The sequence below is a fragment of the Legionella stuttgartensis genome (assembly GCF_977063405.2).
In genome coordinates, this window is record NZ_CDRUHA020000071.1 from 288,358 (window position 1) to 346,028 (window position 57,671).

Below are 57,671 nucleotides of genomic sequence, written 5' to 3' on the forward strand. Positions count from 1 at the left end.
CCAAGTATTGCCTAAATTGACTTAAAATATATAACTGAGACCAAAAGCCATAAGTAATTTCTGCTCGCTTTTTGAAATCGTTTTTTTCAGGAGGTAAATTCGCGAGTAAATCAAATGGAGTATGCCCATCCTTATTTGTTATATGCCAACTTGGATTAAAACTGTCAAAATAATCATTTCTAGCAACTTTTATAAATACTGGAGATGCACCAAGTATAAAATGATGCATCAGTGTATTTCCATTATCATCAACTAAAGTAGACAGCTCTATTCTTTGAGCACTCGCATATTTTATAAGGTTAGTGAATTCCTCTACATCATTCTTTTTAAAGGCATCTAATACTTTTTGGAATAATTGTTTATCTTCATCTATTAAAGTTTTTTCATGCATAATATTTCCTGTCAATATAGACCCAATAAGTACTATTATAGTACAGGCATGTTATGCATTGATGCTTTGCGCCAACAGTGGTCATGCGCCAGTATCAAAAAACTATTATAAAACAAAAAAATAAACACAAATTAGGACTTAATTTATTCTTAATTTTAAACGATTATAATCGCATGTGTTCCCCATTAATTTAAGTCTCTAATCATGTCAGATGGAAAAAATATATTTGACTTTTTGCGTAATACAAATGGTATTAATCAAGAAATTGCTATTGATTTTATCGCTCAGATTATGTACACAGAATTACCTGAATTCGCTCAGCAACTAATATCTTTTCTACAAGATGCTGATGAAAAGGCAATAATGCAGTTAAACATTTTAGAAACGGTGTTACGGGCATTTTTTAGTCAATTACTACATAAATTTAAAGTTACGGATAAGTGTGACCTTTTACGGGACTTGAAAAATATTGGATTTAATCTCATTCAAAAAGATCTACAAGATCAACAAACCAGCATTGAATTTAGAAGAAGATTGGAGGGTATCCTAGTATATCAAACAAAAAAAATAGAGGTGGAAATACAACAAGTTAAAAAAGAATTCACACAAATTGAAGATGAGATAAAAAACATAGCTCCTATAACTTATCATGTGGTCTTTGCCACACCCAACAAAAATGAAATATATCTTCAAGCATTTCCTTCTTTAGCAAAAGCTAAGGATTTTATTTTTAAGCAACAAGATATGCATAATAGAAGCTCGACAAATTACACCGCTCAAAAATGCGATTATTTCGTTGTAGAAATACAGGCTGGGGAAGGAAGTAATGAATTTAATAAGGCTAAGAAAGCAATAACCGATTTAAATACTATTCCTTATTCACGAAACCCTCGTGCTCCTATCTGGTCAAATCGTAATATTAATAGCATTTCCTGGGTTGCCAAAAGAAAAGAGATTAAAGAACCAGATGGATTAATACCCTCACATGGAAACCACGAAATTCCAGCAGCACTGCGCTACCCTTTAGAACCGGTCAATAAAGAAAGACTGTATAATCCTAATGGCACAGATAGTGTAGCACGTGCAATTAAGCAATTAGATAGCATGATAGAACGCCTGCAAAAAACAAATTGGGTATGGAAAATAATAGATGCATTGGTAGAAGCAGTAACTAAGCGACCAAGTCTCACAAATAAGAAAATTCAAGCATTAACAATAGTTAGAAATGACGTGCTAAAACAAAAGAATGCAATTGAAAGCGAGGTCATTTCGCTCAGAGAAGTATTAAATAAAGAATTGGAAAAGAAGGTAAACCCAACAACAACTATAAAAAACATATTGCATGCACATCGCTTTTGGACCACGAGCGAAAATACTAATACCGATGATGCCTTTGATGAGTTGCTAAATGCAACACGTCCAAAACCAACATAATTATCGAAAAATTGCGCTGGTAAGTTGCACTCAGCATTAAGTACTTTGTTGTGGCTGAAAATACTAACAAATATCGCCTGTATTTAACTCCACTAAATACAGGCATTGCATATATTATGCTCGTTGAGCTTGATCCACGTTTACTGCAATATCAGCAGCGTCGTCACTTACGAGTTGAGTATCTTTACATAACTTAACGTATTCTTTATGAGTAATTAATGCATAGAAAAGAGCTGACATTAATGTGATGTAATAAATATTTTGATAAAAATAAATTAACCACAGATATGTCAGAAAAGGCGTTGATAATACTAATAATGTTGTTACTTTCATTCGTCGTGCAATTTGTATTGATCCATAAATTATCATTAAAATTGAAATGGACAAATTCATCTTTAAAAAGTCACTAGCGGGTAAAGTACTCATCATTACCCCAAGGATACAAAAGATTACTAACCCAAATAGCCTGGTATTCGGTTTAATCGCCCCCATACTAATCGGAGCGGCCATATATCCAATTAAATGATATCCAGTCACAATCACCATTAATGAGGCCCAACTATCGGAATTCCAGAGAAATATTGCAGTTAGAGTAAAATTAATGAGCAAAGAGCGACGACACAAATTATATTCAGGATGTAATTTACCAATTGTCTTCTTTGGCATTTGACCTTCTTTAGCCATAGCGTAGAACATCCGGGAAGCGCCACCTAGATAAGAGTATCCTGTACCTGATGGACTCACGATACTGTCAGCAATCAAGATCATCGCTAAAAAATTCACGCCAAGTAACATTGCCAAATTAATCAGAGGCGAATGGAAATTAAGGCTACTCCACCCACTTGCTAACATGTCGTGGGGTACAGCGCCCATAAAGGATAATTGCAATAACATATAAACAAACATCACAATTACAATTGAAAGAACAATTGATAGAGGGATATTTCGTTTGGGATTCTCTATTTCACTGGCAAAAGCCACTGCCAATTGAAACCCATTGTAGGAATAGATTAAACCAGCTGAAATGATTGCAGTAATTGCTGATCCAACCCCATATTGAGTGTTTGTAGCTAAGCTAAAATTGCTGGTGTCAAAACGCATAATTAAGAAAATGACAATCGTAAAAATCGGACTAAGGATTTTTATTACGGTGACTGTATTATTAATTTTGGCTAATAACTTAATACCAAAATAATTAATAAATAAATAAATGACTAAGATACTTAATGCAAATAATTTACCATAAAACGTAAGGACGTTATCTGTGATTAGAACATCACTTTTAATTGCAGCAGCTAAATATTGTGTCGTTGCTTGAGCTTCGGTACCAATCGTTACCATTAATCCAAACCAGTTAGCAAAGGCAAATGGCATACCAAAAATACCATTATGTGATAATGCACTAGAGCGAGCAGTTGCCCCACGAACAGGGTAGATAGATGCAACTTGTGCGAGGCATAATCCCACAGCCATAACCAACAAGGCTGCCAGAACCCATGCAAGGAAGGCGTAATTTCCGGCAATTTTAGCATTTAATTGCGCACTAAAGAGCCATCCTGAACCAACCATAGCGGTAGCAGACAATGCTGTTGCGCTAAATAATGAAATTTTGGCATGCTTACAACTTGAACCCATAATAAATTTACCTTAGAAAGATACACATTTTAGAATAAGTGAAAACAAAATATCAATTTTGCATATTTTTCAGTCAGCGTCAAGAGGTCCACTATAAAATGTGCTTAAAAAGATATGGAGAAAACCCTGTTTCAAAAAATAGAAATAAGCTACCCCCCCTATTAAGCAAATAACCTATTGTTTTTATTAAATTTATTTAAACAACATAAGAAATGGTTATTTATTGTTCTCTTAACTGCAAATTCGAAAAAAAAGAGACAAATCAGTACATCCCATTTAAACTCAAATGTCTTTAATCGCTATGAAATAAGAACAGTCATCCAAAGTTATTAAATTATAAATAAACCCATGTTGAGTTCTTTTCTTGGTTGGAATTGGTTCTGCATTCCAAGAATGACTTGGGTACATTAAAACATATACTACAGAGCATTGTTTTAAAGAGGTTGTTGCTATGAATTGGTTCTAATAATGGTCCATACCTAACAAAAAAGTTTGAGGGGCTAGATAGGGTGTAAAAAACTTTAGGGGGTTGCCTAATTATGAACCAATATGCCAGTACCAGTATATGAAAAAATTCCATCACGTACACTTATTTACAAAAAAGAAGATAAAAATGGAGCAACCTTATTTGTAGATATGCATATCACTGAATTAGGTGAACCCATGGTTATAGTTTTAACTCTATTTACTTTCGAACTGAAACAATTATGGACCCATATTTTGCGTAGAACTCGGGCTTGCTTCAGAATTTTCTTTACGATTTTTCTTCAAAATAACTGTAGGTCTACTACCATTGTGCAACCATGATAAAATAGGCCTATGAACGCTTTGATTATTTTGATTATTTTGATTATTTTGATTATTTGATTGTGCATTCCTTTGTCTGATTCTCGATAAAGCGCTGGGTTTTACAGTAGCTAATTTAGAATAATCCACACACTCTGAGAGAATTAACTTGCGCTGTTGTTCGAGTGGCAAAGCGGTTAAAACACTCACTTGCTCTAACTCAGATATTAAAAAGTTACCTTTATATCGATGGCTAACCTGTAATAGTGCGGGAAACTCGCTAAAGCCTATTTTCTCAACATTCTGTTTTGCATCAAAAGGATTGAAGCCCTCGGTAATTTGGGGATCTATAATCGAATTTTCATGTAAGTAAGGTTTTTTGTGATAATTGACCCAACGGCAGTGAGCATGGCTTGACTGAAAATAACCATTTGTTTTTGTAAAAATGGTGTTTCCAAGTTTTTGGGCCGCTGCAAGAACACATCCATTCCCATAAGTTCCTCCTAATAATAAAGTCTTAGATCCAACTCTTTGACATTCCTGATTAAAAGAACGCATTTTAGTGCCAGAAGCTATTTGCTCTTCGATTTTTTTCTGAATTAAATTATCGTTTCCCAAATAGTGACTAATCTTTAAAAATAAGGATTTTACATTGTCAGCATTATAGTGAATAAAGGCCGGGAAAGAGTGTTCTTTACACATTTTAAGACGCTCTTCAATATTATGCAGAATATAATTTATGTAGTTTCTATCTGCTATATCCTCAAAAACATCCTGAAAGGATTCAATATATAAACTATCCCATTTTGGTAAATGAGTGGCTGAGCGATAAAAATAACGATCGTTTAGCCAACATTCTTTATAAATTCTAAGAGTACTGAACAAACTATCTAACTTGGCAACATCATTATGAGATTCACTGCGGAATTGTAAATCTACGCCATAAGGAGGTAACATTGAAGTAAGAATTTTTAACCCTTTTTTGGAATTTCTTAAAAAACAAAAAGGAAGAATTTGATGCTCAATATTTTTGTCCTCATGACTCCCTGCAACCAAGAGTTTATTTTGATTCTTAATCACATCATTCATTAACGATACAAAGTAAGCAACTTGAGGAGTATTTATAACGGAAAACTCAGTTTCTTTTTTTAAAAATTCAAGAAAAGCTCCCTCGTCATGGAAGTACTGTATGTGAGAAGCCAATTGATTCAGTGCTAGCAACGCATTTTGAAACTCGTTTATAGACGCAAAGTAAGCCAGTTCCTCTAAAATAATATTTACCCCTTCATCTAAAGGTATTTCAGGCCTATTGGTTTCTTCTAGTACCTTGACTAGTTCAATCATATAATCTCTTGTGGGATTTTTTTCAGGGCTTATCTCATATCCTCTGCTTCTACTCGCCTCTTTTTTATCTTGCATAAATAACAACCTATAAACTCATTGAACAAATAGGCTACATTATATACCCTAAAGGAAAAATTATGTACGAAAAGCGGATAATTTGTTTTGGTAAAAACAAATACGGTACCGCTGAATGGGTCATCAAGAATCTTTTTTCGGCATAAGGGCTTCTAAAATTAACGGAGCAACAGCAAGTAACAACCGATGTTGTGTGGGGTAATCTGCAGCATCGTTACCCCAGAAAGTCCAACATGAGCTTTGATCCCCCACTCATCGGTACTGCATTGATTTTCAGTATACCGCCACACATCGGAGCGCATCATTATTCGATAGAAACTCTGAATCAAGCCTTTCCTTTTACGCCAACAAACTGCAGACTATATTCTGGACAGGTAATAATTTCTTCCTGATTTGGAATAGTACCTTGACCTGCTCCCATAACTCATCAGGGATTTGCCCCCGCTTTGTTCGTGTGGTTCGCCAGTGTCTAAAGGCTTGTTTGCCAGCCTCTAGTTTATTGGTGCCATTTATCATTAAGTAGCCTTCTAAATTCTTCGAAGCTATAGGCGAAACAACCATTCTGTCCTTAGTCACGCATGCTTACCGAAAGTTAACATTAAAACCTGTTCTACAATTAGAAGACAACAAAATATTTGAAAATTGACAAGATTAATTAATTTATCTCTATAAAAAAGTAGGGAATTAATTGAATATTTAATTAGGACGAAAGATGAAAACAACACGGTTAGAGGCATTTAGCGATGGAGTGCTCGCAATCATTATTACCATTATGGTGTTAGAAATTAAAATTCCCCATGGTGATAACTTCGTTAGTCTGATCCCTCTGGGTCCAATTGTTTTAAGCTACTCAGTTTTATTTATATTGGTATTTATTGGAATAACCATCATCATCTATTCACTGCCGCCAAGAGTATCTCAGGTAAAGTGCTTTGGGCCAATCTGAATCTTTTATTCTGGATTTCACTGTTTCCGTTTGCAACCGGATGGATGGGCGAAAATCACTTTACTGCGACGCCTACTTCAGTTTATGGAATAGTACTTTTAATGGCAGCTATTTCCTATTCCATACTCGTACATGTCCTTATCTCACATGAAGGCACAGAATCTCTAGTAGCAAGAGCTATTGGAAATGACTTTAAAGGAAATATCTCCATAGCCTTATATGCCTTTGCAATTCCTCTTGCTTATGTCTCTACATGGATTTCCCAAATACTGTATGTGATTGTTGCAATAATTTGGTTCATTCCCGACAAGCGCATTGAAAATAAAATAGAGTGACCATTTGTACCTAGGTTAGAAACATTTTACTGAAAATCATAAGTATTAGAATGACTCTGGAATCTCGACATTTAATGCAGAGAGCTCCTCCTCATTAAAAACCATCTCATCATTAGTTCCAAGATTGTAAAAAAGATTAGATAAGTATTCTAAAATAAAAAAACACTTCAACAATGATATATAGATGAATAAACATTAAAAAATAAATATTTATTTATCATAATGTTAAGATAAAATCAGCACATTTAGAAAGTTGAGCGATTCGGGCCAAATAGAGATATCATCATTAAACTCTTACTGAATTTTATTATCAAGCCAAGATTGGTACGAAAGAAGCATAAAGTGACGTATGTAACACTAAGACTAGGAAATGATCCATATTTTTCTCATCTTGATCATCATGCAAACAAATTGAATTTTTGCTTTTTCTTGATGTATTGCAGCCTAAGTACAGTCCAATTAAGAATTTGTTAAGATTGTTTCGGTATAATTTAAACCCTTTTAGAGTGAATAATAATCAGGTGAAGAATGTTCCAGAAACATGACCCAATGAAAGGCTTTACACTTAAATATACCGGCACACGATTTAAATATGATGATACATCTGTTCATGGAATGGAAGCATTAAGAAAGAATTTTTCCGAAATGGGGGCTTTAGCAATTCGATTGCAGTTAAGTTTAGCTCAGTTTGCTGCTTTAGTTGAGCCCGTTTGTGAAGAACACTATAAAGAAAACTCGACTGAGCATACTGCCGAAGGGAAAAATCAACTTGATTTATTTGGTCTTGGAAAAGAAATATCAACAGTGTCCCAAGAAACGAAATTCTTAGAGCAATCGAGTCATTACATTGTTGGGAAAGGAAAAATACTAAATGAGCGTAGTCAACCACTTAAGTATCCTAATACTGAAGGTTTTCGTGGTGGCGAATCAATTTGGGATACCATTCATTTTTCAGTCTGGCAAACAGGAATCAATTTAAGTAGCCATCTATCAAAACAAGGATTTCTTTATCTTTGTCATCCCCAAGGTGTGGATGCCCAACAATATCAACTCATTACACAAGAAATAGATAAAGGCGAGTTTGAACTTATCACAGAACAGGGTAAAAAAATTGTTAAAACTCGATCTGGTAGAGTAATCGAAACATCTCCAATTCCATCGAATACTAAAATCAATCTAGATTCTGAACATGCTCACACCTATCAAGACAATGGTTTTGTAATTACTGTAAATGGTCAGGAAGCGCCAATGGGATGGATCATTAAAGAGGATAATAAAAAGCTTGTTCAGCCTGAATATGCTGAAGATATAATTCGTGTTATACGAATCTCAAAAAGTGGTTTTCGACGTTTACCAGAAGACCAAGGAAAATTATTAATGCTTGGTCTAATGAAAGGAAATGAGCATATCCTACATACCCAAAATCGTTCATTTAATGCAATGGATATTCTTCTTGAAATTCTGGAGACAGAATATGGTTTTGATCCTGAAAAGCTAATGGACGCCGCTGTCACAAAACGTGTGTTTGAACAAATGCAAAAAGATGCAAAAGAAAAAGATATTGTAGAGGATCTGTTAACTATAAATCTTGCATTTGAAATGATTCAACCGTTAAAAACAACCTTAGCACAAAGTGTAAGACATCCTTTATTAAAACAATTAACGAATTCCTATCCAGCAAATCAAAATACACTCAAAGCGGTTATCTATGCTTTTGATTTAGAGAAAAGAAATGGTAGCCCTGCGCTTCATTTAAATCAGGAACAGCCGCTTTCAATAGATGAAGGATTAATCGATGTGCGAATTAATGGAGAGCTGGCGAATCCTGAATTAACGAATCCAAAAAATGCAGCTGCATTATTATCTATTGCGATTCTTGTTACAGAGCAAATGATCATCGAACAACTTTTGCGTGATGCAGTCCGTTATGGAGAGGAACATCCTAATGTGCATGCACTCAAAGTGATGTTGAATGATGATAAGTTATTTTTAAAGCTTAGGGAACAAGCTTCTCACCTACCCTGTAATGAATCTGGACCAATCTTAGGGTTACAATTTTCTTACTGCGAGGAAATTATTGCTCAACTTAGAGAGAAACTTGGTACGAAGCATCTGATTAAGATCATTCACCAATTAGAAAACGGTGAGTCTATGGATTCAAATCCTGATGCCATAATTGCTCTTAAGGAATTATTCAATGTTGGTGAACTATTACAGCAACTTGAACAAACTTCTGGGAGCAAAGCACACTCTAGAGGAATTAATGGAGGATTAAGTGTAGTGATCCAAACTCTAGCTCCTTCACTATATAACGAACTTTCCAGCAGAATTCATTTTGATTTACCGGATTATTCTTTAATGCCTACAGAATCTAAGAAAGACGAAACATCGTTCGATGTATGTCCTTTCCTTAGCGGGAAGTTAAAAGACCAATCATCTAAAAATCATCATCAACCAAAAGAAGTGGAACAACAGGATTTCAAAAAAGAGCAAACTGTTGAGTCATGGTGTGGATTCTTTACCAAAGTGGTAGTTACAACAGGTGTCGCCGCTGCTGCAGGTATTTATCTTGGCAGTCAGATACTCTAACGAATCACCTCGATAGAATATATATTTTTGTTATTCAAAGCCCAAAAAGTTACAGGGCTTTGAATAAATCCAATATAAAGCAGCCCATTAAATTCAGAATGGTACATTTCCCACTTTCTTAAATTCAAATCTATAATAAAAGAAATTATCTAACATGGAAGGCTCTTATGAAATTTATTTATGGACTGCTTATAATCTCTTCCTTAATTTATCAAAATGCCTATGCGGAAAAAGCCCTCTCTCCTCCTGCCGGCCAATCATCTCAATGCGAAGATGCTTATGAACATTCTGGACAAATTAAAACCATTGGTAATGTTTTTAGCAGCTTATCGAACAATTGTTATTCCGCTGGTGGAATGAAGTTAATGCATAAAATATTATTAGCGGAAAATTCAAATGAGCCAACGGGCGTTTTATTTACATGTTCAGGAAGTGATTTAAATTTTGTTGTTTTTACTTGCCTCTTTTCAACAAATTAATTTATATCTGAAATAGAGGCTTGAAAACTCATAATCGACAGTAAACAATGTAACCTTCTTTAAGATACATTATCTCTGGGGGGTTACGCTTCTTATTTGATTAACAATTATTTTTAAAGAGCAAAATGGAACATATGCAGCATCATTGAATTCCTTAAAGTTTACAAGACTTTGACAGACTATGAACAGATTTATCCACAGAAAATGTGAATAACTCTAAAGGACACAATGCATTTAAAAAAGAAAAAAGATAGCAAGAGCAAAGGCTATATTAAGTTGCTCGAATTTAATTTAATAAGAGATTGAATAAATATCCACAAGAATGGAGGTATGAAAAAACAAATTAGCCATGGTTATCTTAGCAAATAAAAAGTTAAAAAACAGTCTTGACTCGAATTATTTTTTTTATTTAACCTCCAATTGATAAGTTTTTCTTCAAAAAATAAAGTATCCTCGACTTCAAGTTATTATTAAGATAAAATAATACGCAAGTTTTTATTATTTTGGCCGCTTCGACTCGAATTTAAACCATGCCTTCCTTAACGACAATCAGTATTTATATTTATTTTATATTTTTTTTGGTAAGTGCCCTTATTGAATCGATTTCATTTAATGCACTGGATCCATCGGCACAATACATTGTAGCTACTCGAAAAAAACTTCCTTTTATGACTGATTTAAACAGTATTATTAAGGTGTTTTTCTTTTCATTCACCATTATCTATATCACTCCTTGGCAAATGCAATATAAAACCTATTTATACAGTAATGCCCAGGAACTCATTTTTATCTATCATGTTTTCATGATTTTTTTTATTGTCGCATTTGTCCCCATCATCAAATACCTACAAAGCGATATAAGAAATGAACGTTTACCCAAATGGTATCTTAAAAATATATTAATTGGTGATTACATTCATCTCTGGGGTATTTTATTGGCATGTTATGCCTCAATTCCTAATTTTTAATTAGCGATTTAGACATATCTAAGAGGCATTCACCCCACCACGTAATCTTGAGGAGTTTAGGGCTAAGAAACTCCAGATTTTTACTCATAACCATCCTCTGGAGCCCCCTCACTGCGTTCGGAATGAGGGGACGTCGTTCACGGGATGATGTATCCCCTCCGCTACACGACACCCAGACTACAACTAGACTCCGCTATTCGATATAGAAGAAGATGGAGTGTTCATTTTCTCGTTGACAATCCGAGTATCCGGAAAAAAATTAAGACCATGAACGCTGCTTTCCACATAAAGTGATGGAGACTCACGTAATTCCAATTGCTTCCGAGGTCTAATTTTTAGCAACCCCATTCCACCATTCCTTTGTAGAGGTGTCTCATAAGTAAAGTGTAACTCCAGATGCTCTTCTGCCGTAAGTTCAAATTTATAGGTTGCAAGCATGCGGAATAACGCCATTATTTCCGTCATTACTATTCGAAGACCAGGGCAACAACGAGCCCCAGTTTTAAATGGTAATAATTGTCATAAAACGCGTTTGTAGTTGTTTTTTTGGAGCAGGATTTGTTCTTAAAAGGGTGATATCTTTTATTAATGAAAGATAGCTGATTGCTGAAGGATAGGTGATTTTTGCAGCATTAGCATTTTGATATAGCTGATACATTTTCAGAACAAAACCAACGCCAATAATAAATAAAACATAAAAAAGCCTATCGCTCCTCATTTAGAGTTAAATTTGTATTTTATTTGATAAATTTATGAGCTTTTCTGTTACATAAGATCTCCTGGATAACACCAAACCATGCATCCAGGAGGTATTGGACAAAAAATGAATTTTTAATTCATATATTAAATTACAAGGGGAACTATTTTATAAGGAACCAATTCACAATATTTTTTCCAATCATGGCCATATTTAGAAGAACATCGCTTATCATCACGAAATGCTCTATCAAATAAAAGAACAGTTAAAAAGCAAAGATAAAAGTACGGTGCAAAATTGTCAAATAAAGCAGGTACAGACCAAAAAAATGTACCAGCAAGCTCTGGAATATAATGGAAATGTCGCGCTATACCCCACCACCCTGAAGCAAGTAATATGGTTTGTTTTTTATCCCCTTCTGTAGTCTCATAACTGGCCAACACCGTTACAGGCTTTTTACCCCAAATTTTACATTCACCTTGTGTAGCCCGCGCAATAAGTCTTTGTTTGTCAGCAAGATAATTAATAATAATACTCGCTAAACCCAAACCCAAAATGAGGGTTGCCCATACAAAAGATAAGTTAATTGGATGAAGCACAAGATACATACTTGGAGAAGTATAAACGCAAGGTACCCATACCATACAACCCCAGCAAATATAAAAACCTGCACGATCATGCATGATATCTAAAGAGCGTAAATAGCCTTTTTCCCACATATAAAATTTGCTCAGATAGACGAATTGTAATAATACAGAAATTAACATTGAGTTGGATAATCCCCCTAGCTCTGCTTGCTTAGCGCAATAAGAAATAAGAAATAGCCCCCAACTCATCATACCAAAACGGCATGTAATAAATTTTTTAATACTCCATCCCAGGACTTGAGGATAAAGTTCTGTTCCCCAATAGTAATCAAACAAAATATTATTAGTTATACCTGAATCTGTAGATGAAGGAAAAAATCGTCCTTTAATATACAAAAAAACACAGAGGATAAGACTAAACAAATTTAATGCGCCAAAAAGAGCCCCGAGATTGTCATAAAGAATAGAGGCTGAGAATAAATTAAAGCCAAACGATGCGATGCAAAAGGTTGCCATGGTGACGATAAATGCTAAAACACCATTATCTTTGTAAACAGGGATATTCCCTTTGGGAGTAATAGGTCCTTCAAATTTTTTTCCTGGCAAAATACGCATTAAAGCCAGTTCAAACACAGTAAAAATTAAAATAATTTTCCAGGCAATGGACGAACCCCAAAAATAAGGTGTCCATACAGTGTATACAGTGTGATAAAAACCATTTTGAATCATTAAATCCCACAAAGCAGACAAGGACCCTTGAAGCTGAGTATTGGTGTACCACATCAACATGACAAAAACAGGGCATGAAAGAATGAGAAATAAGGGGCCTAAAGTATTCCTAATATTGAAATTCATAATGCTTCCTTACATATTTAAAAAGACTAAAGAGGATTATGATACAGGAATTTTTAGTATTTAGTATCTCTTTATATAGTGGCCAAAGTGAAAATTGTAACGATTAAATGCTATTAAAAATTTATCTAATAAAAATAAAAGCTTACCTATTTGCGATGAGCATTTTATTCGTATGTTATGCATCAGTTCCTAATAGGTAACCTTTCCTGCTTCTACAACAAGAAAGGTGTTTACATTAACAATTTCTTTAACCGCCTATTCTAAGCTTGTTGGAATAATTTTCTTCGCATTCTTGCGCTTTACTCCTTATAAAACATATCGCATAATTTATGTCTTTGATCGCAGCAACCTCTTCCGGCATAAGCAGTCCCTCTTTTAATGCATTAAAACCATCAGTTATAAGATAAAGAAGATGATTTGGACTTGGCATCTTAGCTACTTGTTCGAGTGTGATTAACCCTTCTCTTAATGCAACAAGGCCGTTTTTAGATAAAAGATTAGAGAAATAATTACTGTCTGATGGTATCTTTGCTGCTTGTTCGGGTGTGATTAATCCTTCTCTCAATGCAATAATGCCTTTTTTAGATAAAAGGCTAGAAAGACAACCTCCATCTGGTATCTTTGCCGCTTGTGCAGGCGTAATTAATTTCTCCCTCAATGCATCCAAACCTAATTTATTCGATATTAGGCACAAATGAGTTGATGTCGGCATAGCATTCACTTGCTCAAGTGTAATTAATTTTTCTCTAAGAGCAATGAGTCCATTTTGAGTTAGCAATGTTAAAAAATACTGTCCATCTCGCATAGTTGCTGCTTGTTCAGGAGTAATTAATTTCTCCCTCAATGCATCCAAGCCTAATTTCTCCCATATCAGGCACAAATGAGTTGATGTCGGCATTTTAGCTGCTTGTAACGGCGTGATTAAATTTTCTCTGAGTGCGGTAAAACAATTTTCATTGAAGAATAAAGTATAAAAATAATCATTATTTTTCATAAGAGCAGCATCTTCAGGTATGATCAATCCCTCCTTAAGTGCTGCAATATGGTCCCTAGACAAAATTGTCTTAAAATATTCTTTTGGCAATGCTTTAAATCGATCATGTGCTTTAAGTTTATTATTGCGTTCACGTACATCTGATAAATTTAATATCGCAATAATTTCCTCTACTTCAGATAAATTATATTGATATCGGTTACTTAAAATTAATTTCCGATATGCTTTAGGCAACTTTTCCATTCGCGTAACAAAGTCATTAAAATCTTTTACACCAAAAGTTTTCCATACGCTGTTATCTTTTATAATCGTATTCATATCTTTCGATACGGATAAAAAAGCACAAGCCGCTCTTAAAGGAAGTTTTCTAAAAATAGAAAGTATCATTTCACTAGGTAACTGTTGTATTGATGTTGAAAAAAACATATATTTACTCCCGACTGTATATTATTTATGCAGATCGTAACACGTCATGGGCAATATATGATCATTTTGATGGGTTTTAAGTATTTCTACGTACTGTTTTGTTTTATCTAAATCCATCGAAGAGATACAAAAAGACAATAGAGTTTTCCGCATGGAATGTGTGTAAGTACAAGACTTACGCCCAAAAATGAAAATTAAAACGATTAAACAGTATTCAACGTTTTTTTAGTAAAAATAGAGTCTTAGCTATTTGCTTTAGATGCTACTTTGATATTTACTTTAATATATACACCTTCATAGAAGTGATATCATGCCTCAATATCATATTGCACGAATGACACGAGAAGAAGTTACCATTGCTATAGAGTGGGCACGAAAAGAAGGATGGAATCCAGGCTTAAATGATGCAGAATGTTTTTATCAAACTGATCCACAAGGGTTCTTTGCGGGTAAATTAAATGGTCAAATTATTGCTGTTGGTTCCGCTGTAGTTTATGACGAGCATTTTGCTTTTTGTGGACTTTATATCGTTGATAAAAAATACAGATCTCAGGGTTATGGAATTGAGTTAACAAATGCCCGTCTTAGATATGTTGATGATCGCAATGCAGGTATTGATGGGGTGCTTAATATGGTCAATACCTATGCGCAAATAGGTTATCAGTTTGCGCACAGCAATGCTCGCTATGCTTTAGAGCATACCCGTTTAACCCCTAAACGTGATCCTAATTTGGTAGATCTAAACACGGTACCCTTTGAACAGTTGATTCAATATGACAATCACTATTTTCCCGCACCAAGACCCAAATTTCTTTCAGAATGGATTAAACAAAATACTGCTTTAGCACTCGGTTTTGTTCAGGAAAAGCAATTAAAAGGTTATGGAGTAATCAGAAAATGTTTTGAGGGATATAAAATAGGCCCTCTATTCGCAAACACACCTGCTATTGCTGAGAAACTGTTTGAACAATTAGTCGAATATGCTCAAGGAGAAATTGTCTTTTTAGATATTCCCGAGAATAATCCTTTTGCCGTTAATTTGGTTAATAAATATAAGATGTCCAAAGTGTTTGCGACTGCAAGAATGTATTTGAAAGGAACACCTAAACTGTCTATCGAAGGTATTTATGGTATTACTACGTTCGAACTAGGATAAACATGCGTGATTTATTAGGTTATGGCCCTGAAGAAAAAAATATTTCTTGGCCCAATAAAGCAAAAGTTGCCATCAACTTTGTAATAAATTATGAAGAAGGAGCCGAATTAAGTCCTGTCAATGGCGATGCACAGGCGGAAATTAGTGGTGCAGACTTCCCTTTTATGCCCAAAGTCAAAGGAGAACGAAATCTGAGTATGGAATCGTTTTATGAATATGGAAGTCGTGTAGGGATATGGCGCCTACTGCGTTTATTTGATTATTATAAAATGCCACTTACTTTTTTTGTTACCGGACAAGCATTGATACTTAATCCTTTATTTGCCGACTATCTGGCAAGACAAGATCATGAAGTGGCAGGTCATGGATGGCGTTGGATAAACTACACCAATGTTCCCAGAAGAATTGAAAAAAAACATATTCTTTTATGTGTTGAAACTCTAGAAAAACTAACAGGGCACAAACCTAAAGGATGGTACACTGGTCGGCGAAGTGAAAACACTCGAGAATTATTACTTGAACTCGGAGGGTTTCTCTATGACTCAGACAGCTATGCCGATGAATTACCTTATTATATTGAAAAGCATTTAGTAATTCCCTACTCCCTTGATTGCAATGATTTTCGATTTACCATAACACCTGGTTTTTCAGAGGCTAACGAGTTTTATGCGCGATTAATGAATACATTTCATTATCTTTATCAAGAAAAACGCCTAGCAATTATGACTGTGGGCTTACATCCACGTCTGAGTGGTAAGCCAGATCGATGCCTTATGCTAAAACAGTTTTTAGATCATGTAACTCAATATCAAGATGTTTGGATAGCAAGACGAATTGATATCGCTCAGTTTTGGTTGAAAACCTCACCCTGTAAATCCTAATTCAAATTCTTCTTAAGGTATATGTACAATAGCTGAGGACACTTCATCTCGATCGGAGGTATTGTCACTTTTTTGTGTCATCTTTCGGATAATTAGTGGGCAAATTGATTACTTTTGCGCAGGTGGAATCTCTCCATCAAATTATTCCTTACTTTGTTGGTGAGATGGATTCCCGCCTTCGCGGGAATGACATCAATTGCGATTCAATTCTATGGTTTTAGATTAAATGAAATTGAAAATAGATAATCCCTGAATCAGCACAAAACTTTGCTGTGCCACTTCTAAATTGTACAATTCCTGTTTGAACTCCGTTGCAGCGGCTAAAGGATCTACTTCTTGCAAGCGCTTTAAAATAATTTTGCTTTGCTCAATTAAATCGGCATTTGCTGTTTCGGCATGTTCTAACTGGTTTAAACGCGCTCCCAGATTTGCTCGTGCATCTAGGATAGTGCTCAAAGCACTATCTATTTGTGCCAACATTTGATTATTTATAGTTGTGGCTGCTGCTTTTTCTGTTGCAGTTGAATAAGGTTGATTTAAATTGTTAATCATATCTTGTATGGTTGCAAAAACCGATTCATTTTGAGATGGAGTAATTGTAAAAGAATCACCGGCATTCGGCACTCCCGAAAAGGCCATTTCCATTCCATTAAAGCTGATACTCATCCCTTCTTGGTATAAAGGTGCATCATCAGGTAAACCCGTAGGAGGAATTACATTACCACTGCTTGAGCCACTTACCATGACGACCAAATTTCCCTGGGAATTCAATGCAAAACTCATTGTGTAATTATCTGGTACATACGCAGAAGGAGTAGTTACTGAACCCGTATTTAATGAGGCAGTTCCAGTATTAGGCGTCCCTGTTTGCTTTATTGAAAAACTGCCATTTCCATTGGGTATACGCATAAAAAGATCGTCCCCAGGATCATTAATAGCCATTTGTAGGCTACTTGCCACCAGCTGAAAACGTTGAGTACTATCACCATTGTATACATATTGCCCCGAAGCATTGACTGAAAAAGGCAGCGTAGTGGTCTGTCCACCACTGAACATATAATCACCATTAATATCTTTTGTATTTGCATAGTCCAGCAATTCTTTCAAAATAATATTTGCCTCAATTGCCAATGCTTTACGATCCTTTTCTGATAATGTTGCATTGCCGGCTTTAACCTGGATTTCCCGCAAGCGTTGTAAACTGATGGTGCAATCATTTAAGATAGATTCCTCCATACTCAACGCACTATCAGCACTTTCACGATTTTTTTGCAGAAGCTGCGTGGTACTTATTCGTTGATTCATGAGTTCAATCTGCGCGAAAGCGATAGGATCGTCTGATGAGTAACGTACCTTTAAAAAATTTTCGTCGAGTTGCTCTTGAAGTTTCGCTACTCGTTCTTGTTTATTCAATAAACTATTCAGACTATTCTGATAAATTTGATTCGTCGAAATACGCATTTATCACCTCATAATTTCAAAAAGTAGTTCCATCATTTGATTGGCAATTTCCATTAGCTTTCCTGCAGCTTCATAAGCTTGTTTGAATTGCAATAAATTTTCCGCCTCTTCATCCAGATTGACGCCACTTATACTTTCTTGATAATCCACCGATTGCTTATATAAAACTTGAAACGCATCCGCTCGATTTTTAGCCTCATTAGTTTGGCTTCCTGTTTCCGAAAGTAAATCAGAATAAACATCAAAAATCGTTTCGTTACCATTAGAAAAAATATTTTGTTGTTGAACCCCGGCTAAAAGTAAACCGTTACGGTTGTCACCATACCCTCCCTGGTTAAACTGAGCGGCAAACTGATCACCAGTATTTGGGGCACCAGATAATGTAATGGAATACGACGGATTGATGTTATCCGGAATCTGAATCACATTGTCTGTATTTGGCACAAACGCGATTGGGCCAGTTGTAATACCATCTGTAACGTTAATCAAATTGAATTGGGTTGGCGAAATAAAATCGATCGTATATTGTTTTGTAACCTCACTGGTATTTAAAACAGCCCCTAAATCAATTTTTCCCTGCCCTGTATTATTTATGGAGGCACTAGTTTGTACCGGTGAGGCAAGGGCTAATTGACGAGGATCACTCATCATTAGAGAAAAATTCGCAGCAGCCCCACGTGTTGGCATGATTGTAAAAGTATCGTTATCAGCTAAATTAGCAATGTTGTCGACAGTAATAGTCATTCCATCGACTACAATTTGTCCCGCAGGGGGGGCTGGTGGGTTACTGCTCCAATTTAAAGTTACGGCAGAACCATCAGAATCACGAATGAGTGCTATCTGATTTGTTACTGCGTCAGTGACAACTAATTGGTAATCACTTATTTTTGTTTGTGAAATATCAGTAATATTCACTGACAACACCCCAGACCCAGCATTTGTTGCTGCTGCAACTGAACGATTTAATTGTAACGCTTGGCTGTTGTAATCCGTAAAAATATTCTGTCCCAATTGATTATTCAAATCCATACCCAAGCGATTTTGAGCATTGAATGTCTGTGCCAATCCAATCGCCATTTGTCCAATTATTTGACTGGACTTAGACAGAATATTTCTTTCATAATTCAATAAACCACCTAAGGTTCCACTGACTAATTGATTCGTAATATCAGTTTGTCCTGCACCTGAATCCAACGTAATATGGGTCCCCTGCGCTGTAAGTTGATCATAACTCACAGACAAAGCTCTTTGAGTCGTTCCAATGACCAACATTTGACCACTGCCAATACCCACATTTACCATCCCATTGTCTTGTTCAATTACAGTTAAATCGGAGAATTCAGACAATTGTTTAAGTAATTCATCTCGTTGATCCAACAACTCAGGTGAGTTTGGTGAGTTCATTATCTGTTCGTTTACTGCGGCAAGATTGGCAGTTATTTGATTGATTTTACCTGCTATTTCCTTGATCTGCGACGTTGAGTTTTCTTGATATTGATCAAGATTTTGCTGTAGGAATAAAAACTGACTTGCTAACAATTGGCTTTGACTCATGGCAACATTTCGTGATGCGACACTGTCTGGGGCATTATTTAGCTGACCTAACGAGTCAAAAAAAGACTGTAGTGATGAAGATAGACTACTACCATCTTGAGAAAGTAATTTATTAATTTGCAGGGCTTGCTGATAAAACGTATCGTATTGGGATTTAATGCTTAATGTACTTCTCACTTGCGCATTAGCAAATTGATCGACGTTGCGATAAACATTGTTGACAGCGACCCCAGTGCCTATAAAAGAGCCCGCAAAGCTCCGCGATGGGGTTGGAGTGAATTGGATACTCTGTCTTGAATAACCACGAGTTTTGACATTTGCAATATTATTTCCAGTAACGCTCAATGCGTTTTGAAAAGCACTCATTCCTGAATAAGCAATACTTAGTATTGACATGGTTACTCACTCCCCCACTGCTATTAAGTTAAGGAAAAACTGTCGTTCCCGAGGACGGGAACCCATTTCTAGGAAGGCGCGGTGCCAATTTAAGAATAGATTCCCGCCTTCGCGGGAATGACAAAAATCCTTCCTTTATGGCTTTGACGCACTCCCTGCCCCATATTCAAATGCCCTACAACTTCTCATTTAATAGTTTATATACTTAATTCAACATCATTCTTAGTGCAATATTTTTCAAACTTGCTCCGATAATTCACAGCGTTGGATAGCCTGGTTTAATTCCTCGCCATGATAAATTGATAAAATCTTCGCACCATACTTAGGATCAGTCGCATACCCTGCTTTATGTAATTCATTGACATACAGCTCAGGGTTTCCAGTACTGGCCAACGCATTTTGATAACGCTCATTATCTTTGATTAAAGAGATATAATCATTAAAACTATGTTCCGTTGATGAATATTTCCTAAATGATGCGTTTACCTTAATTGGAGTATCTGCGATATATTCTGTTGTTTTAACCTGTACAGCATCAAGTTCACTATTCCCCGATTTAATGTTAAATAAATTGTTACTGCTACTGCCATCAATATCTTTGGTAACAAATTTCCCCCATCCTGTTTCCAATGCAGCCTGTGCAATCAATATTTTAGGATCTAAACCAATAGCTGATGCAGCTTGTTTTGCTTGGGGCCAAATTGATTTAACGAACTCATCAATAGTAGTTGTTGGCGCATCTGGTTGTACTTGAGTAGCAGGGGTTGCAGGTAACGAAGAAGGATTCTCTATTTTAGCAGGTGTCATTTTTACTGGTTGTTCGGTTGTAGGCAAATTATGCTCCATTTGTCGTGCAAGCATGTCCGCCAAACCAATACTCTTGGAGTTTGCAATAGTACTTGCATATTGAGCATCCAACATGTCTTGGAAGGTTTCCCGGTCTTTACCTCTAAATGGACTAGACTCTTCAAGAAAATGCTGCCCCATACGCATGCTTTTCAACATAGACTGTAGAAATATTCCTTCAAATTGCTTCGCTGCCTCAGGTAGTGCTTCTTTCGCATTATTTTGAGCTTGAACTTTTAGTTCATTTAATGCATTGAAATCACTGGTTGCAATCCCTTGTACCGTCATATTTATCCTTTATCTTGATGGATCAAATCCTTTCATCTTCATGACTTACGAACAGATCGAAATCTTGCATAAGTCCTGATATGTCACCCTCTTATATCACGATTAACGTAGCATTTAACGCACCGGCTTGTTGTAGTGCTTCAAGTATTGCAATCACATCAGCTGGTGTTGCGCCCACAGCATTAATACCTCTAACAATATCCTTTAATGTTACTCCGGGTGGCAGGACAAAAGCATGATTATTTTTCTGATCAATGGATACCTGTGATTGTTGTGTTGAAACTGTCCGTCCATTTGCAAAAGCATTAGGTTGGCTTATCACAGGGGTTTCCGTCACACTAACCACCAAATTACCATGTGAGACCGCGGCGGATTTAACAACCACATTGGACGAAATAACTACAGTTCCTGTACGTGCATTAATAATAATTTTAGCGATTGCCTCAGCAGGCTTGAATTCTATATTTTCCAGCACTGAAACATAATCCACTCGCTGCGACATTTTTGGGGGTGCAGTAACCACTACTGATGCAGCATCCAAAGCTCTGGCAGTTCCTGGTCCCATCATTTCATTAATGGCATCGCTCATACGTTTTGCAGTTGTAAAATCGGGCGAATGTAAGTTAAAGGTTAATTCTTTGGTAAAATAAAAAGGATTAGGAATATCCGCCTCAATTGTTGCACCATTAGGAATTCTTCCTCCGCTAGGAACATTTACCGTAACGCTTGAGCCATCACTCCCCGCTGCACTCACACCAGATACGATCACATTTCCTTGGGCTATTGCATAGACTCGCCCATCGGCTCCTTTTAATGGAGTCATTAACAAAGTTCCACCTAATAAACTTTTCGAGTCACCAATCGACGAAATATTGACATCCATAGCTTGTCCCTTTTTCATAAAGGAAGACAAGCTCGCGGTCACCATGACTGCTGCCATGTTTTTTGAATTAAGTTTGGTTCCTGGTTGTATGTTGACACCTAATTGGGTAAGCATGTTTGCAAAAGTATCTTCAGTATACCGAGTCCCTGTTTTATCTCCTGTACCGTTTAAGCCAACAATCAAACCATAACCAATCAACTGGTTCGTGCGAACACCAGCAAGGGTTGCAATATCTTTAATACGTTCCGCATAAACGTGATTTGACATCAGGTTTATTATCAACATCCATGTAATTATCAGCAATCGCCGCATTACGATTCCTTAAATTAAGAACTCTTATTAAATGCAAATCCTATCTTCGTCTTTTGCTCTAACGGGTAAATCAAAGTTGATCATCTAATATTTTCTGAACTCCATCGTATCAGATGATCAATCAGATTAGGTTGGGAACAATGGTCCCCACATAAAGCGCGCCAGCCATCCTTGAGCATTCGTATTGTTCACTTGTCCTGTACCGCCATAAGCAATACGCGCATTGGCCAAACGATCTGAGGTTATGGAATTATCTGCACGAACATCCTGGGGTCGAATAATTCCAGAAACACGTACATACTCCTCGCCTTGATCGATTTTAACCCATTTTTCACCCTGAACTAACATATTTCCATTTGCCAACACTTCAGATACGGTGACCGAAATACTTCCCGCCAACTTATTATTCTGTACCGCTTGTGCCGAACCATTGAACTGTCGCTGGTTGTTCAAATCAAAGTCCATACTGTATCCACTACCAAAAGAGATTGGCCTTCCTAAAAAGAGTTTATTTTTAATTACGTTTGTATCAGTTTTCATCTGTTGTAATGTCGCATTTTTGGATGCGTTAGTACTTTCAACTAAGAATACTGTAATGATATCACCAGGATGTCTCGCTCTTGGTGTTTCAAACAGAGGTAACGCAGTTTCAGCACTATAAATAGCACCAGACTCTTTCCTCAACTCCTTTGGATCGGGGGTTGTAGGATATGTAGGTGCATACTCAGGATCTTTCCCGCGTTGGGGAGGATTTAACAGTTCACACCCACTCAACAGAACTGCGACTGAGCTTATAACAAGCAAATTAAATAATTTCATCAATGAAATCTTCTTAAACAGTTTGATTTAAGTATTGCAGCATGTTATCCACTGTCTGAATACCCTTTGCTGTAATCTCATAGCTTCTTTGGGCTTGAATCATATTAACTAGCTCTTCAACTACATTCACATTAGATGCTTCAAGAGAACCTTGCAACAAAGTACCTACACCTGACGTTCCCGGATTGTTCAGCGTTGCTGCGCCACTTGAAGCAGTTTCTATAAAAAGGTTCTGTCCTATAGGTTGAAGTCCGGTTGGATTGGTAAAATTAGCTAATTGGATGCTTCCAAGTACTGTTGGCGTATTGCTTCCAACCACTGTAGCACTCACTACTCCGTCAGTACTTATGGTTACCCCTAATGTTTGACTAGGAATATTTATCGCAGGTTGTAGAGGATATCCATTCATATCAACAAGTTGACCCGTGCTATCCACTGTAAAAGTACCATCACGAGTATAGGCTTGCGTACCATCTGGCATTAAAATGGTAAAAAATCCTTGCCCCTGGATCATCAAATCATAAGGGTTACGCGTATTTTGCACACTTCCTTGTTCAAATATTTTTTCTGTGGCTGCTAAATGAACCCCGGAACCTGCATTTATTCCTGTTGGAATTAACGAGTTCTCTGAAGATTGAGCTCCAGCTTGACTTGAATTTTGATAAAGTAAATCTTGAAATATTGCCCTATCTTTCTTAAATCCAGTGGTATTGACGTTTGCTAAATTGTTAGCAATTGTAGCAATATTTTTTTCTTGTGCTTCCAAGCCTGATTTACTGACCCACAATGCTGGTTCCATGGAGATCCCTCCGCAATTATTCTTATTTTTTCACTAAAATGGTAATCATACCTGCAATACTTGTGCCAATTTCTGGAGATTGTCTTCAAGCGTAGAGATCAATTTCATATGAGAATCATACTCCCGTCCAGAAGTAATCATTTCCACCATTTGATCAACGGCATTCACATTAGATCCTTCAATAGCTCCGCTTTTAACTTTGACACTCCCATCAGCAGCAGTTGGAGCGCCATTTTTTAATTGGAATAAACCTTCCGAGTTTTTAACAATATTATTTTTATCCAGTGTAACTAGCTTAATCCTATCGAGTATGACCACGCTTTTAGGATCCCCACCCTGAGGAACTATGGTGATCGTCCCATCCGCTCCTATATCGATTGATTGAGCTGGAGGAATAGAAATGGGACCTCCATTCCCCAAAACGGGATGCCCAGATGCCGTAGTTAATAAACCATTAACATCCAAGCGCAAGTTTCCCGCTTTAGTATACGATTCTTTACCTTGACTATTACCTACAGCAAACCAGCCATTACCTTCTATCGCTATATCTAAATTACGCCCCGTTGTCATAATTTCTCCAGGACTTAAATCTACTGAACTCGGGTTTTGGATTGTAAAGGCTGGTCCACCATTGGATCCATTCATATTTGCATACAATGTTTGTGCTTGATACAGATCGGCTTTAAAACCTGGAGTATTCACATTCGCCAAATTATTGGCGATTATCTCCTGACGTTTAAAACCAGTTCGACCACCACCTGCTGCATTATATAAGATAGGATCCATGGGTTATCTCCTAACGCATATTAATAATTGTTTGGGTAATCGTATCACCCGCACGAATTGACTGTGCATTCGCTTGGAAATCACGTTGAGCACTAATCAAATCAACAAGTTCGCTGGTTAGATCAACATTCGATTGCTCCAACATTCCGGATTTAATCGCACCTAATCCTCCAGTTGTGGCAACACCAATTAAAGGTTGCCCGGAAGCTGAAGTTTCACCCCAGCACACATTTCCCATATTTTGTAACCCTGTAGGATCAGCAAAATTAGCTAATTGAATTTGTCCCATAGCCATTGACTGACCATTGGTATAAATACCCAAAATAAGTCCTGAATCATCGATACTTAGGCTAGCGAGACTTCCTGTTGTATAGCCATTGGGGGCACTAGACTGAACAGAAAATGGACTTCCGAACTGTGTACTGTCTGATAAGTCAATATTTAAACTTAACGGATTGGCACCATTATTCAAGTTTAATGATAACGGGATCAGATTATTACCAATAGGTACGCCTCCTGGGCTAGCAACTCCAGCAAAAGATCCATCCGTATTAAAATTCACTTCGAACAAGTTCGTAGTATTGTCTGTGCCTACATTCGTTGGAACATTCTGGTTATCAATTTGAAAAGCAACATACCATTGATTCTCTGTACCTGCAGGAGTTGAGGCATTAGGTTGCCCGGCTGCTGCTGCAGAATCTGCTTTGATAAAAAACATACTAAGCACATGAGAATTCCCCAAACTATCGTAAATAGTCAATGCGGTGGGGTTATTATAAGAACTACTTAGAGGTGAGGCACCACCAACCCAATCAATTGCTGGAGGAGTGCTTTGTGAATTTAAATTAACCCCAGTCGTCACCATAGTGCTCGCCTGTGGAGTTATATTCTCCGTACTTATCTGTAAATTCCCAGACGTTCCGGTAATATTACCTTGGCCATCAGCAAGCAGTCCAGTAAGATATTGTCCATTAGCATTTGTAATATAATTTTGATTGTCCAAATTAAACTGACCCGCACGGGTATATACAGCCCCACCACCGGGATTGTTTAAAATAAAAAATCCAGAACCATTTACAGCAAGATCCAAACTGTTTGTGCTATTCGTTAAATTTCCTGAAGCAAATGATTGCTGAACTTGAGTCAACATTACGCCACCACCAATGGCAGTGCTACCAGAACCAAAGCTCCCATACCCGCCAAAAGCATAAATATCACCAAAATTAGCGCGAGATCCCTTAAATCCTATAGTTGAAGAGTTTGCAATATTATTACCTATAACGTCTAAGTTACTGGTTGCTGCCTGAAGTCCACTTAATGCTGCGTCAAAAATCATATTAGCCTCCTGCTTTTAAACTGAAATTTGTCTTACCTGATCCAATGATATTGGTCCAATTCCTGCTACATTCAATTTTAAGCCCTCTCCATTTTGACCAAGGCTTACACTATCAACATTTGCAGAGGTCATCGTTTTTAATGATACTTCCTGCCCTCCATAAACAGCATGCACTTCAATTTTGTATTTACCTTCTTTAACTCGATTGCTGTCGTTTCCTGTACCATCCCAATTAAACTGAAAAAATCCAGGTGAGGGTTGGCCTAAAGGAATCGTTTTTATAAGTTCACCGGATTCGGAATAAATGGATGCATTCAAATTACTAAGACCAGGCGGAATATCAACCGCTGCTTTCGTATCGCCTTCGACCCCAAGTTGGAGTGCATTACTATTTACCAAAACCTTACGGCCAACTAAAGCTGATGCCTGTAAAGCCTGATTTGATTGCAAAGAAGTTGCCATTTGTTGCAATGATTCTTGCATTTTAGCAACTCCATCATTAGTACTAAACTGAGCTAATTGTGAGAGAAACTCCCCATTTACCTGCGGTTGCATAGGATCCTGGTTTTGAATTTGAGCCACCATTAAACGTAAGAAATCCTGTTGTCCTAAGCTTTTCTTCGCTGTAGCATCAATTTGATTAAATGATGGATTCGTTGTGTTAGTTCCATTAACTGAATTTGTAGGCATTCCCTTTTCTCCCTTACTCACCTAACTTTAAGGTCCTTTGTAAAAGTTGTTTTGTTGTATTAAGCAATTCAACATCCATTTGATACGATCTTGATGCAGAAATTACGTTCGCCATTTCTTCGACATAATTCACATTCGGTGAATAAACAAATCCCTTTTGATCCGCTTGGGGGTTATCAGGAGCATAATGCTTTATAGGATCCAAAGTACTTTCATAAGTGCCCTTAAGTTGGACTCCCCCAGAGATTTGTTCATCCATCCATTGATTTGCATGTTGCTGTACCGCTTTGAATATAGGATATTTTGCTTTATAAACCTCATCAGCATTACCTGTTTCTACGTTAGCATTACCCATATTCTGAGCACTCGTTGTTAAACGAGCTGTTTCAGCTGTCAATGCCGAACCTGCAATATTAAAAACTGCACTTAATGTCATTGTTATTCTCCTTTTAGTGCAAGCATCATGGATTTGATTTTATTATCGAGAAAACTCAAACTGGCTTGATAATTAAGCGAGTTCTTTGCAAATTCTGTGGTTTCCAAATCTTTGTCCACGGTATTTCCATCTAAAGACATTTGAGAAGTAACCCGATATTTCAAACTTGCTGCAAAATCTGCGTTTGTATCAATATGATTCGGAGAAGTAACATCCATCTTCTGAGCACTGCCCGCCATACTGGCTGCAAGAAACTCATTGAAATCGACATCTTGAGCTTTATAATTGGGTGTGTTTACGTTAGCTAAGTTATTCGCCAACTGCGAGGCCCTATGATCACGCGCGACTAAAGCTTTAGCATGTATTCCAAAATATGAATCCAAATCTAACGCCATATGTCCCCCTTTTTAAATAAGTACAACAAGAAAAGCAAACATTGTGCCAATTTCAAATAAGTGAGAAAATAAGAGAGTTATTACCTGGGGAGGCTCAGCCATGTCAAAAAACCATACTCTTCCTGAAAACGCTATAGAACAAGTTAAAACCTATCTGCTACAGTTACAAAATACAATTTGCCCGCGACTTGAGAATCTTGATGGTAAAGCTCAATTTATTGAAGATTCCTGGAAACGACCCTCAGGTGGTGGTGGAAGTACTCGCGTTTTAACAGGAGGTTCAGTCTTTGCAAAAGCTGGTGTCAATTTTTCTCATGTCTCAGGAGCTCATCTTCCTGCTTCAGCCAGTGCACATCGTCCCGAATTAGCGGGCAGAAATTTTAATGCCCTCGGTGTATCATTAGTCATTCACCCAGATAACCCTTATGTACCTACATCGCATGCGAATGTCCGCTTTTTTGTTGCAGAGAAAGATGGAGCAGAACCCGTTTGGTGGTTTGGTGGTGGATTTGATTTAACGCCCTATTACGGATTTGAAGAAGATTGTACCCATTGGCATCAAACTGCTTTACGCGCATGCGAGCCTTTTGGCCAAACGATTTACCCTAAATTTAAACAATGGTGTGATGAGTATTTTTTCATTAAACATCGAAATGAAGCACGCGGAATTGGTGGCTTATTTTTTGATGATTATAATGAAATAAGTTTTGAGCATAGTTTTGCTCTAATGCAAAGCATAGGCAATCACTATATTGAGGCTTATGCCCCAATCGTATCACGTCGCAAATCCCATCCTTTTGGTGCAACAGAAAAAGCTTTTCAAAATTACCGAAGAGGACGCTATGTGGAATTCAATCTCATCTATGATCGTGGCACATTATTCGGTTTACAATCGAATGGCAGAACAGAGTCAATTTTAATGTCATTACCACCCGAAGTTACTTGGGAATATAATTGGCAGCCCGATGCAAATAGCGCAGAAGCAAAACTTTATACTGATTTTCTGCCTCCTCGTGATTGGGTATCACACTTGGTTTGTAGCTAGAGACTAAGTAGCCCGGGTGAGGCGCAACGAAACCCGGGCCCACTATTATAATTACTAAAGCTCCGTAGTCCCCCAGACTACAGCCAACCCTTACTGTACTGGTAGAGGCACTCTCTTTAAATAAATCCGAGCTAACAATGCAACAACCGCATTTAATAAACTCAAAATTAAAAAGATCTGTGGAATTGCAGCACTAAAGTGCAATAAACCAATGACCATAAACGTCCCTGTAACCATAAATAGCGAATTATAAATATTATTGGTGGCAATAACTCGAGCTCTACCATGAGGCGGACTCGCAACCTGTAAATAAGTATACAGGGGAACTAAAAATAAGCCTGAACTAAAAGCCAACATGAATAAATCAAAAGCAATACGCCAATGCGCAAAGCGTGTAAAAAAATTACTTAAAGAAAAGAGAATTCCTTGTTCTGTTGTAGGGCTCGCCCAATACAAATCCATAGAAAAGCAAGTAAAAGCGAACATGGCCCAGGGGACCATAGGCAGATTGATTCGTCCCTGAAAAATAAAGTTAACTGTCACTGAGCCGCATGCAATTCCCACTGAGAATAAAGCAAGAAATAATGCGAAAACTGCATTATTTGCTCCTAACACATAATTCGTATAATCAGGTAACTTGGTTAGGATTACTGTCCCTAATAACCAAAACCAAGATAAAATCAAAATAGCTAATAAAATACCGAAATGCTCTGTCGCCTGCTTCAACATCTTATAGGTCACTCGCCAAATCTGAGTATCAATTATTATTTTTTCAGACGAAGATGGAGCCCGAGGTATAAACATACTTGAAGTTAAACCAGCAAGGGCAACAAGTACCGTCAAAAAAACAGCCATGTATGGTTTTGGGCTGTTCATTCCAATCGACAATGAACCCATTGTAGTTCCCAATAAAATAGCTATAAAAGTACTGGCGTCAATTAAACCGGTTGCACCTAATAAATCTTTTTTGGGCAAATGGTCTGGTAAAATGGCATATTTTATTGGTCCAAAAAATGTTGAATGGACTCCTAAACCTGTCAAAGTGAGCATCATCAGAAAAATATTGCCCCAATAAAGAGCAAAGCTACCGATAATCATTAAAAATACTTCTAATATTTTAATCACCCGGGTTACTAAAGCTTTATCGTATTTATCTGCTAATTGCCCGGAGGTAGCAGAAAGAAGAAAGAATGGAGTTATAAATAAAGCACCTGCTATAGCCTGGTAAAATTCTGATTGAGCCTGATCATGGGTTAAATGATAACTAATCAAAGTAAGCATTGCTAATTTGAAGGCATTATCGTTGAATGCACCAAAAAATTGAGTCAGAAAAAAAGGCAAAAATCTACGTTCTCTTAAAAGGTAAAAAGCACCAGTGCCCATCGGCAAAACTCCATTGATAAATATATAACCGTTCATGTACCACTAGAATGTGAATACTACACTGAACGGATACATAATTCTGCATTTAATATCAATAAAGTACTTGTAAATCTGATCGATTAGTTTTAAACGTTGAAGGGAGAAGATGATTATGCTTTAATATCAAATCTTCAAGGTTCTGATGAGTCTCCGCCTCTCGAACGAGCTGAGACAGGCCTGTTTCTGAAATTCTATTATCTGACAAATCTACATATTTTAAATTAGTATTTAATTTTAATGCTTGTGCTATATATTCAGCGCCTGCATTACCAATTTTGTTACTCCTAATATTAAGATGAGTCAATGATTGTGATTTAGTTATCATAGCGGCAATTTGTTTCGCGCATTCTTCGTTCAAGTTATTGTACGAAATATCCAAAATTTTTAATGAAGGATGTCTCACCACAAAATGATGCAATGCATTCATTCCAGCCAAGCTAAAATCATTACAGCTTAATACCAGTTCATTTAAGTCCGTATTCGTTTCGAGTGCGTCTAATAAACACTGTACCCCTGTATCACGTAACCAGTTTAATGATAAATCCAAAACATTCAATTTCTTATTGTTTAGAAAAGAAAAAAAGTGAGTAGGAATTTTCTCTCCTATCCAATTATCTACACATCTGATTGTAGTCAGTCTTTTATTAGGTAACGAATCAAATAAATAAGTGAGGTGAACCGTATCAATATGATTTGCATAGAAGGAAACCTCACTCACTTTTGACGATAATTTCAGGATGTCGTGGAGTGCACTATAATCTTTATCATCCAAAGTGGAGTGTTCAATGCTAATTTTTTTTATTGATTTACATTGTCTTGAGCCTTTTGATTGCAAATAGCTCTTAAGATGTGGGAGCGCCAAATGGTGTTGTAGTTGAAAAAGCTCTATCGCCTCTAATGTCCCATGCTCATGTTTTAGTCGAATTGTCATATCACATCCTCTGTAAATTGATCACTTAATTAAGTGTAGATGATATTTTTCTTCAGGATGTGATGAGGTATAAAATTTTATTTATTAATAAAATATCCCCATAAAACACTGTGCATTCATAGGGATATCCGCTTTGAGAGTTATTAGATTTGTGTTACTAAACGGCTCAATACATTTCCAGGACCCACTTCAATAAAAACGGTTTCACCTTGGTTTTTCAGATAACGAATTGTTTCAGTCCAGCGAACAGGATGAGAAATCTGCTTCACCAAATTGTCTTTAATCATTTTATCACTATATGGCTCTGCTGTAACATTAGCAATCACTTGAGTTTGGAGTGGAGCAAATTCAAATGGAGCTATAAATTGTGCAAATTCATCAGCTGCTGCTTGCATATAACGAGAATGAAAGGCACCACTGACTTTTAATGGCACACACATCAATGCTTCGTTAGCAAGCAGTTCATTCGCCTTGACAATATCTGCAGCAAGTCCTGAAAGAACAATTTGTTTGGGTGAATTAAAATTAGCAAAATCTATAGAATCCAATCCATTGACTTTCAGTAAAAACTTAATGCGATCTTCAGGTAAATTAATTACTGCCAACATTCCCCCACCACTTGCTTGGGCCATCAATTCACCACGCTTTTGCACCAGTTTTAATCCCGTAACAAAATCAAATGCTCCTGCAGCAAATAAAGCAGCATACTCACCCAAACTATGTCCTATAAGATATTGCGGTGTCGGCTCTTCAGCAGCTCTAGCTAAAAAAGAAAGTGCTTCAATAATATATAATGCGGGTTGTGTATATTTAGTATTCCCCAATTCCTGTCCGGGATCATCTAAGCATAATTCCTTTATGGAATATCCCAAAATCTCGTCTGCTTGTTTTATCTGCTCAGGAAAATGTGAAAATAATTCGATCCCCATCCCTTTTGCTTGAGATCCTTGTCCAGGAAACATATAGATTGTCATAGATACTCCTTTTCTAATACGATCATTTACTAAATAAAACACTCATGATAAAGAGAACCACGAATAATGTCATTAAGTAAATTGAATAAAGAAAACAAATGTAATTACGCTGGATTATTTTTTATTCTATACAAATAATGTTTCGCCAAAGAATTGACTGGGTCAATTTTAGGATGAAGGAAATCACCCTGCTTATCCCGAATCATCCCAAGTTTTTCCATAACACGTTGAGAACGTATATTGTCAGGTACTGTAAAAGCAACTACTTCACTTAATTTTAAAATCTTAAATGCATAATTCAAAGCAGCTTGAGCCCCTTCAATGGCATAACCCTTACCCCAAAATGAAAATGCCAAACGCCAACCGATTTCCACGCATGGTGTAAAATGTGCTTCCCAAGTTGGATTGTTTAAGCCGATAAATCCCATAAATTGGTGTGTGCTTTTTTCTTCTACAGCCCATAATGTATAACTTTTTTCAGCAAGCTGTGCATTCATTCGCTCAATAAAGGAAGTAACCATATCCATGGTCCAAAAATTAGCAATGTACTCCATTACCTTTGGATCTTGGTTCATAGAGAAAAATGGAGCGATGTCTTCATCGCTCCATGTTCTTAATAAGAGTCTTGATGTCTCTAGAGTGTTCATGGCAAATAAATTGTCCCCTCTAAGTAAAGATGACTTGTTCCATACAAAAAGACTCGTCCTTCTTTAACTTCACACTCTAATTTCCCCTGACGGTTTCCACCTTGCATGGCAGTAATATTCGATGTACCCAATTGTTCACACCAATACGGAGCAATAACGCAATGTGCTGAACCGGTCACAGGATCTTCTGGGACGTTACATCCTGGATAAAAACATCGTGAATAAACATCTGTATTTTTACCTGGCGCAGTTAAAATGAGTCCTCTGTAGTCTAAACCCGCTACTGCATCCAAATCAGGTTCAGCCATCATTACGTCATTCTCATTCTCATAAACAAACATTAAATCGAATTGACTTTTTAAGACTTTCTGTGGTTTTTTTAAATTGAGTTGCTGTAACTCAGGGGTGAGTTCGATTGGATGATAAGGCAATGCGGGAAAATCCATCATAATGCCACTTCCATTTTTACGAACAAAGAGTACCCCACTTTTGCAATTAAATTTTATTTCTGTTCCTTTATAATTTAATTGTTCAAAAATCACATGCGCAGTAGCAAGAGTTGCGTGACCACATAAAGCGATTTCTTCATTTGGAGTAAACCATCTTATGTAATACCCATCTTCTTCAGGAACAAAAAATGCTGTTTCGGATAAATTATTTTCAGCAGCAATATTTTGCATTTCTTTATCAGTTAACCACTGATCTAAAGGACAAACTGCTGCAGGATTACCTTCAAAAAGAGCAGATGCAAATGCATCTACTTGATACATAGACAAACGTTTCATACAAATCCCTTAACATAAAAATTAACAAATACGAGGGATATATATGAAGATGTTTTTGCAGAATTCAAGATCTACATTATTATCTTATGAAATTTAGATAAACAAATAGAATTGACTAACTGCCACTTTCCCTATATTTGTAGATTCTAGCTCATAAATAAATTTTACTAGAACACAAAACTCCTAGATCGTAGCCATAATCAAAAAAGTCCATTGCATGAGAAGTAAACCCAGGTTATGGCAAATCCTTAGCCCAGGTTAAACTTAACACGCAGCGATAGCTGAGAATATATTATGCGTTACTTTACTGTTCGGTAATTATTGTAACGTCTTGTGCTTTTAACCCTTTAGGTCCTTTATCAAGCACAAAGGATACTGGATCATTTTCATGGAGGGTCTTAAATCCAACACCTTGGATATCTTTATAATGAACAAAAATATCGTCACCATTTTCATTAATGATAAAACCAAATCCTTTTTTCTCATTGAACCATTTTACATGGCCCGTTTCTCTTTGCGACATTAGCTATCCCCTTTGTCTTAAGCTTTACTATCCAACTATTACAGATGTTTATTTTTAACTCAAAAATATTTACTATTAAAACCCTGAGTTATAATAAACATTCACTATACGTAAGAAATGTTTCCTTACATATAGATTAGCATAGCAGTTTTTTGTTGATTGTTAAGAATTTTTTAAAAAAAACAATATCTTTATCTTTTTTTTTTCTATTGGAAATACACAATGAATCAGATGAAATCAGCTTTTATAAAATTAGCGCTTGATTGCCAAGTTTTAAAATTTGGTGAGTTTACTTTAAAGTCCGGACGCATTAGTCCTTACTTTTTTAATGCAGGATTATTTTATCAAGGAAACGCTTTACGACAATTAGGACATTTTTATGCAAAAACTTTACTTGAACATCAAGTTCAATTCGAACATTTATTTGGCCCCGCTTATAAAGGCTTGCCTCTTGCTACCGCAACAGCTATAGCTTTAGCTGAGTTAGGAAAAGAAACTACAGTTACTTTTAACCGTAAAGAAGTAAAAGATCATGGTGAAGGAGGCCAATTAATTGGCGCCCCCCTATCCGGAAAAACTATTGTGGTTGATGATGTTATTACTGCAGGTACTGCTTTTAGAGAATCACAAGTTTTAATTAAGGAACATGGAGGCCAATTAACTGGAGTCATTATCGCACTAGATCGATGTGAACGTGGATTAACTAAGGAATCAGCGTTATCTGAAATTAAAGCTCAAGGTATTGACGTCTATTCCATTATCACTTTATTTGATTTGATTGATTACTTAAAAAGTACAAAACAAAATGAATATGTTAAAAAACTTGAGGATTATCACTCTGTATATGGTTGTTAATCCCACATATCTGCTTAAGCTGGCTCATAATCTAGGAGCGTAACGCTTTAAATTCCTTCTCCCCCAAAGGAGAGAAGGTGTCCCTTAAGGCGGATGAGGGTATACATTATATCACCCTCACTCCTACCTCTCTCCCATTGGTGGGAGAGTGTATTTTTTTAACTGCTCTCCCCAAGCTACGACTTCTTTACTTCAATATATTTCGCTTATCTACAATTTTTGCATTGACAGTATGAAAAATAGCCATTACCATTGTTTTAATGTTCTAACACACTAATACATTAATATGAAAACACATACCACAATAAAACATTCTGCACTCCCTGATTTAATGCATGTAATCAGTTTGCTTGAGAACAAAGATGAAGCATTGCAATTTTTTACCGATTTATGCACTCCAGCCGAGCTCGAAGCAATGGCCGATCGGTGGCAGGTTGTTCCTTTATTGAGGCAAGGTATTCCCTATCGCACTATTCATGAGCAAACCGGGGTCAGCGTCACCACAATAACTCGTGTAGCACGCTGTTTGAGTTTTGGTACTGGCGGTTATGAACTAATCGCGAAAAAATTGGAGTTGTCGTGAAAAATCGTTTACGTTTAGCTTTACAGAAAAAGGGGCGCTTATCAGAGGAGTCGTTGAGTCTTTTACAACGATGCGGTTTAAAGTTTCGTATCAAACCAAATAGCTTACTCACACATGTTGATAACTTCCCCATAGATTTACTTTTTGTACGCGATGATGACATTCCTGTTTTAGTATTTGACGGTTTATGTGATGGCGGTATCGTTGGTGAAAACGTCTTATTAGAGGCCTCACTTGCTAATCCACAAAAAGGATACAAAATAACCGCTACGTTGGGTACGTGCACCTGTCGCTTATCCATTGCTGTACCTGAGTCCATGGACTATCAAGGACCAGGAAGTTTAGATGGTAAACGAATTGCTACCAGCTATCCCAATTTATTGAATCAATATTTACGTGAAAAAAAAATATGTGCTGAAAGCCTTGTCTTATCGGGTTCAATTGAGGTTGCCCCGCGAATGGGTATGGCTGATGCAATTTGTGATCTGGTTTCAAGTGGCCAAACGTTGGAGGACAACAAGCTCAACGAAGTGGATACAGTACTTTCAAGCCAAGCCGTATTGATTCAAGCTGATCAACACTCTCCCAACATGTTTCAAGACCTATTTGATATGCTTGCGCGAAGAATTCAATCAGTACAACAAGCTCAGGAACGAAAATATATTGTTTTTCATGCCCCAAAATCCGCCCTCGAAGCAATTGCAGAAAAACTACCTGGAGCTGAATCGCCCACAATTCTACCTTTGCCAGGAAATATGGACAAAGTAGCGGTTCACGTAGTTTCGAGCGAACGCGTATTTTGGAACACTTTAGAAACCATCCAAACCCTAGGCGCCAGTTCTATATTGGTTTTACCCATAGAAAAAATGTTGGAGTAGTATGATGTTATCGATTAAAAATTGGCAAACCATATCTCAAGATGAAAAAAAACTCTGTTTAACTCGCCCCATGCAAACCTCATCCGTAAAAAGCAAGGTAGACGAGATTATTAAACAAGTGCGAACGTTTGGAGATCAAGCCTTATTTGCATTTACAAAACAATTCGATGGTGCTTATTTAAAAAGCCTGCAGATCCCAACGAAGAAAATTGAAAACGCATCCATCAGTCGGCAATCTCTAAATGCCATTAATGAGGCAATCAAAACCATAACTGCTTACCACCAGGCCCTACTCCCGGAAAACAAAAATATATGTACCGCAAAAGGAGTGAATATCTACAGCACCTATAGGCCAATACAACGCGTGGGATTGTATATCCCCGGAGGCAACAAAACTCCTTTGGTTTCTTCATTGTTAATGCAAGCGATACCAGCCTTGGTTGCAGGATGTCCAACAAAAATATTATGTACACCTCCTGATGCATCAGGTTCGATTAATGAGCATTTACTTGTGGCCGCACGTTTATGTGGCATAGACACTATTTACGCAGTCGGAGGAGCTCAAGCCATTGCAGCTATGGCTTATGGGACTGAAACGGTTATTAAAGTGGATAAGATTTTTGGACCAGGAAACAGCTATGTCACAGAAGCAAAAACTTTGGTTGCCTCAGATCCATTGGGTGCGGCTATCGATATGCCAGCTGGCCCTTCCGAAGTGATGATCCTTGCAGACAATCAAGCAAATCCAGCATTTGTTGCTGCTGATCTACTTGCCCAAGCAGAACATGGAGTCGACTCTCAAGTAATTTTGATTTGCGATACACTTCAGTTCGCAGAACAGGTAAATCAACAGCTACAAGCCCAGTTTACCCGCTTATCAAGAACTCAAATAATCAATAAATCATTAGCAAACAGTGTAATTATTGTTTGTAACAATAAAACTGCACAATTAAATATGGTCAACATCTACGCACCAGAACACTTAATTATAAATCGTGAAGATGGAGGAGATTTACTCGATAAAATTCATAGTGTAGGAACTGTATTTCTTGGTTCCTGGGCTGCTGAAACGCTTGGTGATTACATAACCGGGTCGAATCACGTGCTACCCACCAACGGTTACGCCAAAAATCATAATGGCCTAAGTACACTCGATTTCCTAACTCGCTTTAATGTGCAATCGATTAATGAGGAAGGAATTAGAACATTAGGACCTGCCGCAATAGCACTGGCACAAATTGAAGGGTTGGATGCGCATGCACAGGCTGTAGCCATTAGGTTGAACTCATTGGAGATTTAAATGTCTGTACTTAACTTAATACGCCCTGAACTATTAAACAACAAACCTTATGTTTCTAATGGTGCTCCTAGATACCGATTACATGCCAATGAACTTCCTTGGTCTGCATTAAGTACGGATATTGATTTAAATTTTTATCCAGAAAAAAATCTGCTCGACCAGTTACAAGAACAATTGGCAAAACGCTATCAGGTTGATGCAAATCAAATGGTATTAACTCGCGGCTCGGATGATGGAATTGATTTAATCACTCGTTTATTTTTAAGTGCTGGTCAGGATGCATGTATGCAATTCGCTCCTACCTTTTCCATGTATGCATTTTATGTGTATTTACAAGATGCTCAACTTATTGAGTGCTCTTTAAATCCACAAAACAACTTCGAACTGTCCTTAGCAGATGTGCGAACCAGTTGGCAAAAAAATTGTAAACTCATTTTTTTGTGCAATCCTAATAATCCTACGGCCAACCTAATCGATCTGGATTTTATAGCGACTCTTTGTGAAGAATATAAAAATCGTTCCATTATTGTCGTTGATGAGGCATATATCGAATTTGCTCAAGCCCGAAGTGCAACGTCATTAATTCCCCAATTTGATAATTTAATTGTTTTACGTACTCTTTCCAAAGCCTATGGCCTAGCTAATCTTCGTTTAGGAATCATTTTAGCGCAAGAAAATTTAATCCAGGCCTTTAATAAAATCATGCCTCCCTTCCCGCTTTCCAGCGTAGTGATTGATTTAGCACTGCGCGCATTGGAAAAGCCAGAATGGTTTATTCAGACGATTAGCACAATTAAAGAATCTCGAACCAAGTTAGTGAAGGAGTTGCAAGCTTGCCCTGCAATTAAAAATGTCTATCCGACTGAAACAAACTTCATTCTTGTTCAAACCGACTATGCAATTGAATTAACTTCTTGGTTGGCCAATCAAGGCATAGCCATCAAAAGCTTTTTAACCAATTCATTACTACATGAGCATTTACGGATCACCGTTGGTGATGAGTCGCAAAATCAGCTATTGCTGCGTGCTTTATCTTCTTTTCAAAACAATGTTTCAGGATGTTAAAATGCAAAAAATCTTATTTATTGATCGTGACGGCACTTTGATTGAAGAACCTTTTGATTTTCAAGTAGATTCTTTAGATAAAATCAAACTCACGCCCCATGTTATTCCTTCATTACTGCAATTACAAAAGGAAGGATTTCGCTTTATTATGGTAAGCAATCAAAATGGTATAGGCACTCCTTCCTTCCCTGAAGATGATTTTATGATTTGTCATGAATTTACTTTGGATCTTTTCTCTTCTCAGGGAATATTTTTTGAAGAAATGTTTATTTGTCCTCACATGCCTGAAGAAAATTGTTTCTGTCGGAAACCAAAAACAGGGTTGGTGGATCAATTTTTAAAAGAAAGAGTAATCGATAAATCATTCTCCTGGGTTATTGGTGACCGAGAAACCGATCGACAATTTGCAGATAATCTCGGTATCAAATTTCTGCCTATCTCTCAAAAAAATGGATGGGATCAAGTTACCCAAACCATACTGAATCAAAAACGCACTGCAGTAATTCAAAGAAAAACAAAAGAAACTGATATCTCACTAACCTTAATTTTGGATAGGGATCAAAATAGTGTCATAAGCACACCGATACCATTTTTTAACCACATGCTGGAGCAAGTAGCCAAACATGGCGGATTTAATCTTGAATTATATGCCAAGGGCGATGTAGAAGTTGATGATCATCATCTTATTGAAGATACCGCCATTGCTTTAGGAGAAAGCCTAAAAAAAGCACTTGGTGATAAATGGGGTATTAACCGTTATGGCTTTACCTTACCCATGGATGAAGCTTTAGCTTCTATCGCTATTGATATCAGTGGGAGAGGCTTTTGCGAGTTTAAAGGTGAATTTACCCGGGAATTTGTGGGAGGTATGGCAACTGAGATGGTACCTCATTTCTTTAATTCATTAGCCACAGCACTTGGTGCAACTATTCACATTGAAGTTAAAGGCCAAAATCATCACCACATGATCGAAGCCTGTTTCAAATCATTAGGTAGAGCGCTAGGTCAGGCCTGTATGAAAACAAACAATGCGTTACCATCGACCAAGGGGGTATTATGATCGCGGTTATTGATGTGAGTGGCACAAATCTAACCTCTTTAGTTAATGCATTAAAAAGGTTGGGATTTAACTATCAATTAACGCACGATGCAAAGGTAATTAATAAAGCAAGTCATGTGATTCTGCCTGGTGTAGGTACCGCAGCTTATGGTATGAATGCACTACGTCAGTATGATTTGATTGACGTCATTACCTCATTAGAACAACCCTTGCTGGGAATTTGTCTCGGTATGCAATTATTGTTTGAACACAGCGAAGAAAATGATATTCGTTGTCTAGGAATGCTACCCGGAAGAATAAAACGTTTGCCCCGGCAGGAAAATTATCCGGTACCTCATATGGGGTGGAATCAGTTGCAATGGTGCACAGAATCATTCTTACAACACGGATTAAATAAACAAGATTATGTTTATTTCGTTCATAGTTATGCCCTTGGTGAGAGTGAGTATGCCTTGGCTTATTGTGAATACAGTGAACCTTTTACAGCAATAATTCAAAAAAATAATATTTGGGGCATGCAATTTCACCCAGAAAAATCAGCAGAAACCGGAATGACGTTACTGAATAATTTTTGTAACTTAAGGCTAGCTTAGACTGAACAGCCCTAGAGCGCCACCCACTAAATTTAACTGACTTAAAATATGGAGGCTGTATGATCCTTATCCCTGCAATTGATCTCCAAGCAGGTCGTTGTGTACGTTTACGACAAGGACAATTCGATCAAGTCACACAATTCGATACACTACCTATAGACCGTGCCACGTATTTCTCCCAATTAGGAGCGGAACGTTTACATATCGTTGATTTAGATGGCGCCCAAACAGGAGCGATGCAACAACTGTCTTTAATCTGCGCCATGCAAAACACTGGGATCACGGTGCAAGCCGGTGGCGGGATTCGCTCTTTAGAACAAGCCGCTTTATGTTTTTCAGCAGGAATATCCAACTTGGTTTTAGGCAGCGTTGCCATTACCAATCCGGTACTGACTGCACAAATCATTAAAGAGATAAATCCACAACACATTATCTTGGCTTTAGATATTCGAATGCAAAAAAAGATCCCTATACCCGCTACTCATGGGTGGCAAACCACATCAAATAGTAATTTATGGGATGTTGTTTCTCATTATCTGCAATTGAATGTCACCCAAATACTCTGTACTGATATTGCTTGTGATGGAATGATGCAAGGACCGAATTTTGAGTTATATAAAGAGGCTGTAGAACGTTTTCCACAAATTAAATGGCAAGCCTCAGGAGGTATTCGTAATGCAGAAGATATTGATCGATTGGAAGCATTGGGAGTTAGCGCAGCGATTCTGGGATTAAGCCTCTACCAAGGCACTTTAGACTTGGAATCAATGTTATCGGTGTAAGTTGTAGCCTGGGTAAAGCGCAGCGGAGCCCATGGCATTAATTTGAGTATAAATTATGTTAACCAAACGAATTATTCCATGTCTTGATGTACGCGATAATCAAGTCGTCAAAGGAATTAAATTTCGCAATCATCGCGTTGTTGGGAATATCCTTGAACTTGCAGAAGAATATTCCGCATCGGGTGCAGATGAGCTTGTATTTTATGATATTACTGCAAGTTCTGAGCAACGCTTAGTTTGCCCGGATTGGGTAAATCAAGTGGCCGGAACAATCAATATTCCTTTTACCGTAGCGGGTGGAATTCGTTCTCTTAATCAGGCAAAATCGGTATTAAATTCTGGAGCTGATAAAATATCCATTAATAGCCCAGCGTTAGAAACCCCCGACTTAATCAATGAATTAAGTCGGAATTTTGGAAGCCAATGCGTTGTAATCGGGATTGATAGTCAATGGATAGATAATGATTATTATGTCTATCAATATACCGGAGATGAGAAAAAAACGCTTAACTCCAGGCGCAAAACAAGAGAATGGATCAAGGAGGTACAAGATCGGGGAGCAGGAGAAATTGTACTTAACTGCATGCAATCAGATGGTGTACGCACAGGTTATGACCTACATCAATTAAAATTGATGCGACCTCTATGTCAGGTACCATTAATTGCTTCAGGAGGTGCTGGGGCACTAGATGATTTTACTAAAGTGTTCCTTGAGTCCCGAGTCGATGGTGCTTTAGCAGCCAGCATTTTTCATGACAAAATTTTGACGATACACGAAATAAAATTAGCACTTAAAAAACAAAAGATTGAGGTACGATTATGATTCATATGGAAATTAATTCTTTAGATTGGAAAAAAATGAATGGGCTATTACCAGCCATCATTCAAAATGCTGAAAACGGTAATGTTCTCATGCTCGGTTATATGAACCAGGAGGCTCTAATAGCAACCCTCACCACTGGCCAATTAAATCTCTATAGTCGAAGCCGTAAACGCTTGTGGCGTAAGGGAGAAACCTCAGGTAACAGCATGTCGGTACAACACATCAGTGTTGATTGCGACAATGACAGCCTGTTAATTCAGGTTCTTCCTAAAGGTCCTGCATGTCATTTAGGATACACAAGTTGCTTTCAACCCGCACATCACACCAACCTTGGATTTATTCATGAGTTAATTGAATTGATTAACGAACGAGCGGATTCAAAAAATGAAAACAGCTATACAGCAAAATTATTAGATTCTGGACTCTCGAGATGCGCTCAAAAAGTAGGAGAAGAAGCGGTAGAAACAGTAATTGCTGCTGTAAATAACGACCGAGAAGAATTAGTTAATGAATGTGCTGATTTAATTTTTCACTTATTTGTTTTGTTAAAAGCATCTGAACTGAGTTTTTATGATGTATTGCAATGTTTACAAGATAGAGACCGATCGGTTCATACCTAAATGGTATCATTAACTATTGGTGCAGCCGAATCCTCTATAAACCAATCCAACCCTATTCCGACGTCCCGCGGCTTGTCCGCGGGATGCAGAAGATCTGCCCTAAAACAATGGACCACGGACAAGCCGCGCTGACAGTGAGGTGCAGTCAGAGTCTGCTGCATTCAGGCTGCAAAATCGATTATACAACTGCCAATAAAACCGCAGTAAGATAATTTCCTTCTGGGAAAGACGCTAATGTAGGATGACAACTTGATGGGCCATACACCCCTAAAATCCGTGCTTGTTTCCCTACAGCTCCGGCTTGAGCACTCACCAGAGAGCAAAACTCCTGGGACGAAAGTGCTGAAGAACAATTACACGTCATTAATAAGGAGCCTGTTTTCATGTACTTAAACACTTCACGATGTAAAAACCGATAATAGTTTTTAGCACGCTCAACGTGCTGTTTGGATGGAACCAATTTAGGAGGATCAAGAACGACTACATCATAGTCCCCTGCTTTTGTTAAATACTCTCGTGCATCGGCTTCAATCCATTCAATTTGAGACACTCCATTTAATTCCGCATTCTTTTGAGCTTGCCCTATTGCTTGAGCAGAACTATCAACTGCAGTGACCTTTAAAGCACCTGCTTTCGCAGCATGTAATGCAAACCCCCCACTATAACAATAGAGATCTAAAACATTTTTTCCTTTAGATAATTGCGCAATACGTTGATGGTTCTCGCGTTGATCAAGGAATAATCCTGTTTTTTGTGCTTGAGCAAACTCAACTTCATAAATAACCCCTGCTTCAAGCACCTGGGTATTATAATGTTTCTCTTGAACTGTAATTTGCTTCCAGCCATCTTGTCCCAAGGGTTTACTTTGTGGCAACCATATAATTTGATCTGTGGGAAACAAAGTTTGTAATGCTTCAATAATAAGTTCTCGATTGAGCTCAACCCAATAAGCAGAGCTTGCAACCACACATGTTTGATTAAATCGATCGATGGTTAAGCCAGAAAGACCATCTGCTTCACTATTAAATAAACGATAGGCTGTAGTTTCTTCATTAGGTAAATTTAAACACTCTCTTACTTGCTTCGCTTGATTTAAGCGATGGGTAATCAAAGTGCGCAAATTACTTATATCAATGGATTCATTGGTAAGCGCCAAGACCCTGACTCTGTAGAGAGAATACTCATTATAGGCACCTACACCAATAAGTTTCTCATCTGCATTATAAATATCAACTAACTGTCCTGTAACTAATCTACCCTGAGTCTTCGCAATGGCCTTGGGGAATATCCAGGGATGACCGCGTAATACAGTATTTTGTTTTGCTGCAAGCAAAATAACTTTTGCATTCATTTTTCTATTTCCCAAAGAACAAAAATCGGCTAATCTACACAAAGAACGCTAGACCTGCAAGAGTTCGTAAATTTATAAAACCTAAGAAAAATCATTCCTCCTCCAATTAACTGGTGGAAAAATAAAAGTTAGGGACAGTATAGCAAATATGAAAACACTCTTTATCGCCCTTTTTGCTATTAATTTAGCAACGCATTCTGGTAATTGATATGGAAAACACACACAAGTTCTCTTATGGTCTCACCCTTGGGGCTTTAGGTGTTGTCTTTGGTGATATAGGAACCAGTCCTTTATATGCTTTAAAAGTAACTCTGAATAATATTGCTATTACTCAATCACATATTTTAGGCGTGCTATCGCTAATTTTTTGGTGTTTGATTCTTGTCATTTCATTCAAATATCTAATTTTGATTTTTCGGGCCGATAATGATGGTGAAGGAGGAATTCTCGCCCTTTTGGCACTAATGAAATATAAAAGCACCCGATATACGCCATTATTTTACATCATCGCAATTTTTGGGGCTGGATTACTCTTGGGTGATGGCATGCTGACGCCAGCCATCTCCGTAATTAGTGCTGTAGAAGGTCTTAGCACTCTTTCAGACACCTTTACTCCCTATATCTTACCTATAGCGGTTATTATTCTCATTCTCCTTTTCACCTTACAAGCAAGAGGAACCGGGAGTATTGGCAATCTATTTGGACCCATTATATTAATTTGGTTCTTTACTATTGCCATTCTTGGCATCGCACAAATTATTAAAGCTCCTATCGTGCTTACCGCAATCAATCCTTATTACGCATTCGATCTAATTCGCGATACAGGATTAAAAGGGTATTTGTTATTAGGCGGTATTTTTCTTGTGGTAACCGGAGGCGAAGCCCTTTACGCCGATATAGGACATTTTGGGAAAAACCCTATTCGTGCCGGTTGGTTTGCAGTTGTTCTCCCTTGTTTGATATTAAATTATTTTGGTCAAGGGGCTAACTTACTTATGAACCCTAATGCCATTAACAATCCTTTTTACATGATTGCCCCTGAATGGTTTTATATTCCATTAATTATCTTAGCTACTATTGCGACAATAATCGCGTCCCAAGCGGTGATTTCGGCAACCTTTTCGTTAACAAAACAAGCTGTTTTGCTGAGTTTATGCCCTCGTATACCCATAGTACAAACATCTAAGGAGTTTTCCGGACAGATTTATGTTCCACAAATCAACTTTATTTTGTTTATTGGAACCTTAACTTTTTGCATTGCCTTCAAAACTTCAGATCGACTTGCTCATGCATATGGAATTGCTGTGAATGCAGATATGCTTCTCATTGATGCAATGGTTGCTTATGCTGCATTATCCATTTGGAAATGGTCCAAATTTAAAGTTATCGCTATATTTGGATTATTCCTTACTATAGATTTTGCATTTCTTGGTTCAAATTTACATAAGTTTTTGACTGGTGGTTGGGTCCCTGTTACGTTCGCTTTAGCCATAGCAACCATTATGTATACCTGGAAGTTTGGCTTAGAATACTTGCGCGAAAATTATTACATGAATAAAGATGATATTTCCAAGATTCTCAGGCAATTAGAGTATAAAAGCTTAAATCAACTTACTGACTTGACTGCGGTATTTATCACCGATGTTTATGATAAAAGTGGCGGAAGCTTTCTACATTTCCTTAAGTTAAGCCGCGCTGTTCCCGAACGCGTGCTTATTGTGAATTATGTAGTAGATAACATCCCATATATACATTACAGCCAACGCTATGAAATTACCTGCTTACATGAGAAGGTATTCAATCTTACTTTGCACTATGGATTTATGGAAACTATTTCTATCCCCAGAGCTTTAGAACGTGCTTCAAATAAAAATCTTTTCCCCTTTAAGTTAAATGTTGATCGCGCTACTTATATGGTAGAAATACCAAATATTACAGCATCAAAATCAAAAAAATCATTAACCTTTTATTGGCAAGAAAAGTTATTTGCTTTTTTAATACGCAATTATTCGGCCAATTTAAACATCGACTTTTATAAACTACCATACAATAGAACGATGGCAATCGGTACCTATTATATTATGTAATCTTAGGAGTTTTTTATGTGGTTTAACAATGCACTAATCTATCAATATGAGTTGGATGAAGCGAGTGATTTAACAGCATCTCTCGCAGAAAATATCCTAAAGCCTTGTCCACCTCATGCTCGTTTTGTTTATGGATGGCTTCCTGCTTTTGCAGACGAAATGGTTCAAGAAGTTGCTGGGAGCTCTCTAATTTGTATGGGTAAAGAAGAACGTTTGCTGCCACGTGGTGTGATAAACAAAATGCTCGCTGAAAAAGTTCAAGCACTTGAAACCCAACAAGGCCGCACGATTAAACGTGCAGAGAAAGCACAAATGGCCGAAGATATTGAATTTGAATTACTACCCAAATCGTTTTGCGTCCAAAAAAGAATGCTTGCCATTTTGGATAGCGCGAGCAAAAGAATAATAGTAAATGCTTCCAGTAATAATCAAGCGTCGCAGCTTACTTCTCTGTTACGTAAGTCAGTAGCAGGAATTACGATTGAACCGTTAACCCATACTGAGAATTTAGCTTTACGATTTGCAGAATGGATTCACTCCCCGAATACTCTTCCTAACCATTTTCAATTAGCATCGGATTGCATCCTTTTTGCTCTTGATGATGAAAAAAAACGAGTGCATTGTAAGGGCTATGAGCTTCCTGCTGAGGAAATTATAACCTTACTATCACAAGGCATGGCAACCGCCGAAATTTCGTTAATCTGGAAAGAAAGAATTCAATTTACATTAACCCATGATTTTACATTCAAAAAACTTAAAAGCCTTGAATATCTTCTCGATGATTTTAACGACATCAAACAACTTGATGAAGAATATCAACAACGTGATGCCGCACTTACTTTATTAGCAGGTGAATTACGTGAGTTAACTAATGATCTTTTTGCAGCTGTCGCAGTGAAAGCAAAAGAACCTGAATTAGAAGAAGCTCTATAAATTTAAAATAAAAAGGGAGCGATGGCTCCCTTTTTTTATTCCTTGTTTCCCATTTAATTTGAGTATAAGACGAGGCGCCTCTTAAATTAATGGGGCAGAAACTTAAAAAAAGTATTATTAAGTTCCATTGCATTATATCTAACATCATACTATCTGATTTATATGCATCCAAGATGCCTTTTTCATCATTAAGGAATTAAGAAATTTTTTCCATCTTGGCAGTATGATAAGTTGCTTTATAAACAGCCAGAGCTTCTTCTGCAGCCTGATGAAAACCTAAAGCCATATTTGCATCATGCATAACCACTAAAGCTTGTTTTACACTTGGAGCTTGTGGATAGTTTTTAACAACGTAACTTGCTCTATTAATTGCTGCAACATACATCTGACGCTTATAATAGAACGTCGCTACATTTAGCTCATGCTGTGCGAACATATTACGTAAGTAAGTCATCCGTTGTAATGCATTAGCTTTATATTTGCTGTCTGGAAACTTTTGAATCAAAATACCGAAATCAGAATAAGCCTGTGTTTGTGTTCCAGGATCTCTCCATGATTCATCTAGAGGTAAAAATTTTGCAAAAACCCCACGGCTTTGTTGGAAATTAGCCATTCCACGCATGTAATATGCATAATCTACGTTTTTTGCGCGTGGATAAAGATGAATAAACCGCTCTGCAGTTGCTGCAGAAGAAGGATAATCTTCATTTTTATAATATGCGTAGATTAATTGCCGCTGCGAATTTTCAGTATAATCACTAAACGGATACATTGTTTCAATTGCTTCAAGATGTTTTATTGCAGTTGCATATTCCTTTTTGTGTAGGTCCTTCTGAGCCGCGGTATAAAGCTGTTCAGCAGTCATTCCTTTGTAAGGATTATTATCTTCATCATCCTTACCCCACCATGTTTTACATGCAGATAAAGAGACAATAAGACCGATTAGGAACAACATTCGAATTCGTTTCATAAACTACACCTATCTAAATATATATCTGTTGCATCCGCACAACAGCCACAAAAATTTGAAACATTATACCTAGGACTATTTAATTTGCGAACATTCTTCTGTTTTTTTTAAAAAATGGAGCAATTTAAAACAACAGTCTAAAAAAATGACCTACGACTGCCTAGAATATAAAAAAATATTTGCAAAAGCAGAGTTGTTAGGATAGTATTCTCGGCTGTCGGAGAGATGGCAGAGCGGTCGAATGCGGCGGTCTTGAAAACCGTTGAAGGGCAACCTTCCCAGGGTTCGAATCCCTGTCTCTCCGCCAAGTCTTAAATACCCCACTCTTGATAACCTATTAATTCAAAAAAATAAAGTTCTAATATCGCTATCAGTTTCCTTTCAAATAATATAAGTTCCTATAATAAAAAAAGTTCAATATTGAAATTATATGGGCCGTTGATATAGTAAGGCCATCTATTATTTTTGGAGAATCCGTATGTTAAGGAATACCGTAAAGCGGTTTGGTACTATGACAAAACTACTGCATTGGTTAATTTTTATTTTAATAACCGCACAATTTTATTTTGTCTGGTCTCTTAGCGAAAACTCCCCTCTCACAGGCCCTTATATCATGTTACATAAGTCTGTTGGCATGACCCTCTTAATATTGGGGATCCTATTTTTCATTTGGCATATCTTCAATGTGAAACCTCTACCCCCAGAAACTCAACCACGATGGCAATATATTATTTCTAAAGCGGTCCATCATACCCTGTTCCTCCTTATAATGCTCATGCCAATTATTGGTTATCTATTAACGTGTGCTGATGGAAAACCTATTAACTTTTTTGGTTTGTTTACCATACCCTGTCTTATTTCAGCGAATGAGCATCTTGGAGGCATTATGTTTTTAGCTCATGAAACACTTGCGTTTGTCATTCTATTTTTGGTGGGGGTTCATATTCTTGCAGCTTTATATCATCATTTTATCTACAAAGATAATGTATTGAAGCGTATGCTTCCATTTACGTCTAATGAGTAAGTTTGGATAACGAAGAAAGGCAAAACAATGACTTGATCAGGTAAAGATTAGACTTTACCTGATCAAAAAACCTCTTAGACTATTGATAAGCTGGGTACTCTGGAGGAGCTGAAGGCCGTAGATTCAATGTATGTTCAGAATATGACGGTGGTGGTTGCTGCGAATAAAAGCTTGGTGTATAGACAGGTTGTGGGATAGGTTGCGGGAGCCTGCAATCAAAACGCAAATTACCCACATCAACAATACTCATCTCACCGCGACGTAATTTCCTTAACTTTGTAAGTAATTCATTGACTTCACTTCCATTTTCATCAAAATAACGAGTGAAAAAAGAAGGGATTGGCTTCTCATTACCTAACACATTCGCTATTTCCGCACGCAATGCAACCATAGCACATTTTACTGCAATGGGATCAATTGTCTTTTGTCGTAAGGACTCTTCTTCTGCAGCGGTTAATTGAAATCGCTGTGGATCTTCAGGGTCCATAGACTCTTTATTCGCTGATGTATTAATGGAATCATACATCATACTCATTGCCCAACATCCAATACCAGCACCTATTGTTGTAAACAATACCGCTCCAAGAATCACAATACCCACAGGATTGAGCCCTGCTGCCACTGCAAGAGCAATAAGAGGCGCCGCCGCGAAATTAAGCGTTAAAGAGGCAGAACCTGCACCAAATGCAAGAGAAGTTGCAAACATTAATGCACCCTTCAGCCATCCTTCGCCATAATAAAATCGTTCCATACTGCTTGCAAATTCATCCACCATATAGGCTAGAGCAATGAACGCTAAAACAGCCGCAATCGCAGCTAAAGCGATAACAAGTAAAGCTAGAATTAATTTACCTAAATCATCATTTGAAGATGAACTGTGTCCGTGATGATTAGAAGGGAAACAACAACTTGAATCATGATGGCGAGCATGATGGCGAGAATCGAGTACGTAGCTCAAAATCAGCCAATTGGTGAGTGTTGAGTCGTGATGACTATAGTTATTGTAAATATTCGTTTCATATTTAACTTGCGGGTTAAACTTAGGCGGTTTAGGATTAAAATCGCGTTGTTGGGTGGCAGTCAGATTTCTATAGAACGGTAAAGCATAAAATATTTTATTAAAAGCCGCATACACTTTAATTTTTTCTTCTCCGTCTAGAGAAGATAGGGAGCTATAAGGCGACTCCAGGGAATACTGCACTGCACCATACATTTCATAATACATGGCAGTAGCATCAAGATGACGGTCCATGCAATGTTTATAATGATTTAACATGTGACCATATAACTGCTTCAATTTAAGATCGGTAAACTTCGTACTTAAATCAGACATACAGAGACTCCTATTATTGGGGTAACATCGGCAAACATTGCTATTTAGCTTCTAAATAAAACCTCTAACCTAAAAACTATCCAGCATGTTTGTCCAGATCCTAATGCCTCACAATTTGTGCGCGACTAATTAAACTTTTTTCATACAAGTCATAATCCATCATGCCATAGCTTGCTTCAATTTGTTGAATTAAGCTATCTTGTTGCTCCCTGTCTAATGTACTCAATTTCCCATCATGAATCTGCTTTAATCTCACTACCACATAATCACCATTTGGCATCACAAGGCCATCGCGACTTTCTGGTCGTAATAAATTGAACGCCGTATCATTAATATCGGTATCAACTTTATCATTATCTCGTGTTGACCGAAGTTCTGATTTCCATACTAGATGGTTTGAGTGGATCAACTCTTGCTGTTGTTTATCTTCAATCGGACTTAATAAATTCATGCCAACTTCTTTAGCTTTAGCTTCAGCACTTTTCTTAACTAAAATTTTATTAATTTGATCATGAACAGACTCCAAAGACTGTTCTGTTTCATCCCAGTGACGATTAACCCGTACCACTACTACCGAATCATTATCAATTTGTATTGGTTCACTATTATTACTTAAATCAAGAACATCATGACTGAATGCAGCATTTATTACCTGTTTATTCTTGGTAATATTTTCGACACCATCAGCTCTTGAGAAAGGCTTTGTTGTTTCGATTTTTAAATTTAAAGCGTCTGCAACTGGCTGAAGCGAATCAGGAGATTGATAGCTCAAATCAGATAATTGTTCCAAAGCTTGCGTATATTTGTTTTGGGCTGCTTCAGCAATCAGTTGTTCTTTAATCGATTGCTCTACTTCAGAGAAAGATTTTGTAGAAACTGGTTTATAAGCAATTACTTTAAAAATTTCATAACCATGTTTCGTTTTTTCAGGTGATGATATCTGACCTGGTTTGGTTAAATTAGATAAAATTTGATTGTAATCATTCTGTCCAGCAGTGATCCAAGGCAGAACGCCCTTATCTGCTATAGAAAGTTTATCGTCTGATAGCGTTGAAACAAAATGGTCAAATTGCTCCGGATTTTTTTGTAAGGCCTGATATGCATCATTGGCTTTTTTCTGAATTTTTTCTAAATCAGCTTGGTTTGCATCTTCTGGAACAGCAAATAAAATATGGGCTACTTGCCAACTCGCAGGTATTAAATAACTATTTTGGTTTTCTTCATAGTAACGTTTTACATCATCATCAGAAATTTTAATTTTGTTTTTAATATCATGCATCGACAAAGAAACATAATCCAAACTAACTTTTTCTGGGGTCATGAATTCTTTTTTATGGTTTTTATAATAACTAGTTATTTCCTGTGGAGTAATCTGTATATCCTTCTCAAAAAGTGATGCCGGGATAGTTAAGTAGTCATAGTCTCGACTTTGCATATACAGACTTACAAAACGATCGATTTCATCAGGTAAAGCAAAAGAACTTCCCATAAAAGCAAATCGTTGTTGATTTAATAACATCCCCTGTTTTACTTCATTTTGAAAACTTGATTGAGTGAATAAGGCTGCATTTAACGCTTGCTGATATTTTTGAGCAGAGAAATGACCGTCTTCCTGGAACTGAGGAATACTCAAAATTGCTGCATCTGCTTGATTCGAGCTGACATCAAATCCATTTTTTCGAGCCGCTTGCACTAAAACTTCATTAGTAATCATTTGCTCGAGAACTTGATTTTGCAGCTTTTTCTCATCTGCAGCAGTCATCTGTTCAATATCTTGCATAGAACGAGCACGTCTATAATTAGTCTCAAAAGCCTGCATTGTTAAAGGCTGACCATTGACAACAACCTTGGAGTTTGTTGTTTGACGTGATTGTAGATAGTAATCCACACCAAAAAGTGTGAACGTAATACCGATTAAAATAACTACTAACCAAGCTACAACACCCTGTATACGTTCATTTAACTTTTGTAACATGTCCCGAGATCCATATATTAATTAAGGGTTTATTTAATTTAGCGAGGCCGATTATACCCCAGACTGAAAAAAATCAAAACAAAAACAACAGCACACTTATTTTGCAAAATTTTTCTTTCCTGATCAGCTTGAAAATTGGTGAAATGGGTATGGAGTTTCATTTTCATAGCATCACCTAATCTTTCTCTAAGTAAAAAGAATCAGAAATGAAAGGAAATATATTTTGACATAAACAATCATTCAAGATAAAAAAAACGCGCCTTTCGGCGCGTTAATCTGGCGGAGTGGACGGGGCTCGAACCCGCGACCCCCGGCGTGACAGGCCGGTATTCTGACCAACTGAACTACCACTCCATTTCTTGGTGGGTGCTGTAGGGATCGAACCTACGACCCTCGCCTTGTAAGGGCGATGCTCTCCCAGCTGAGCTAAGCACCCAGAAAACTTATGCTTCTTGCACCGCTTCTTTCAGGTTTTTACCCGCTTTAAACTTGGCTACTCGTGACGCTTTAATTTGAATAATTTTACCAGTTTGTGGGTTTCTACCTGTTCTAGCTGAACGATTGCCTGTTGAAAAAGAACCGAAACCAGGTATTACCACTTGATCACCATTTTTTAAAACATTAGTAATAGTATCAGTAAAAGTTTCGAGAACTCGGCTTGCGTCAGCTTTTGTTAAACCCGAACCACTTGCTATAGCATCAACTAATTCGCTCTTATTCATTGCTTCCCCTATACTGTTAATCTTCCATACTTCTAAGTTAATTTAACTAAACTTATTAAACTAACCGGTCGAGTAGTTACTTCCTTGCAATGCCCGCTAGTGGCGGGCTACGAAACGAAATATACCTCTAATTAATGGGTATGTAAATCATTATTTTTAATTTTTTTTGATTTTTTACCTACTAAACCCTCAGACTGTACATTTGTTGGCTGATCTACCCAAGGAGTGCGTTGTAAAGCCAGCTCTAAAACCTGTTCTATGGTCTTTACAGGATGTATTGATAGCTTACGTAAAACATTATCTGGAATCTCTTCCAGGTCTTTTACATTCTCCTCAGGAATAATGACATGTTTAATTCCGCCTCGATGAGCAGCCAATAGTTTCTCTTTAAGACCACCTATTGGTAATACCTGCCCTCTTAGTGTTATTTCCCCTGTCATTGCTACATCCGCTTTTACAGGAATATGTGTCACTACAGAAACTAACACCGTACACATACCTATACCCGCACTGGGACCATCCTTGGGAGTTGCACCCTCTGGAACATGCACATGGAAATCATTCTTATCATAAAAATCATCAGCCAAACCTAATTTTTTAGCTCGACTTCGGACAACAGTCATTGCTGCATGGATAGATTCCTGCATGACCTCGCCTAATTGACCTGTATGAGTCACTTTACCTTTACCAGGCATCATGGATGCTTCTATTGTTAGTAATTCCCCACCAACACTTGTCCACGCCAAACCTGTAACCTGTCCAACCTGGTCAAATTCTTCAGCCAAACCATAACGGAATTTTTTCACACCTAAATATTTTTCAATATTACTGGTGGTTACCGTCATTTTTTTAACTTTTTTATTGGATAAAATTTCTTTTACGACTTTTCTACAAACACTAGCAATATCCCGTTCTAAGTTACGAACACCTGCCTCGCGTGTATAGTGCCGAATTACCTCTCGTATCGCTCCTTCACTAATATGTATTTCTTGGTTACTCAAACCATTCAAGACAACTTGTTTCGGAACAAGATATTTTTCAGCAATACTTACTTTTTCATCTTCTGTATATCCTGCAAGTCGAATTACTTCCATTCTATCTAATAATGGGGCAGGAATTTCTAACGAGTTTGCTGTCGCAATGAACATCACGTCACTCAAATCATAATCTACTTCGAGATAATGATCATTGAACGTGTGGTTTTGCTCTGGGTCCAATACCTCAAGTAAAGCTGCAGCTGGGTCCCCACGGAAATCCATAGCCATTTTATCCACTTCATCCAACATAATAAGTGGATTTTTTACTCCAGCCTTACACAATTTCTGAATAATCTTACCTGGCATAGAACCAATATAAGTTCTACGATGGCCACGAATCTCTGCTTCATCTCGAACACCACCCAAAGCAATACGAATAAACGTACGCCCCGTAGCATTTGCAATAGATTGTCCTAATGATGTTTTACCTACTCCTGGAGGTCCAACGAGACAAAGTATAGGACCTTTCAATCGTTTCACACGTTGTTGAACAGCCAGATACTCAATAATGCGCTCTTTAACCAGCTCAAGCCCATAATGTTCTTTATCTAATAATTTTTCTGCCTTAGGCAGATCAAATTGAATTTTAGTTCTTTTTTTCCAGGGTACAGCGAGCATCCAATCAAGATAATTACGAATGACCGTCGCTTCAGCAGACATGGGCGACATCATTTTCAACTTATGAAGTTCTGCTAGTGATTTTTCTTTAGCTTCCTTAGGCATACCGGCTTTATTAATGGAATTTTCCAGTTGTTCGATTTCACTCCCTTCTTCACCCAATTCGCCTAATTCTTTTTGAATCGCTTTCATTTGTTCATTGAGATAATATTCTCTCTGACTTTTCTCCATTTGTCGCTTAACCCGGCCTCTCACACGTTTTTCTACGTGCAATAAATCAATTTCATTTTCTATAGCAGACATTAAGCGTTCAAGGCGCGTACCCACGTCCATTGTTTCTAATAATTCTTGCTTATCATCAACTTTCAAAGTGAGGTGCGCAGCAATGGTATCGGCTAACCGTCCTGGTTCTTCTATACCCGCAAGAGGCGATAAAACTTCAGGTGGAATTTTTTTGTTTAGTTTAATGTATTGCTCAAATTGCGACATCAAGGAGCGCATTAAAATACCAATATCCGGCTCCTGAACTGCAGCATTTTCATCCTCAAGCAATTCTAGATCCGCTTCTAAATACCCTTTTGCCTGATTATATTCTTTTGCTTTAGCACGCTTCTCCCCTTCAACTAAAACTTTCACCGTTCCATCAGGAAGTTTCAATAGCTGGAGAACACTGGATAATGTGCCAACGTGGAAAATATCCTCTGCCCCTGGATCATCGTTTGATGATTTCTTCTGTGCGACTAAAAAGATTTGCTTACTATCAACCATAGCCGCTTCTAAGGCTTTAATTGATTTTCCTCGCCCAACAAATAGAGGAATAACCATATGGGGGTAGACCACTACGTCTCTTAATGGTAACACAGGTATACTAGACAGTTTTTCTGTCTCATTCGAAGTCTCTTTAATTTCAGTGGACATAATGAACCCTTATTCAATCGGAAAACTTTAATATTTACGTGACTACTAATTATAATTTAAAAGGAAGGGAGAGTTATTGCAAGAAATCAAAGCGTTATAATTAAGAAAGTTTTAAAGAACTTCTCTCCCATCATAAAGATAGGAGAGAGATAGAGCAAAAATTTTACTCTTGGCCACCTGCTGCACTCTTCATCCCATCTTGTTCATAAATAAGGATGGGTTTAGATGAGCTAGTCACCGCACTTTCATCTACCACAACCTTAATTACTCCTTCAAGAGAAGGTAATTCATACATGGTGTCTAAAAGAATATTTTCAAGTATGGCACGCAAACCTCGTGCACCCATTTTTCTTTCTAGAGCCTTTTTAGCTATAGCGTTCAATGCTTCTTCTCTAAATTCAAGTTCCACTTCTTCCATTTTGAATAAAGACTGGAATTGCTTGGTCAAAGCATTTTTAGGATTCGTTAAAATATCAATAAGAGCGGATTCATCCAATTCCTGTAAGGTAGCAACGACAGGCAATCGACCAACGAATTCGGGTATTAATCCGTATTTAATCAAATCATCAGATTCAAGCTGGTTCAATACTTTGGATATTTCATCATTGTTTTCTTTTTTATTTTTTAATTGAGCAGAAAATCCAATACCTGACTTGTCACTACGCTCTCTTATTACCTTTTCTAATCCAGCAAACGCACCACCACAAATAAATAAAATGTTAGAAGTATCTACTTGTAAGAATTCTTGTTGTGGGTGCTTACGACCACCTTGCGGCGGAACTGAAGCAATTGTACCTTCAATCAGTTTTAAAAGGGCTTGCTGAACTCCCTCACCAGAAACATCGCGAGTAATTGAAGGATTATCTGATTTGCGTGATATCTTATCAATTTCATCAATGTAAACGATACCATGTTGTGCTTTATCTACATCATAATCACACTTTTGTAAGAGCTTCTGGATAATGTTCTCTACGTCTTCACCTACATAACCTGCTTCAGTAAGAGTAGTTGCATCTGCCATAGCAAACGGAACATTGAGAATACGAGCTAATGTTTGCGCCAAAAGTGTTTTTCCACTACCAGTTGGGCCGATAAGTAAAATATTACTTTTACCAAGTTCAACCCCATCTTCACTTTTATGTTGTAATCGCTTGTAATGATTATATACAGCTACGGATAAGACTTTTTTGGCATGTGATTGCCCGATGACGTACTCATCTAAGAAGGTTGAAATTTCTTTAGGTGATGGCAAGCGTACTTCTGTCTCTTCATGAGATTCATGTGTTTCTTCACGAATAATATCGTTGCATAATTCAACACACTCATCACATACAAACACAGAAGGACCAGCAATCAATTTTTTTACTTCATGTTGGCTCTTTCCACAAAAAGAACAATACAAAACTTTATCGCCACTTCCGTTACCGGATTTACTCATAACCAAACCCCTTCTTACAACGATTATCGGAAAAATAGATAATATATGTAAAATATTAGTCAATCAGAAAAAGATATGCCACTGTTATTCACAGCAACTATTTTTTAAAAACAAAGCGAAATACGAAGAAGTAATAATGAATCAATCTATAAAAAGGCACCTCGCATTCCTAGCCTGGGTACAGCGAAGCGGAACCCGGTAAACCTGAACCCTAACCCAGGTTCCGCTTCGCTACAGCCGGGCCATCATACATTATAGTTCAGTCTTTAAATTTAATGTAAATAATTACTCTACTTTACTTACTGACTCACGATCATAAAGCACTTGATCTACTAGGCCATATTCAACAGCCTGTGTCGCACTCATAAAATTATCACGCTCTGTATCGCGCATAATTTGGTCAGGAGTCTTTTTCGTGTGCTTTGCCATGATGGTATTTAATCGTTCTCTCACCGCTAAAGTTTCACGAGCATGAATTTCGATATCAGTTGCCTGACCACGATAACCACCTAGAGGTTGGTGAATCATGACCCGTGAGTTTGGTAAACAGAATCTCTTACCATCTGCGCCAGCACAAAGTAGTAAGGCAGCAGCACTTGCTGCTTGCCCTATACATAAAGTACTTACATCAGGTTTAATAAACTGAATGGTATCGTAAATTGCTAAACCAGCAGTTACTACCCCTCCAGGAGAATTAATGTAGAGAGAAATATCTTTTTCAGGATTTTCAGACTCAAGAAACAACAATTGAGCAACAACTAAATTAGCCATATGATCTTCAACTTCACCCAATAGAAAGA

At 37.3% G+C, this 57,671-nt stretch carries 53 protein-coding genes, 3 tRNA genes and 1 pseudogene (2 of these 57 only partly in view); 23 read left to right on the top strand and 34 right to left on the bottom strand.

The features are described 5' to 3' along the window. On the bottom strand, positions 1-391 hold the 5' end (the start) of the coding sequence (locus ACWTEW_RS25920; RefSeq protein ID WP_454780978.1) for a hypothetical protein. It extends 833 nt beyond the left edge of the window; the window shows 391 of its 1,224 coding nt (coding positions 1-391); its start codon is at positions 389-391; its stop codon lies beyond the left edge, outside the window. Positions 392-595: 204 nt separating this feature from the next. Between ACWTEW_RS25920 and ACWTEW_RS25925 the strand changes: the two genes are divergently transcribed. Beyond that, positions 596-1,825, top strand: a complete 1,230-nt coding sequence (locus ACWTEW_RS25925; RefSeq protein ID WP_454780979.1) for a hypothetical protein — start codon at positions 596-598, stop codon at positions 1,823-1,825. A gap of 114 nt (positions 1,826-1,939) precedes the next feature. On the opposite strand, the gene ACWTEW_RS25930 is transcribed toward ACWTEW_RS25925, so the two are convergent. The 3 genes from ACWTEW_RS25930 to ACWTEW_RS25940 form a co-directional block, all read right to left on the bottom strand. Further along, entirely contained in the window at positions 1,940-3,460 is a 1,521-nt protein-coding gene (locus tag ACWTEW_RS25930; protein ID WP_454780980.1) for an APC family permease, read from the bottom strand. Between the two features lie 705 nt (positions 3,461-4,165). After that, the gene (locus ACWTEW_RS25935) at positions 4,166-5,665 is read right to left on the bottom strand and encodes a hypothetical protein (protein WP_454780981.1); all 1,500 of its coding nucleotides are present in this window, start codon (positions 5,663-5,665) and stop codon (positions 4,166-4,168) included. 158 nt (positions 5,666-5,823) lie between these two features. Next, complete coding sequence (locus tag ACWTEW_RS25940; protein WP_454780982.1) at positions 5,824-5,994, bottom strand: hypothetical protein; 171 nt, start codon at positions 5,992-5,994, stop codon at positions 5,824-5,826. A 443-nt stretch (positions 5,995-6,437) separates the two neighbouring features. Here ACWTEW_RS25940 and ACWTEW_RS25945 point away from each other — a divergent pair. From ACWTEW_RS25945 to ACWTEW_RS25965, 5 genes and pseudogenes are all read left to right on the top strand, one after another. Beyond that, positions 6,438-6,580 (top strand): annotated as a pseudogene (locus tag ACWTEW_RS25945) (TMEM175 family protein); the annotation flags it as partial. Positions 6,581-6,592: 12 nt separating this feature from the next. Further along, the gene (locus ACWTEW_RS25950; RefSeq protein WP_454781285.1) at positions 6,593-6,946 is read left to right on the top strand and encodes a TMEM175 family protein; all 354 of its coding nucleotides are present in this window, start codon (positions 6,593-6,595) and stop codon (positions 6,944-6,946) included. A gap of 528 nt (positions 6,947-7,474) precedes the next feature. Next, positions 7,475-9,535, top strand: coding sequence for a Dot/Icm T4SS effector Ceg17 (gene ceg17 / locus ACWTEW_RS25955; RefSeq protein ID WP_454780983.1), 2,061 nt, complete (start codon positions 7,475-7,477; stop codon positions 9,533-9,535). A gap of 167 nt (positions 9,536-9,702) precedes the next feature. Continuing rightward, a complete protein-coding gene (locus ACWTEW_RS25960) occupies positions 9,703-10,014 on the top strand; it encodes a hypothetical protein (protein ID WP_454780984.1) in 312 nt (103 codons plus the stop codon). Between the two features lie 530 nt (positions 10,015-10,544). Continuing rightward, positions 10,545-10,982 carry a hypothetical protein gene (locus tag ACWTEW_RS25965; protein WP_454780985.1) on the top strand — a complete coding sequence of 146 codons (438 nt, stop codon included), beginning with the start codon at positions 10,545-10,547 and terminating at the stop codon, positions 10,980-10,982. 183 nt (positions 10,983-11,165) lie between these two features. Here ACWTEW_RS25965 and ACWTEW_RS25970 read toward each other — a convergent pair whose 3' ends face one another. The 3 genes from ACWTEW_RS25970 to ACWTEW_RS25980 form a co-directional block, all read right to left on the bottom strand. Continuing rightward, positions 11,166-11,420 (bottom strand): hypothetical protein, encoded by a 255-nt coding sequence (locus ACWTEW_RS25970; protein WP_454780986.1) that lies wholly within the window; start codon positions 11,418-11,420, stop codon positions 11,166-11,168. A 405-nt stretch (positions 11,421-11,825) separates the two neighbouring features. After that, positions 11,826-13,121, bottom strand: a complete 1,296-nt coding sequence (locus ACWTEW_RS25975) for a phosphatidylethanolamine N-methyltransferase family domain-containing protein (RefSeq protein WP_454780988.1) — start codon at positions 13,119-13,121, stop codon at positions 11,826-11,828. A gap of 247 nt (positions 13,122-13,368) precedes the next feature. Continuing rightward, positions 13,369-14,541: an F-box protein gene (locus tag ACWTEW_RS25980; RefSeq protein ID WP_454780989.1), complete on the bottom strand. Its 1,173-nt coding sequence runs from the start codon at positions 14,539-14,541 to the stop codon at positions 13,369-13,371. A 310-nt stretch (positions 14,542-14,851) separates the two neighbouring features. Between ACWTEW_RS25980 and ACWTEW_RS25985 the strand changes: the two genes are divergently transcribed. Continuing rightward, a complete protein-coding gene (locus ACWTEW_RS25985) occupies positions 14,852-15,697 on the top strand; it encodes a GNAT family N-acetyltransferase (protein ID WP_454780990.1) in 846 nt (281 codons plus the stop codon). Positions 15,698-15,699: 2 nt separating this feature from the next. After that, complete coding sequence (locus ACWTEW_RS25990) at positions 15,700-16,578, top strand: polysaccharide deacetylase family protein (protein ID WP_454780991.1); 879 nt, start codon at positions 15,700-15,702, stop codon at positions 16,576-16,578. 222 nt (positions 16,579-16,800) lie between these two features. On the opposite strand, the gene flgL is transcribed toward ACWTEW_RS25990, so the two are convergent. The 11 genes from flgL to flgB all read right to left on the bottom strand — a co-directional run bounded on the left by flgL (position 16,801) and on the right by flgB (position 27,579). Beyond that, a complete protein-coding gene (flgL, locus tag ACWTEW_RS25995) occupies positions 16,801-18,039 on the bottom strand; it encodes a flagellar hook-associated protein FlgL (RefSeq protein WP_454780992.1) in 1,239 nt (412 codons plus the stop codon). A gap of 3 nt (positions 18,040-18,042) precedes the next feature. Beyond that, positions 18,043-19,989: a flagellar hook-associated protein FlgK gene (gene flgK, locus ACWTEW_RS26000; RefSeq protein ID WP_454780993.1), complete on the bottom strand. Its 1,947-nt coding sequence runs from the start codon at positions 19,987-19,989 to the stop codon at positions 18,043-18,045. Positions 19,990-20,226: 237 nt separating this feature from the next. Beyond that, complete coding sequence (flgJ, locus tag ACWTEW_RS26005) at positions 20,227-21,123, bottom strand: flagellar assembly peptidoglycan hydrolase FlgJ (protein WP_454780994.1); 897 nt, start codon at positions 21,121-21,123, stop codon at positions 20,227-20,229. Between the two features lie 91 nt (positions 21,124-21,214). After that, positions 21,215-22,318, bottom strand: a complete 1,104-nt coding sequence (locus ACWTEW_RS26010) for a flagellar basal body P-ring protein FlgI (RefSeq protein WP_454780995.1) — start codon at positions 22,316-22,318, stop codon at positions 21,215-21,217. 126 nt (positions 22,319-22,444) lie between these two features. After that, positions 22,445-23,137 carry a flagellar basal body L-ring protein FlgH gene (locus tag ACWTEW_RS26015; protein WP_454780996.1) on the bottom strand — a complete coding sequence of 231 codons (693 nt, stop codon included), beginning with the start codon at positions 23,135-23,137 and terminating at the stop codon, positions 22,445-22,447. Positions 23,138-23,150: 13 nt separating this feature from the next. Continuing rightward, positions 23,151-23,936, bottom strand: a complete 786-nt coding sequence (gene flgG, locus ACWTEW_RS26020; protein WP_454780997.1) for a flagellar basal-body rod protein FlgG — start codon at positions 23,934-23,936, stop codon at positions 23,151-23,153. A gap of 45 nt (positions 23,937-23,981) precedes the next feature. Continuing rightward, a complete protein-coding gene (gene flgF / locus ACWTEW_RS26025) occupies positions 23,982-24,722 on the bottom strand; it encodes a flagellar basal-body rod protein FlgF (RefSeq protein WP_454780998.1) in 741 nt (246 codons plus the stop codon). A 10-nt stretch (positions 24,723-24,732) separates the two neighbouring features. After that, a complete protein-coding gene (gene flgE, locus ACWTEW_RS26030) occupies positions 24,733-26,058 on the bottom strand; it encodes a flagellar hook protein FlgE (protein WP_454780999.1) in 1,326 nt (441 codons plus the stop codon). 15 nt (positions 26,059-26,073) lie between these two features. Then, positions 26,074-26,748: a flagellar hook assembly protein FlgD gene (locus ACWTEW_RS26035; RefSeq protein WP_454781000.1), complete on the bottom strand. Its 675-nt coding sequence runs from the start codon at positions 26,746-26,748 to the stop codon at positions 26,074-26,076. Between the two features lie 13 nt (positions 26,749-26,761). Beyond that, entirely contained in the window at positions 26,762-27,184 is a 423-nt protein-coding gene (gene flgC / locus ACWTEW_RS26040; protein ID WP_454781001.1) for a flagellar basal body rod protein FlgC, read from the bottom strand. A gap of 2 nt (positions 27,185-27,186) precedes the next feature. Then, positions 27,187-27,579: a flagellar basal body rod protein FlgB gene (gene flgB / locus ACWTEW_RS26045; protein ID WP_454781002.1), complete on the bottom strand. Its 393-nt coding sequence runs from the start codon at positions 27,577-27,579 to the stop codon at positions 27,187-27,189. A gap of 100 nt (positions 27,580-27,679) precedes the next feature. On the opposite strand from flgB, the gene hemF reads away from it, so the two are divergent. Beyond that, positions 27,680-28,624: an oxygen-dependent coproporphyrinogen oxidase gene (hemF, locus tag ACWTEW_RS26050; RefSeq protein ID WP_454781003.1), complete on the top strand. Its 945-nt coding sequence runs from the start codon at positions 27,680-27,682 to the stop codon at positions 28,622-28,624. A 90-nt stretch (positions 28,625-28,714) separates the two neighbouring features. On the opposite strand, the gene ACWTEW_RS26055 is transcribed toward hemF, so the two are convergent. The 6 genes from ACWTEW_RS26055 to ACWTEW_RS26080 all read right to left on the bottom strand — a co-directional run bounded on the left by ACWTEW_RS26055 (position 28,715) and on the right by ACWTEW_RS26080 (position 33,906). Further along, positions 28,715-30,007 carry an MFS transporter gene (locus ACWTEW_RS26055; protein ID WP_454781004.1) on the bottom strand — a complete coding sequence of 431 codons (1,293 nt, stop codon included), beginning with the start codon at positions 30,005-30,007 and terminating at the stop codon, positions 28,715-28,717. Positions 30,008-30,098: 91 nt separating this feature from the next. Next, positions 30,099-30,977 carry a leucine-rich repeat domain-containing protein gene (locus ACWTEW_RS26060; RefSeq protein ID WP_454781005.1) on the bottom strand — a complete coding sequence of 293 codons (879 nt, stop codon included), beginning with the start codon at positions 30,975-30,977 and terminating at the stop codon, positions 30,099-30,101. Between the two features lie 143 nt (positions 30,978-31,120). Continuing rightward, entirely contained in the window at positions 31,121-31,951 is an 831-nt protein-coding gene (gene fabD / locus ACWTEW_RS26065; RefSeq protein ID WP_454781006.1) for an ACP S-malonyltransferase, read from the bottom strand. A 104-nt stretch (positions 31,952-32,055) separates the two neighbouring features. Continuing rightward, positions 32,056-32,598, bottom strand: coding sequence for a GNAT family N-acetyltransferase (locus tag ACWTEW_RS26070; RefSeq protein ID WP_454781007.1), 543 nt, complete (start codon positions 32,596-32,598; stop codon positions 32,056-32,058). Next, positions 32,595-33,383 carry a PhzF family phenazine biosynthesis protein gene (locus ACWTEW_RS26075; RefSeq protein WP_454781008.1) on the bottom strand — a complete coding sequence of 263 codons (789 nt, stop codon included), beginning with the start codon at positions 33,381-33,383 and terminating at the stop codon, positions 32,595-32,597. The genes ACWTEW_RS26070 and ACWTEW_RS26075 overlap by 4 nt, the downstream gene beginning before the upstream one ends. A gap of 304 nt (positions 33,384-33,687) precedes the next feature. Further along, on the bottom strand, positions 33,688-33,906 hold the full coding sequence (locus tag ACWTEW_RS26080; protein WP_182390892.1) for a cold-shock protein: 219 nt from the start codon (positions 33,904-33,906) through the stop codon (positions 33,688-33,690). Between the two features lie 222 nt (positions 33,907-34,128). Here ACWTEW_RS26080 and pyrE point away from each other — a divergent pair, with 222 nt between their 5' ends. From pyrE to hisIE, 10 genes are all read left to right on the top strand, one after another. Then, the gene (gene pyrE, locus ACWTEW_RS26085; RefSeq protein ID WP_454781009.1) at positions 34,129-34,761 is read left to right on the top strand and encodes an orotate phosphoribosyltransferase; all 633 of its coding nucleotides are present in this window, start codon (positions 34,129-34,131) and stop codon (positions 34,759-34,761) included. Positions 34,762-35,047: 286 nt separating this feature from the next. Continuing rightward, complete coding sequence (locus ACWTEW_RS26090) at positions 35,048-35,344, top strand: YerC/YecD family TrpR-related protein (protein WP_454781010.1); 297 nt, start codon at positions 35,048-35,050, stop codon at positions 35,342-35,344. After that, on the top strand, positions 35,341-36,222 hold the full coding sequence (hisG, locus tag ACWTEW_RS26095; RefSeq protein WP_454781011.1) for an ATP phosphoribosyltransferase: 882 nt from the start codon (positions 35,341-35,343) through the stop codon (positions 36,220-36,222). Before ACWTEW_RS26090 ends, hisG begins: the two co-directional genes overlap by 4 nt. Before the next feature lie 4 nt (positions 36,223-36,226). Beyond that, entirely contained in the window at positions 36,227-37,522 is a 1,296-nt protein-coding gene (hisD, locus tag ACWTEW_RS26100) for a histidinol dehydrogenase (RefSeq protein ID WP_454781278.1), read from the top strand. Further along, a complete protein-coding gene (hisC, locus tag ACWTEW_RS26105) occupies positions 37,523-38,587 on the top strand; it encodes a histidinol-phosphate transaminase (RefSeq protein WP_454781012.1) in 1,065 nt (354 codons plus the stop codon). 1 nt (position 38,588) lies between these two features. Further along, positions 38,589-39,647: a bifunctional histidinol-phosphatase/imidazoleglycerol-phosphate dehydratase HisB gene (hisB, locus tag ACWTEW_RS26110; protein ID WP_454781013.1), complete on the top strand. Its 1,059-nt coding sequence runs from the start codon at positions 38,589-38,591 to the stop codon at positions 39,645-39,647. Beyond that, positions 39,644-40,240, top strand: a complete 597-nt coding sequence (hisH, locus tag ACWTEW_RS26115; protein WP_454781014.1) for an imidazole glycerol phosphate synthase subunit HisH — start codon at positions 39,644-39,646, stop codon at positions 40,238-40,240. The genes hisB and hisH overlap by 4 nt, the downstream gene beginning before the upstream one ends. Positions 40,241-40,299: 59 nt before the next feature. Further along, the gene (locus ACWTEW_RS26120; protein ID WP_454781015.1) at positions 40,300-41,022 is read left to right on the top strand and encodes a 1-(5-phosphoribosyl)-5-[(5-phosphoribosylamino)methylideneamino] imidazole-4-carboxamide isomerase; all 723 of its coding nucleotides are present in this window, start codon (positions 40,300-40,302) and stop codon (positions 41,020-41,022) included. Positions 41,023-41,077: 55 nt separating this feature from the next. Beyond that, complete coding sequence (gene hisF / locus ACWTEW_RS26125; RefSeq protein WP_454781016.1) at positions 41,078-41,845, top strand: imidazole glycerol phosphate synthase subunit HisF; 768 nt, start codon at positions 41,078-41,080, stop codon at positions 41,843-41,845. Continuing rightward, complete coding sequence (gene hisIE / locus ACWTEW_RS26130) at positions 41,842-42,465, top strand: bifunctional phosphoribosyl-AMP cyclohydrolase/phosphoribosyl-ATP diphosphatase HisIE (RefSeq protein WP_454781017.1); 624 nt, start codon at positions 41,842-41,844, stop codon at positions 42,463-42,465. Before hisF ends, hisIE begins: the two co-directional genes overlap by 4 nt. 178 nt (positions 42,466-42,643) lie before the next feature. On the opposite strand, the gene ACWTEW_RS26135 is transcribed toward hisIE, so the two are convergent. Beyond that, complete coding sequence (locus tag ACWTEW_RS26135) at positions 42,644-43,816, bottom strand: class I SAM-dependent rRNA methyltransferase (protein ID WP_454781018.1); 1,173 nt, start codon at positions 43,814-43,816, stop codon at positions 42,644-42,646. A gap of 209 nt (positions 43,817-44,025) precedes the next feature. Here ACWTEW_RS26135 and ACWTEW_RS26140 point away from each other — a divergent pair, with 209 nt between their 5' ends. Both ACWTEW_RS26140 and ACWTEW_RS26145 read left to right on the top strand, forming a co-directional pair. Continuing rightward, entirely contained in the window at positions 44,026-45,903 is a 1,878-nt protein-coding gene (locus ACWTEW_RS26140; protein WP_454781019.1) for a potassium transporter Kup, read from the top strand. A gap of 15 nt (positions 45,904-45,918) precedes the next feature. After that, positions 45,919-46,836 (top strand): recombination-associated protein RdgC, encoded by a 918-nt coding sequence (locus ACWTEW_RS26145; RefSeq protein ID WP_454781020.1) that lies wholly within the window; start codon positions 45,919-45,921, stop codon positions 46,834-46,836. Between the two features lie 196 nt (positions 46,837-47,032). On the opposite strand, the gene ACWTEW_RS26150 is transcribed toward ACWTEW_RS26145, so the two are convergent. Then, positions 47,033-47,806: an outer membrane protein assembly factor BamD gene (locus tag ACWTEW_RS26150; RefSeq protein WP_454781021.1), complete on the bottom strand. Its 774-nt coding sequence runs from the start codon at positions 47,804-47,806 to the stop codon at positions 47,033-47,035. A 219-nt stretch (positions 47,807-48,025) separates the two neighbouring features. On the opposite strand from ACWTEW_RS26150, the gene ACWTEW_RS26155 reads away from it, so the two are divergent. After that, positions 48,026-48,113 (top strand) — tRNA-Ser (locus ACWTEW_RS26155). Between the two features lie 171 nt (positions 48,114-48,284). Then, a complete protein-coding gene (locus tag ACWTEW_RS26160; protein ID WP_454781022.1) occupies positions 48,285-48,830 on the top strand; it encodes a cytochrome b in 546 nt (181 codons plus the stop codon). A 79-nt stretch (positions 48,831-48,909) separates the two neighbouring features. On the opposite strand, the gene ACWTEW_RS26165 is transcribed toward ACWTEW_RS26160, so the two are convergent. The 8 genes from ACWTEW_RS26165 to clpP all read right to left on the bottom strand — a co-directional run. After that, positions 48,910-50,163, bottom strand: coding sequence for a hypothetical protein (locus ACWTEW_RS26165; RefSeq protein WP_454781023.1), 1,254 nt, complete (start codon positions 50,161-50,163; stop codon positions 48,910-48,912). 100 nt (positions 50,164-50,263) lie between these two features. After that, positions 50,264-52,138: a SurA N-terminal domain-containing protein gene (locus tag ACWTEW_RS26170; RefSeq protein WP_454781024.1), complete on the bottom strand. Its 1,875-nt coding sequence runs from the start codon at positions 52,136-52,138 to the stop codon at positions 50,264-50,266. 277 nt (positions 52,139-52,415) lie between these two features. After that, positions 52,416-52,492, bottom strand: a tRNA-Asp gene (locus ACWTEW_RS26175). A 6-nt stretch (positions 52,493-52,498) separates the two neighbouring features. Further along, positions 52,499-52,574 (bottom strand) — tRNA-Val (locus ACWTEW_RS26180). 7 nt (positions 52,575-52,581) lie between these two features. Further along, the gene (locus ACWTEW_RS26185; RefSeq protein ID WP_182390910.1) at positions 52,582-52,860 is read right to left on the bottom strand and encodes an HU family DNA-binding protein; all 279 of its coding nucleotides are present in this window, start codon (positions 52,858-52,860) and stop codon (positions 52,582-52,584) included. A gap of 131 nt (positions 52,861-52,991) precedes the next feature. Then, positions 52,992-55,433 (bottom strand): endopeptidase La, encoded by a 2,442-nt coding sequence (gene lon, locus ACWTEW_RS26190; protein WP_454781025.1) that lies wholly within the window; start codon positions 55,431-55,433, stop codon positions 52,992-52,994. A 163-nt stretch (positions 55,434-55,596) separates the two neighbouring features. Continuing rightward, positions 55,597-56,871, bottom strand: a complete 1,275-nt coding sequence (gene clpX, locus ACWTEW_RS26195) for an ATP-dependent Clp protease ATP-binding subunit ClpX (protein WP_454781026.1) — start codon at positions 56,869-56,871, stop codon at positions 55,597-55,599. Between the two features lie 285 nt (positions 56,872-57,156). Then, on the bottom strand, positions 57,157-57,671 hold the 3' portion of the coding sequence (gene clpP, locus ACWTEW_RS26200; protein WP_454781027.1) for an ATP-dependent Clp endopeptidase proteolytic subunit ClpP. 124 nt of this gene lie beyond the right edge of the window; 515 of the gene's 639 nt are visible here — the last part of the coding sequence; the start codon falls outside the window, past its right edge; it ends in the stop codon at positions 57,157-57,159.

Excerpts from the sequence above, each read along its gene's own strand:
- ACWTEW_RS26135 (WP_454781018.1), bottom strand. The coding sequence starts at position 43,816 with ATGAATGCAAAAGTTATTTTGCTTGCAGCAAAACAAAATACTGTATTA.
- ACWTEW_RS26120 (WP_454781015.1), top strand. The coding sequence starts at position 40,300 with ATGATCCTTATCCCTGCAATTGATCTCCAAGCAGGTCGTTGTGTACGT.
- ACWTEW_RS26090 (WP_454781010.1), top strand. The coding sequence starts at position 35,048 with ATGAAAACACATACCACAATAAAACATTCTGCACTCCCTGATTTAATG.
- ACWTEW_RS25990 (WP_454780991.1), top strand. The coding sequence starts at position 15,700 with ATGCGTGATTTATTAGGTTATGGCCCTGAAGAAAAAAATATTTCTTGG.
- hisH (WP_454781014.1), top strand. The coding sequence starts at position 39,644 with ATGATCGCGGTTATTGATGTGAGTGGCACAAATCTAACCTCTTTAGTT.
- ACWTEW_RS26015 (WP_454780996.1), bottom strand. The coding sequence starts at position 23,137 with ATGAAATTATTTAATTTGCTTGTTATAAGCTCAGTCGCAGTTCTGTTG.
- ACWTEW_RS26010 (WP_454780995.1), bottom strand. The coding sequence starts at position 22,318 with ATGCGGCGATTGCTGATAATTACATGGATGTTGATAATAAACCTGATG.
- flgG (WP_454780997.1), bottom strand. The coding sequence starts at position 23,936 with ATGGAACCAGCATTGTGGGTCAGTAAATCAGGCTTGGAAGCACAAGAA.
- ACWTEW_RS26070 (WP_454781007.1), bottom strand. The coding sequence starts at position 32,598 with ATGAACACTCTAGAGACATCAAGACTCTTATTAAGAACATGGAGCGAT.
- hisIE (WP_454781017.1), top strand. The coding sequence starts at position 41,842 with ATGATTCATATGGAAATTAATTCTTTAGATTGGAAAAAAATGAATGGG.
- ACWTEW_RS26140 (WP_454781019.1), top strand. The coding sequence starts at position 44,026 with ATGGAAAACACACACAAGTTCTCTTATGGTCTCACCCTTGGGGCTTTA.
- fabD (WP_454781006.1), bottom strand. The coding sequence starts at position 31,951 with ATGACAATCTATATGTTTCCTGGACAAGGATCTCAAGCAAAAGGGATG.
- ACWTEW_RS26080 (WP_182390892.1), bottom strand. The coding sequence starts at position 33,906 with ATGTCGCAAAGAGAAACGGGCCATGTAAAATGGTTCAATGAGAAAAAA.
- hisB (WP_454781013.1), top strand. The coding sequence starts at position 38,589 with ATGCAAAAAATCTTATTTATTGATCGTGACGGCACTTTGATTGAAGAA.
- ACWTEW_RS25965 (WP_454780985.1), top strand. The coding sequence starts at position 10,545 with ATGCCTTCCTTAACGACAATCAGTATTTATATTTATTTTATATTTTTT.
- ACWTEW_RS26055 (WP_454781004.1), bottom strand. The coding sequence starts at position 30,007 with ATGGGCACTGGTGCTTTTTACCTTTTAAGAGAACGTAGATTTTTGCCT.
- ACWTEW_RS26145 (WP_454781020.1), top strand. The coding sequence starts at position 45,919 with ATGTGGTTTAACAATGCACTAATCTATCAATATGAGTTGGATGAAGCG.
- ACWTEW_RS25925 (WP_454780979.1), top strand. The coding sequence starts at position 596 with ATGTCAGATGGAAAAAATATATTTGACTTTTTGCGTAATACAAATGGT.
- ACWTEW_RS26160 (WP_454781022.1), top strand. The coding sequence starts at position 48,285 with ATGTTAAGGAATACCGTAAAGCGGTTTGGTACTATGACAAAACTACTG.
- ACWTEW_RS25935 (WP_454780981.1), bottom strand. The coding sequence starts at position 5,665 with ATGCAAGATAAAAAAGAGGCGAGTAGAAGCAGAGGATATGAGATAAGC.
- clpX (WP_454781026.1), bottom strand. The coding sequence starts at position 56,871 with ATGAGTAAATCCGGTAACGGAAGTGGCGATAAAGTTTTGTATTGTTCT.
- ACWTEW_RS26060 (WP_454781005.1), bottom strand. The coding sequence starts at position 30,977 with ATGACAATTCGACTAAAACATGAGCATGGGACATTAGAGGCGATAGAG.
- hisC (WP_454781012.1), top strand. The coding sequence starts at position 37,523 with ATGTCTGTACTTAACTTAATACGCCCTGAACTATTAAACAACAAACCT.
- flgJ (WP_454780994.1), bottom strand. The coding sequence starts at position 21,123 with ATGACGGTACAAGGGATTGCAACCAGTGATTTCAATGCATTAAATGAA.
- lon (WP_454781025.1), bottom strand. The coding sequence starts at position 55,433 with ATGTCCACTGAAATTAAAGAGACTTCGAATGAGACAGAAAAACTGTCT.
- ACWTEW_RS26185 (WP_182390910.1), bottom strand. The coding sequence starts at position 52,860 with ATGAATAAGAGCGAATTAGTTGATGCTATAGCAAGTGGTTCGGGTTTA.
- ACWTEW_RS26075 (WP_454781008.1), bottom strand. The coding sequence starts at position 33,383 with ATGAAACGTTTGTCTATGTATCAAGTAGATGCATTTGCATCTGCTCTT.
- ACWTEW_RS26170 (WP_454781024.1), bottom strand. The coding sequence starts at position 52,138 with ATGTTACAAAAGTTAAATGAACGTATACAGGGTGTTGTAGCTTGGTTA.
- hisD (WP_454781278.1), top strand. The coding sequence starts at position 36,227 with ATGTTATCGATTAAAAATTGGCAAACCATATCTCAAGATGAAAAAAAA.
- ACWTEW_RS25985 (WP_454780990.1), top strand. The coding sequence starts at position 14,852 with ATGCCTCAATATCATATTGCACGAATGACACGAGAAGAAGTTACCATT.
- ACWTEW_RS25970 (WP_454780986.1), bottom strand. The coding sequence starts at position 11,420 with ATGCTTGCAACCTATAAATTTGAACTTACGGCAGAAGAGCATCTGGAG.
- ACWTEW_RS26035 (WP_454781000.1), bottom strand. The coding sequence starts at position 26,748 with ATGCCTACAAATTCAGTTAATGGAACTAACACAACGAATCCATCATTT.
- ceg17 (WP_454780983.1), top strand. The coding sequence starts at position 7,475 with ATGTTCCAGAAACATGACCCAATGAAAGGCTTTACACTTAAATATACC.
- ACWTEW_RS25960 (WP_454780984.1), top strand. The coding sequence starts at position 9,703 with ATGAAATTTATTTATGGACTGCTTATAATCTCTTCCTTAATTTATCAA.
- flgL (WP_454780992.1), bottom strand. The coding sequence starts at position 18,039 with ATGCGTATTTCGACGAATCAAATTTATCAGAATAGTCTGAATAGTTTA.
- ACWTEW_RS25980 (WP_454780989.1), bottom strand. The coding sequence starts at position 14,541 with ATGTTTTTTTCAACATCAATACAACAGTTACCTAGTGAAATGATACTT.
- ACWTEW_RS26165 (WP_454781023.1), bottom strand. The coding sequence starts at position 50,163 with ATGTCTGATTTAAGTACGAAGTTTACCGATCTTAAATTGAAGCAGTTA.
- ACWTEW_RS25975 (WP_454780988.1), bottom strand. The coding sequence starts at position 13,121 with ATGAATTTCAATATTAGGAATACTTTAGGCCCCTTATTTCTCATTCTT.
- flgF (WP_454780998.1), bottom strand. The coding sequence starts at position 24,722 with ATGGATCCTATCTTATATAATGCAGCAGGTGGTGGTCGAACTGGTTTT.
- hemF (WP_454781003.1), top strand. The coding sequence starts at position 27,680 with ATGTCAAAAAACCATACTCTTCCTGAAAACGCTATAGAACAAGTTAAA.
- ACWTEW_RS25930 (WP_454780980.1), bottom strand. The coding sequence starts at position 3,460 with ATGGGTTCAAGTTGTAAGCATGCCAAAATTTCATTATTTAGCGCAACA.
- flgE (WP_454780999.1), bottom strand. The coding sequence starts at position 26,058 with ATGATTTTTGACGCAGCATTAAGTGGACTTCAGGCAGCAACCAGTAAC.
- pyrE (WP_454781009.1), top strand. The coding sequence starts at position 34,129 with ATGAATCAGATGAAATCAGCTTTTATAAAATTAGCGCTTGATTGCCAA.
- flgC (WP_454781001.1), bottom strand. The coding sequence starts at position 27,184 with ATGACATTAAGTGCAGTTTTTAATATTGCAGGTTCGGCATTGACAGCT.
- flgK (WP_454780993.1), bottom strand. The coding sequence starts at position 19,989 with ATGTCAATACTAAGTATTGCTTATTCAGGAATGAGTGCTTTTCAAAAC.
- ACWTEW_RS26150 (WP_454781021.1), bottom strand. The coding sequence starts at position 47,806 with ATGAAACGAATTCGAATGTTGTTCCTAATCGGTCTTATTGTCTCTTTA.
- flgB (WP_454781002.1), bottom strand. The coding sequence starts at position 27,579 with ATGGCGTTAGATTTGGATTCATATTTTGGAATACATGCTAAAGCTTTA.
- hisF (WP_454781016.1), top strand. The coding sequence starts at position 41,078 with ATGTTAACCAAACGAATTATTCCATGTCTTGATGTACGCGATAATCAA.